The organism is Phenylobacterium composti DSM 19425 (genome assembly GCF_059568645.1).
In genome coordinates, this window is sequence record NZ_JCANTT010000020.1 from 1 (window position 1) to 53,519 (window position 53,519).

Consider the following 53,519-nt stretch of genomic DNA (forward strand, 5'->3'; position numbering starts at 1 on the left):
TGGGGGGAGTTGTCGCGACAGCGGCTGAGGGGGTGATGTGCGGCGGGAAGGGAGCGCGCGCCCTTAAGGGGGCGCTGGGGCGGGGGCACTGGCCTGGGGGCGGTCCCCGCCGGGCGGTGGGGCCATGGCCGCCGAAGGCCCGGGGCGGCCCGGGGGCCGGCTGAAGCCGAGCTTCTGGATGAGGCGGTCGGCCTGGGCTTCGAGGGGAAGGGCGCGGAAGTCGGGGTCGAGGGCCTCGAGGTCCATGAGATGCTCGAGGCGGTCGGCGAAGTCGTCCTCGTCCTCGGTCTCCCAGTCGATCTCGTTCCAGACGAGGGTCTCGACGCGGCTGCGCACGGCGTCCCAGTGGCGGGCGCTGGCGCGGTCGCGGGCGTCCTCGGCGATGCGGGCTTCCTCGCGCTGGAGGGCGCGGACGTCCTTCCGGATCTTCACGCGCAGGGCGTAGGTGAGGCGGATGGAGCGGCCGGTCCCTTCGAGGGCCTTGGCGAGGCCTTCGAGTTCGGAAGCGTCTTCGGTGGCCTGGGCAACCCTGTGGAGGCGATCGGCGAGGTCGAGCTGGAGCTGGGCCACATGGGCGAGGCCTGCGTCCATCTCCTCCAGCAGCTGGGCGTCGCTCACCATGAACGAAAAGAGAACACCGATCGGCCGCAAAGTCAAGTCAAACCGTGCGGATGCTTCCCCTGACGGGGCTGCCCGGAGCGGCTAAGGGACGATCGGGGCGGACCAAGAAGGCGGAGAGCTGGCCCCGGGCGCGCCCCGTCCAGCCCTGCGGGCCGCATCCCCGGAGGGAGAACCTTCGGCCGGTCAGGCGTAGTGGGCGGAGACCTTGCGGAGGCCGTCGAGGACGGGGCGGGCGTCGTCCTGGGAGAGGCCGGGCGCCATGAGCAGGCGCCAGGCGCGCAGGTGGACGCCCACCGCCTCCGCGTCGTAGCGGCCGCTGGTGCGCAGGTGGTCGATGAGGTCGCAGAGGCTGGTGAGGGCCTCGTCCACGCCTGGGCAGCCGCAGACGGCGCCGGCGCCGATGCCGCGCACGGCCACGGCGTAGAGGTCGGCGAGCCCCCCGTCGTTGAAGGCCGGGCCAAGGTCGGCGAAGACCGCCTCGGCGTCGGCGAGCAGATTGGCCAACTCCTCCAGGCAGCGGGGCTTGAGCGTCGCAAGGCCGGCCTCGGCGCGCTCCAGGGCGTCGGCGACGGCGAGGCCCCCGGGGGTCTTCAGGATCTCGGTGAGCCGGATCTTGGGAAAGACGAAACGGACGTGACTCATGAGGCCTGGCGCACCTCCGGCTGCGGGAGGGGGGCGCAGGCCTGGGCCTCGGCGGTCTGCTGCGCCGCGGCCTGCTGCCCTGCGGTCTGGGCGGCGATGAGGTCCTCCCGGCGCCGGCCGACGCCGTCCGGCGGGCCGTCGTTGCGGAAGCGGCGGTCGGGACCGACGTAACTGCCGGAGAACAGGAACGGCCGGCCCTCCCGGGCCACCCAGAGGATGCGCTCCAGCATCACCTTGGGGGCGATGGGCTTCTTGATGATGATGTGGCCGCCGCAGTCCCGGGCCCGGACCACGTCGCTCGCCGGGGTGTGGGCGGTGGTGATCAGCACCGGGGTGTAGCAGTTGGGCTCGCGGGCCTCGGTGCGCAGCCAGCGCACGAAGTCATAGCCCTCGCCGGTGGGGGCCATGCCGTCGACGATGGCGAGGTCGATCTCGTAGTTGAGGACGACCTCCCGGGCCTGCTCCACGGTGGCGCAGCGGTAGAGGGTCTTGGCGCCCAGGCCGGTGACGATCTGCACCAGGATCGACATGCCGAGCGGCGTGGCGTCGAGCAGCAGCACCGCGGCCCGTTCCAGGTTGAAGCGCGCCCGGGACGTGGCGTCGAGCGACATGGACTGACCGACCTCCCCCGTATCGACCCGACGACCTCGGCCGACACGCCGGCGGGCCTGAACCACTGGGAAAAGCCTAGCCTTGGGGTCAGTTAACACAGGCTTTCCGGGCGCCGGGGGGTGGTGCAACCCTGGGGCGAACTCTGCGCGCCCTGGGCGATTTCGCACCCACAATGAGTAAGCCGGGCCCCCGGCCTAGCCGGCCATCCCCAGGATCACGGACCACTCGTCGTCGGTCACGGGCGAGACCGACAGGCGCGACTGGCGGATCATCGCCATGCCGGCGAGGGCGGGCTCGGCCTTCATGGCGGACAGGGTCACGGGCGCCTTCAGCGGCCGCACGGGCTCGAGCTCCACGGCCACGAAGCGGCCCGACGGGTCGGTGGCGTCGGGGAAGGCCTCCCTGGACACCCGGGCGATCCCCACCACGGCCAGGCCTTCCTGGGAGTGGTAGAAGAGCACCTCGTCCCCGACCTTCATGGCCTTCAGGTGGAGGGCGGCGGCGTTGTTGCGCACCCCGTCCCAGACGGTGCGGCCGTCCCGCTGGAGGTCTTCGAAGCTGTAGGTGTTCGGTTCCGACTTCACCAGCCAACGGGCCATGCCGCGCGCCTTTCCCAGCCTGTCCTAGAGCTCGGCGAGCACCGCCTCGCCCATCTCGACCGTGGAGAGCTTACCGCCGATGTCCGGCGTGCGCGCGCCCTTCTCGAGGGCCCGGTTCACCGCCGCGAACAGCCGGTCGGCGGCCTCGGGCCGGTCCAGGGACCAGCGCAGGGCCATTTCGAACGACAGGATGGCGGCGAGGGGATTGGCCACGCCCTTGCCGGCGATGTCGGGGGCCGAGCCGTGGATCGGCTCATAGAGGCCGGGCGTCCCGGGGGCGCCAAGGGCGGCCGAGGGCAGCATGCCGAGGGAGCCGGTGAGCTGGGCCGCGGCGTCGGAGAGGATGTCGCCGAACAGGTTGTCGGTGAGCAGGACGTCGAACTGCTTGGGCGCCTTGACGATCTGCATGGCGGCGTTGTCGGCCAGGATGTGGGTGAGCTCCACATCGGCGTATTCGCGCCGGTGCAGGTCGGTGACCACCTCGCGCCAGAGCAGGCCGGAATCCATGACGTTGGACTTCTCGGCGCTGGCCACCTTGTTGCGGCGGCCCCGGGCGAGTTCGAAGGCCACCCGGGCCACCCGCTCGATCTCGGCGGTGGTGTAGACCTGGGTGTCGACGGCGCGCTTGCCGCCGTCGGGCAGCTCCTCGATGAAGCGCGGCTCGCCGAAATAGATGCCGCCGGTGAGCTCGCGGACGATCATGAAGTCCAGGCCCTCGACCAGCTCGCGCTTGAGGCTGGAGGCGTCGGCCAGAGGGCCGAAGCAGAGGGCCGGGCGCAGGTTGGCGTAGACGCCCATCCCGGCGCGCAGGGCGAGGAGGCCCGCTTCGGGCCGCTTGTCGCGAGGGACGCCGGCCCACTTGGGCCCGCCCACGGCGCCCATCAGCACGGCGCGGGCGGCCTTGGCGGCGGCCAGGGCCTCGTCGGTGAGGGGAACGCCGTGCAGGTCGTAGCTCGTCCCGCCGAACGGCCGCTCGTCGATGACGAGGTCGGGGGTGAGGGCGGCCGCCACGCGGCGCACCTCGGCGGTCACTTCCGGCCCGATCCCGTCGCCGGGCAGGAGGAGCAAGTCGGTCATCGTCAGTCCTGAAGGCTAGAGCGGCGTTTCGGCCGCGACGTCGTAGAGGGTGAGGCTGCGGTCGGAAACCCCGTGGGCGGGCCAGGCGGCGCGCCAGTCCGCCAGGTGCGGGGCGGCCAGGTGGGCCTCGAGGGCGGCGCGGTCGCGCCAGGCCTCGAAGACGCGGATCAGGCCCGGCTGCTCCACGTCTTCGGCATAGGAATAGGCGAGGTAGCCGTCCTCGGTGCGGCTGGCGGCCAGCATGGCCAGCATGTGCGGGCGGAAGGCCGCGAGGTTTTCCGGCGGCACGCGGATCGTGCCGGCGACCACCACGGTCATGCGTCTTCCAGCCAGGGCTGGGCGAGGGCGCGCTTCATCTCATAGAGGTCGATCTGGTCCTTGGCCTGGAGGGTCTCGCCGATGGCGTCGAGGCCGCGCAGCATCTTGTCCTTGCGCTTGGGATCGATGTCGAAGTCGAAGACGGCGCCGGACGGGGCGGTGACGGTCTGGGCCTCCAGGTCCACCGAGCAGACGTGGTTGCCGCCCCGGGCCTCGTCCATCAGCTGCTGCACCTCCTCAGCCTTGAGGACCACCGGCAGCAGGCCGTTCTGGAAGCAGTTGTTGTAGAAGATGTCGGCGAAGCTGGTGGAGATCACGCAGCGGATGCCGAAGTCCATGAGCGCCCAGGGGGCGTGCTCGCGGGACGAGCCGCAGCCGAAGTTGTCGCCGGCCACCAGCACCCCGGCGCCCTTGTACTCGGGACGATTGAGGACGAAGTCCGGCTTTTCCCGGCCCTCCTCGTCGAAGCGGAAGTCGTAGAACAGGCCGCGGGCCAGGCCCGTGCGCTCCACCCCCTTGAGGAACTGCTTGGGGATGATCTGGTCGGTGTCGATGTTGGCCAGGGGCAGGGGCGCGACCTTGGCGTCGAGGCGGGTGAAGGCTTCCATCAGGCAGGTTCCAGTGCGCGGTCTTGGGCAGGCTCAGCGCTGAGCATCAGGGTCGGCACGCCCGCGGGGGCGTTGCGGACGGTGAACACCTTGGTGCCGGGCTTGCGGCCCGGGCGGACCTCGGAGACATCGAAGCCGGCGGCGACGATCCGCGCCCGGGCGGCGTCGGGGTCGGCGATGCGCCAGGCCAGGCCGCCGAACCGGTCGGGGGCGTCGGTGGGCGGCTCGCCAAGCCGGGCGGCGATCTCGATGACGGCGTCTCCGACGCGGAAGAACAGCTGGCGGGCGTTCCAGCGGGGATTCTCGCGGTCGAGGCGCAGGTCGAGGCCCAGGCGGGCGCCATAGATGGCCAGGGCCCGGTCGAGGTTCCCCGTGTGGATCACCACGTGGTCGAGGGCGGCCACGGCGCTTCCCGGGCCCGCGTCGGCGGCGGGTTCGGAGAGCGGCCAGGGCCGGCCGTCGCGCGGCGGGGCGATCAGCAGCACCTGCAGGCTGGCGGTGGCCGAGACGGCGGGATGGGCGCCCAGCCAGTAGCGCTTGCGGCCGTCGTCGTGGGTGGAGCGAGTGAGCGAGGGCTCGGGCGTGGCGAGGCCCCGGCGGGCGGCCAGCCGGGCGAAGGGCGCAAGGTCGCCCTCCACCTGGCCGACGGTGAAGGCGAGGGCCCAGATCCCTTCGCCCTGGGCGTCCAGATGGGCCCGCAGGCGCTGGCCGAAGGCGCCTTCGCCGTGGGGGGCGATGACGTCGAGGGCCATGTTCGGGAACTGGAACCAGGCGTGGCGGGCGCCGCCGTCGCCGCCGATCCAGTTGGGGGCCACGCCCAGGAGGCGCGCATAGCCCTCGACCGCGGCGTCGAGGTCGCGGACCGCGAGCGCGACGTGGTCGAGGGCGGTGATCACAGGAAGTCCCGGACGTCCGCGATGTGGCCGGCGACCGCGGCGGCGGCGGCCATGGCCGGGCTCATCAGGTGGGTGCGCCCGCCGCGGCCCTGGCGGCCCTCGAAGTTGCGGTTCGAGGTGGAGGCGCAGCGCTCGCCGGGGGCGAGGCGGTCGGGGTTCATGCCCAGGCACATGGAACAGCCCGGCTCGCGCCAGTCGAAGCCGGCGGCCTTGAACACCTGGTCCAGGCCCTCGGCCTCGGCCTGTTCGCGCACCAGGCCCGAGCCCGGCACCACCATGGCCCGGACGCCGGGGGCGACCTTGCGGCCCTCCAGGACCTTCGCGGCGGCCCGCAGGTCCTCGATCCGGCTGTTGGTGCACGAGCCGATGAACACCACGTCGATCCGGGCGTCGGTGATCGCCTGGCCGGGGACGAGGCCCATGTACTCGAGCGCCCGGGCGGCCGAGGCCCGCTTGTCGGGGGTGGCGAAGCTGTCCGGCGAGGGGACGGTGGCGGTGACCGCGATCACGTCCTCGGGGCTGGTGCCCCAGGTGACGGTGGGGGCGATCTTGGCCGCGTCCAGCACGATCTCGCGGTCGAAGACGGCGTCCTCGTCGGTGAAGAAGGTCTTCCAGTAGTCGAGGGCCATCTCCCAGGCGCCGCCCTTGGGCGCGGCCGGGCGGCCCTTGAGGTAGTCGAAGGTGGTCTGGTCAGGGGCGACCAGGCCGGCCTTGGCGCCGCCCTCGATGGTGAGGTTGCAGAGCGTCATCCGCCCTTCCATCGACAGGGCCCGGACGGCCGAGCCGGCGTATTCGATGACATAGCCGGTGCCGCCGGCGGTGCCGATCTCGCCGATGACGGCCAGGGCGAAGTCCTTGGCGCCGACGCCGGGGGCGGGCTCGCCCTCGATGCGCACGCGCATGTTCTTGGCCTTCTTCTGGCGCAGGGTCTGGGTGGCCAGGACATGCTCGACCTCGGACGTGCCGATGCCGTGGGCCAGGGCCCCGAAGGCGCCGTGGGTCGAGGTGTGGGAGTCGCCGCAGACGATGGTCATGCCCGGCTGGGTGCGGCCCTGCTCGGGGCCGACCACATGGACGATGCCGTTCCGCACGTCGCCCATGGGGAAGTATTCGATGCCGTGCTCGGCGACGTTGCGGCCCAGGGTCTGCAGCTGGATGCGGGCCTCCTCGTCGGCGACCGCGTCCACGCCCAGGGCCTGGCCCTCGGTGGGGACGTTGTGGTCGGCGACGGCGAGGGTGCGGTCGGGCCGGCGCACGGGACGGCCGGCGAGGCGGAGCCCGGCGAAGGCCTGGGGCGTGGTCACCTCATGGATCAGGTGCAGGTCGATGTAGAGGATCGCCTCGCCGTCCTGTTCGGCGACGACGTGGGCGTCCCAGATCTTGTCGTAGAGGGTCTTGCCGGGCATGGGGCGCATCTAGGTCGGCGGGGGCGCGCACGTCTAGTGCCGCGGCGCCGCAATCGGCCGGGTTCTGCGGCAAATTTCTGCCTCTGGCGGCCTCTGGCGGCTCTGGCGGGCTTGGGCGGGGTCAGGCCGCCAGGCGGGCGGGCGCGGGCAAGGAGCCCTGGCCGGCGAGGGTGGCGCGCAGGGCCTCGGCGAGCGGCGTGCGCGGCTCGGCGCCCAGGGCGGCGACGAGGCGGTCGTTGGCGAGCAGCACCGGCCGTCGCCAGAGGTAGCGCAGCTCGCGCATCTCCCTGAAGGTTTCGTTGAACGGGGCGCAGGCCTCAAGGGCCCACCAGGGCAGGCGGCGGACGGCGAGGGAGCGGTCCGCCACGGTCTCCAGGGCGGCGACGAGTTCGCGGCCGGTGAGGGCATGGCCGGCGAGGTGGAAGTCGGCGATGTCCGGGAGCGGGAGGCCCAGCAGGCGCACGAAGGCGTCGGCCACGTCGGGCAGGAAGGCCCAGGCGTGGCGCACGTCCAGGGGGCCGGGATAGGTGACCGCCGTCAGCGGCCGGCCGGGCGGGACGAGGACCTGGCTGAACCAGCTGGCGCCCGCCCGGGGGCCGAAGACATCGCCGGCCCGGACCAGCAGGACGGGGACCCCGGCCGTGCGGAGCGTCTCTTCCATCCGCGCGCGGATGGCGCCCTTGCGGGTGAGCGGCCGCTGGGGGGCGTCCTCGGCGATGCGCGGGAAGGCGTCGGGCCCGTAGTTGTAGACCGTGCCCGGGAACAGCAGCCGCGCCCCGGCGGCGCGGGCGGCGGCGATGCTGGAGGCCAGCATGGGCGCCTGGAGCCGGGCCCAGTTCCGGTAGCCCGGCGGGTTCACCGCATGGACCACGATCTCCGCCCCGTCGGCGGCGGCGACGATGGCGGCCTGGTCGAGGGCGTCGCCCAGGACCCAGTCGAGATGAGGGCGGCCGCGTGTGGCCCGGGCGCGGTCAGGATCGCGGTGCGGGGCGCGCACGCGCCAGCCGTCGGCGATGAGGCGGTCGGCGAGGGCGCCGCCGATCCCGCCGGTGGCGCCGATCACGAGGGCGAGGGGCCTGGTCATGGGGAAACCTCCGTCTTTCGCGGCAGAGGTGCGGCGCCGCCGAGTGAAACGGAATTGCCGAAGCCGGTAGAACAGCTATTCATTGGCGCATGACGTCGACCCCCGACTGGGACCTTCTGCAGAGCCTGCACGCGGTGCTGGAGGCCGGCAGCTTCTCGGCGGCGGCGCGGCTGCGGCGTCTGACCCAGCCGACGCTCGGGCGGCACATCGACCAGCTGGAGCGGCAGCTGGGCGCGCCCCTCTTCGTGCGCAGCCCGCGGGGCCTGCAGCCCACCGATCTCGCCCTCGCCCTGCGGCCGCACCTGGCGGACATGTCGGCGGCGGGGGCGGCGGCGGCCCGGGACATCGGCGGCCTGGTCAGCGGCGAAGGCGGCGTGGTGCGGGTGACGGTGAGCGAGGTGGTGGGGATCGAAGTGGTCCCGCCGATGCTCGCCCGGTTCATGGCCCAGCATCCCGGGGTGCAGGTGGAGCTGGCGCTCAGCAACAAGAACGAGGACCTCAGCCGGCGCGACGCGGACGTGGCGGTGCGCATGGCGCGGCCGACCCAGAACAGCGTGGTGGCCAAGAAGGTGGGCGAGGTGGCCCTCGGATTTCACGCCGCGCCCGACTACCTGGCGCGCCGGCCGCCGCCGAAGGACTTCGAGGATCTGGCGGGGCACGTGCTGATCGGCTTCGACCGCAACATCCCGGAACTGGCCAAGGAGCTGTCGGTGGGCCGGCCGATCAGCCGCGACCTCTTCGCCTACCGGACCGACAACGACATGGCCCAGCTCGCCGCCATCCGGGCCGGGGTCGGGATCGGCGTCTGCCAGCGGCAGATCGGCCGCCGCTACGGCCTGACGCCGGTGCTGCCGGAACTGTTCGGCTTCTCCCTCGACCTGTGGATCTGCATGCACGAGACCCTGCGGGGCTCGCCGCGGATGCGGCTGATCTTCGACCACCTGGCCGCCGAGTTCGCGGCCTATGCGGCGGAGGAAGCCTAGGCGGCCTGGCTCGCGCCGGCCACGGCCAGACCGTAGCGGATGTCGTCCCGGCCGAGCATGCCGTGCGCTGCGTTCTTGCAGGGCGGGTATGCAACATCTCGGATTTCAGCGTTCTCCAGGGTGGCCTAGTTGGGCGGCTCCTTCAGAGACGGAGCCCTTCCATGATCTTCCACATCTCCATCGACGCCGACGATCCGCCGCGGGTGGCCCGGGCCCTGGCGCGGCTCTGGCGGGCCGAGGCCCTGCCGTTTCCGCCGGTGGGCGAGGCGTCGCTGATCGTCCTGGCCGACGACGGGCGCAACAGCGCCATCGAGGTCTATCCCCGGGGGGTCGAGCTGCATCCGGCCCCGGGCGACGCCGACGCCCAGGGGGTGATCAATCCGCAGGCCAGCGGCCACTCGGCCACCCATGTGGCCATCGCCACCCCGCTGCCCGAGGCCGAGGTCTTCGCCCTCGCCGCCGAGAACGGCTGGCAGGCCAAGTATCGCAAGCGCGGCGGCGCGTTCGGGGTGATCGAGTTCTGGGTCGAGAACCGCTTCATGGTCGAGGTGCTGACGGCGCAGATGCAGGCGGAATACCTGGCGACCATGACCCCCGCCGGCTGGCGGGCGGCGCTGGAGGCGGCCGCCCCCGCGGAGGCGGCGTGAGCCGGGGCGCGTAGCTGCCCCCTCGCAAAGCAAAACGGCGGCCGGATCGCTCCGGCCGCCGTCCTTATTCCTGAGGTCAGAAGGCCCTTAGGCTTCCGAAGCCGGCTCTTCCGCGGCGGCGGCCGGGGTTTCCTTGACCTGGGCGGTCATCTGACGCTCGGCGATCCGGGCCGACTTACCGCGACGGTCGCGCAGGTAGTACAGCTTGGCCCGGCGGACGACGCCGCGGCGCTTGACCTCGATGGATTCGATCATCGGCGACAGGATCGGGAACACCCGCTCCACGCCTTCGCCGAACGAAATCTTGCGGACGGTGAAGTTCTCGTCGACGCCCTGACCCGAGCGGGCGATGCAGACGCCCTCATAGGCCTGAACGCGCTCGCGATCGCCTTCCTTGATGCGGACATTGACGCGCACGGTGTCGCCCGGACGGAATTCCGGAACCTTGCGCTGGGCCAGGAGGCGGTCGGCCTCTTCCTTACGGAGCTGTTCGATCACGTTCATGGTCGTCTTCCTTACTGGGCTTTACTCGCCCTTTGCCTGTTGATTGGCGAGCCGCTTCGCCCAGAGATCCGGACGCCGCTCCCGCGTGGTCAGTTCGCGCTGTTCCTGCCGCCAGCGGCGGATGGCCGCATGGTTGCCGGACAGCAGCACCTCGGGGATGTCGAGCCCTTCGAACGTCCGCGGCCTCGTGTACTGCGGATGTTCGAGGAGCCCGTCCTCGAAGCTTTCCTCACTCAAACTCTCGGCCTGCCCCAACACACCGGGCACGAGCCGTACACACGCTTCGATCACCACCATCGCCGCCGCCTCGCCGCCGGCGAGGACCGCGTCTCCGACGGAGACCTCCTCGAACCCGCGGGCGTCGAGCACCCGTTGGTCCACCCCTTCGAACCGACCGCACAGGACGATCAGCCCGGGCCCCTGGGCCCATTCACGCACGCGCGCCTGGGTCAGGGGCCGACCGCGGGCGCTCATGTACAAAAGCGGACGTTCGCGCCGCTCCACGCTGTCGAGCGCGGAGGCGATCACGTCGGCCCGCATTACCTGTCCAGGACCGCCACCCGCGGGGGTGTCGTCGAGGAAGCCGCGCTTATCCTTGGAAAAGCCGCGAATGTCCACAGTTTCCAGCGACCACAGGTCGGCCTCGCGCCAGGCGGTCCCGATCAGGGAAACCCCCAGCGGCCCCGGGAAGGCGTCGGGGAACATGGTCAGCACGGTGCAGTCGAAGGACATGGCCCGCGTCTAAGCGCCCGCCGAGCGCCGTTGGTCAACCCTTGCCGCTGCCCGGAGCCGGGCGTAATGCCTCTGCCCTTCGCAGTTGCAGCAAAAGGCCTGCCCGACATGGACACCCAGACGCTGATGCAGACGCTCCAGCTCGAACAGCTGGAGGTGAACCTCTTCCGGGGCACGACGCCCGAGGAGGAGTCCCGCGTCCGCATCTACGGCGGCCAGGTCATCGCCCAGTCGCTGCTGGCGGCCTACGCCACGGTGGAGGACCGGGTCTGCCACTCGCTGCACTGCTACTTCATCCGGCCGGGCGACCCGAACGTGCCGATCATCTTCGAGGTGGACCGGTCGCGGGACGGAGGCAGCTTCACCACCCGCCGGGTGATCGCCGTCCAGCACGGCCAGCAGATCTTCAACCTCGCCGCTTCGTTCCAGGTGGCCGAGGACGGCTTCGAGCACCAGTCGGAGATGCCGGCGGCGCCGCACTGGGACGAGGTCGAGGACGACCGCGAGGCGCAGCTGCGCCGCCTGGACAAGCTGTCGCCGGAGGTGCGGGCCGACCTCGCCAACTGGCTGGAGCGGCCGCAGCCGATCGAGATGCGCACGGTGGGCGGGCGGTTCGACATGTACCGGCCGACGCACCTGGAGCCGACCCAGCAGGTGTGGTTCCGGGCCAAGGACCCCATCGGCGACGACGACCGGATGCACCAGGTGATCCTGGCCTACGCCTCGGACATGAGCCTGCTGGGCACCAGCCTGCGGCCGCACGCGGTGAACTGGCGCACGCCGGGCATGCAGACGGCGAGCCTGGACCACGCCATGTGGTTCCATCGGCCGACCGACTTCAACGAATGGCACCTCTACCACCAGGAGGCGCCCTCCAGCTCGGGCGGTCGGGGCTTCAACCTCGGCCAGATCTACCGGGCCTCGGACGGGGCGCTGGTGGCGAGCTGCGCCCAGGAAGGGCTGATGCGGCTGCGCAAGCCGAGGGGCTGACGCCCGCGCCGCGGCGGGGCGGGGCTCCTCCCCCGCCGGACAGGGGAGGAGATCAGCCAGTCTGGGCCTATCGAGGCCGATCCGGGCCTATTCCGGGGCGTCTTCCGCCTCGATCTCGGCGGGACGGACGCCGACGATGACCCCCTCGGCGAGGCGCACCTCGGGGACCGCTTCCTTGGTGAAGGGCAGGTACCAGCTGGCGCCGGCGGGGGGCTGGACCTCCAGGAGGTCGCCGGCCCCGAAGTCCTGGACGGTCTTCACCCGGCCCAGGGGCTCGCCCTCGGGCGTGACCACGGACAGGCCGATCAGGTCGGTGATGTAGTATTCGTCCTCGTCCGGCTCGGGCAGGGCCGAGCGGGGCACGAAGAGCCTGAGCCCGCGCAGGGCCTCGGCCTGTTCGCGGGTCTCGACCTCGCTGGCGCGCACGACGAGACCGCCCTTCGCAGGGCGGCCCGACAGCAGGGTCAGCGCCGGAGCGCCGTCCTCGCGCTTGAGGTCACGGTAGTCCAGCAGCGCCGAGGGATCGGCCGTGTAGCTGGTGATGCGGACCTCGCCGCGGACGCCGAAGGCGCCCGCGACGCGGCCGACGAGGATCAGGCTGTCGCCCACCTCGCGGTCTTAGGCCTGAGCTTCGCCTTCGGCGGCGGCCGGGGCCTCTTCGGCCGGAGCCTCGGCGGCCGGGGCTTCCTCAGCCGGAGCGGCTTCCTCGGCCGGCTGGGCGGCGGCTTCGGCCTCGGCGGCGGCGCGTTCGGCTTCGCGCTGGGCGCGCTCTTCAGCGCGTTCCTTGGCCTTCTGGCCCGGCTCGCCCTTTTTCGGGTTGTTGCCCGCCTGCCACTTCACGAGGCCGAGCTTGCCGAGTTCGCGGGCGACGCGGTCGGTCGGCTGGGCGCCCTTGGCGAGCCATTCCTGGATGCGCTCCTGCTTCAGGACCACGCGGTTCGGGTCGTCCTTCTTCAGCAGCGGGTTGTAGGAGCCCACCTTCTCGATGAAGCGGCCGTCACGCGGGGCGTGGCTGTCGGCGATGACGATCGAGTAGTAGGGGCGCTTCTTGGCGCCGCCACGGGCGAGACGGATCTTCAGCATTAGTCGTGGTCCTTGGTCTGAAAGCTATTTCTTGAAGGGATTGACGCCCGGCGGCAGGCCGCCGCCGAGGCCGGGAAGCTTGAGGCCGCCGCCGCCCAGGCCGCCCATGCCCTTGAGGCGAGCTTGGAGCTCTTCCATCTGCTCGGGCGTCGGCGGGGCCTGGCCGGTGAGCTGGGCGATCTTGGCGGGATCGAGATTGCCGCCGCCCAGCATGCGGGCCATCTGGCCGAAGCCCTTGCCGCCGTTCTTCGACATCATCTTGAAGGCGTCGGCCATCTGACGGTGCTGCTTCAGCACCCGGTTGACCTCGGCCACGTCGACGCCGGCGCCGGCGGCGATGCGGCGCTTGCGCGAGGCCTGCAGAATCTCGGGCTTCTCCCGCTCGGCCTTGGTCATCGACGAGATGATGGCCAGCTGGCGGTCGAACATCTTGTCGGACAGGCCGCTCTCGGCGATCTGCCGCTTCATCTTCTGGACGCCGGGCAGCAGGCCCATCAGGCCTTCCATGCCGCCCATGCGCTTCATCTGGCGCAGCTGCTCGGCCATCATGTCGAGGTCGAAGCGGCCCTTGGCCAGCTTCTTGGCCATGGCCTCGGCCTTGGCCACGTCCAGCTCCTGGGCGGCCTTCTCGACGAGGGCGACCACGTCGCCGCGGCCGAGGATGCGGCCGGCCAGACGATGGGCGTCGAAGGCGTCGAGGCCGTCGATCTTCTCCGACACGCCGAGGAACTTGATCGGCAGGCCGGTGACGGCGCGCATGGACAGGGCCGCGCCGCCGCGGCCGTCGCCGTCGGCCCGGGTCAGGACCAGGCCGGTGAGGGGCAAGCGTTCGTGGAAGGCCTTGGCGGTGCGGACCGCGTCCTGGCCGGTGAGGGCGTCGGCGACGAGCAGGGTCTCGGACGGGTTCGAGATCTTCGCGATCTCGGCCGCCTCGGCCATCATCGCCTCGTCCAGGGTGGTGCGGCCGGCGGTGTCGAGGATCAGGACGTCATAGCCCTGGAGCCTGGCGGCCGAGAGGGCCCGACGGGCGATCTCGGGGGCGGGCTGGCCCGGCACGATCGGCAGGCTGTCGACGCCGGCCTGGGTCGCCAGCATGGCCAGCTGCTCCATGGCCGCCGGCCGGCGGGTGTCGAGCGAGGCCAGCAGGACCTTCTTGCGCTCCTTGGCGAGGCGCAGGGCGAGCTTGCCGGCGGTGGTGGTCTTGCCCGAGCCCTGGAGGCCGGCCATCAGGATGACCGTGGGCGGGTTGGCCGAGATGCGCAGGCCTTCCGGCTCGCCGCCGCCGCCGAGCATCTCGACGAGGCCGTCGTAGGTGATCTTGATCACCTGGTCGGCGGGCTTCACCGAGCGGATCACCGCCTCGCCGGCGGCGCGCTCCTTGGCCCTGTCGATGAATTGCCGGACCACCGGCAGGGCGACGTCGGCCTCGAGCAGGGCCACGCGCACCTCGCGCATGGCCTCGTCGATGTCCTTCTCGGACAGCACGCCGCGACCGGAAAGCCGGTCGAAGACGGATGTCAGCCGATCAGAAAGCGCGTCGAACAAATTCAGCTCCTATGGCCCCAAACGCGATCGACCCCCGTGGACGATTGCGTCGACGGGGGGCCTCGCCGCCCTCGTCCCATATGGTGATGGGGGTCGTGGCGGTAGAGGGCGCTGACCGAAATCAGGGCCGGAAGGGCGCGCTTATGCGCCTGTGGGTAAGTGAGAGTCAAGGAAACTGCGGTTCCCGGGGCCTTCCCCGTCCTTGGGTCGCCGCGGCGCCGCGGGTGGTCCATGTCCGAAAGCCGCCAGCGGATTTCGGCGGGCGGGCCTATCTTTCCGGCATGATCCAGTACGCCCTTTTCGAGACGGCCATCGGCGTCGGCGGGATCGCCTGGAGCCCGGCGGGGCTCGTGGGCTGCCACCTGCCCGAGCGCGAGGCCGAGACCGCCCGGCGCGGCCTTCTGCGGCGCTTTCCCGGGGCGGCGGAGGCCGAGATCCCCGCATCGCTGGCGGCCACGGTGGAGGGCGTGCGGGCCCTGCTGCGCGGCGAGAAGGCGGACCTGTCGGGGGCGCCGCTGGACCTCGGCCGCACGCCGCCGTTCCATGCGCGGGTCTATGAGATCGCCCGCACGATCCCGCCGGGCGAGACCCTGACCTATGGCGAGATCGCCGAGCGGCTGGGCGACCGGCTGCTGGCCCGGGACGTGGGTCAGGCGCTGGGCGCCAATCCCTGGGCGATCGTGGTCCCCTGCCACCGGGTCACGGCGGCGGGCGGCAAGCCCGGCGGCTTCTCGGCCCGGGGCGGGGTGGCGACCAAGCTGAAGCTGCTGGCGATCGAGGGGGTGAAGGCGGCGGCCCAGGGCGACCTGTTCGCGTGAGCGCGCCCGCCTCGTGCGCGGCGAAACGCGCCGCCGCAACGCCCTTTTCAGGCCCTCCGACGCCCTTTAAGCCAAGCGAATGGCCATCGGCGTATTCGACTCCGGCGTGGGCGGCCTGACCGTCCATCACAGGCTCGTGGAGCGCTTCCCCGAGGCCGACTTCATCTATCTGGGCGACCAGGCCAACGCTCCCTACGGCGGGCGGACCGGGGAGGAGATCGTCGAGCTCACCCGGGCCGGCTGCGTGCGGCTGTTCGAGGAAGGCTGCGACCTCGTGGTCCTGGCCTGCAACACCGCCGCCAGCGTCGCCCTGCGCCGCCTGCAGCAGACCTGGCTCCCCGACTACCGGCGGCGACTCGGCCGGCCGGTGAACGTGCTGGGCATCGTGGTGCCGACCATCGAGGCGGCCACCGGCCTGCCCTGGGAGCACGAGGCCGACCGGCGGGGCGAGAAGGTCGAGAAGCTGGACATCCTGGGGGTGTTCTCGACGCCGGCGACCAGCCGCAGCCGGGTCTATGAGATCGAGATCGACAAGCGCCGGCAGGACGTGGCGGTGTTCTCCGAACCCTGCCCGGACCTGGCGCGGCTGATCGAGGCGGGGGCGGCCCGGGACGACCTGGCGCAGGTGATCGAAGGGCATGTGAAGGCCCTGGCCACGCGCATCGGCCGCGCGCCCGACCGGGCCATCCTCGGCTGCACCCACTACGAGATCGTCGCCGACCTGTTCCAGGCCGCCCTGCCGCCGGGCACGCCGCTGATCCGCCAGCCGGAGGCCACCGCCGACGCCCTGGCCCGCTACCTGGAACGGCACCCGGAGCTGCGCGCGGGGGCGGGCGGCGTCCGGCGGTTCCTGACCACGGGCGAGCCCGGGGCGCAGAACAGCCTGGTGGAGACCTTCTGGGGCGCGCCGCTCAGCTTCGAGCCGGCCTGAGCGCAAGCGCCGCGTCGAGACGGACCCCGGGGCCGTAGGGGGCGAGGTCGTCGCCGGGAGAGCCGTCGCCGGGAGAGCCATCGCCGGGCGCGGGGCGCGCCGGGCCGAGGCGCATCTCCACTGGCAGGACGCCGGACCAGGCGGTCCAGCCCGGCTCGGCCGGGATGTCGTCGGGACCTGTGGCCTTCACCTTCGCCGAGGCTTCCTCGATCTCCATCCGCGCCTCCTGCTGCAGCCGGGCGATGCGGTGTGGATGGAGGACCCGGGCTATCCGCCTACCTGGCACGCCCTGAGCGCCGCCGGTGCGGAGCTGCACGCCGTGCCGGTGGACCGGGCCGGGCTCAATGTGGCGGCGGGCGTGGCGGCGGCGCCCAGGGCCAGGCTCGCCTTCGTGACGCCGTCGCAACAGTACCCGCTGGGGGTGACGCTCTCCATGGGCCGGCGGCTGGAGCTGCTGGCCTGGGCGCGGCAGGCGGGCGCCTGGATCGTCGACGACGACTACGCCTCGGAGTTCCGCTACTCGGGCCCGCCGCTGGCGGCGCTGCAGGGCCTCGATGGGGGCGAGCGGGTGATCTATGTGGGCACCCTCAACAAGGCGCTCTTCCCCGGCCTTCGCCTCGGCTACATGGTGGCGCCGCGCTCCCTGGCGGCGGCCCTGGCCAAGGCCCGTCAGCTCATCGACCGCCAGCCGCCGACCCTGACCCAGGCGGTGCTGCTGGACTTCATGGAGAGCGGCCAGTTCGCGGCCCATGTCCGGCGGCGGCGGCTGGCCTACCGGACCCAGCGCGACGCCCTGGCCGAGGCCCTGCGGGACAGGCTGTCCCACCGGCTCGAGATCGACGTCCCCGACCAGGGGATGCACCTGATGGCCTTCCTGAAGGACGGCGGCGACGACGTGGCGGTGGAGGCCGCGGCGGCGGCGCGGGGCGTCACCGCCCGGGCGATCGGCCCGCTCTATCGCCAGGCCCCGGCCCGGCCTGATGCTGGGCTTCACCGGCTCCGCGGCGCGCAGCATGGCGGGGGGCGTTGCGAGGCTCGCCCAGGCGTTCGCGGATCTGGAGGCTGGAACGTGATCTGCCCGGGGGTCGCTCTTGGGGGGAGGGAGGAGGGCGCGACCCCCGGGCGGCTGAAGCGCGGTGTGTGACACAACTTCAGGAGAGGCCGGACAGATCACGCGTCCGGCGTCGTGAGGAAGAGATAGGTCTCGGCCCGAGGAAAGGCCAATCGATTGTTTTTGGAAATCAGATAGGCGAAAGCTATCGTCCGGTTTTGGCGCCACAGCCCCAAGGTCTCGTCCCGTGATGCTGCCCACCATTCGCCAGCTGCAATATCTGAAGCTGCTCGCCGAGCACGGCACGTTCGGGCGCGCCGCCGAGGCCGCTCACGTCACCCAGCCGACCCTGTCCGCCGGCATCCAGGAGCTGGAGCGGACCCTGGGGGCGACGGTGGTGGACCGCGCCCGCTCGGGGGTGATCCTGACGCCGGTGGGCGAGGAGGCCCTGCGGCGGGCGACGGTGATCCTCAATGAGGCCGAGGAGCTGGTGGAGGCGGCCAAGAACGCCGGCCAGCCGCTCACCGGCCGCTTCCGGCTGGGCGTCATCCCGACCATCGCCCCGTTCCTGCTGCCCCGGGCCCTGCCGCTGCTGCGCGAGCGCTTCCCCAAGCTGCGGCTGTTCCTGCGCGAGGACCTGACCCAGCGGCTGATCACCCAGCTGAAGGCGGGGCGCCTGGATGCGGCGCTGATCGCCCTGCCGTTCGAGACCGCGGGCCTGGAGTGGGCGCATGTGGCCGACGACGAGCTGCTGGCGGCGGTGCCCGCCGACCACCCGCTGGCCAAGGGCAAGACCGCCAGCCCGGAGGCCCTGGAACAGGAGAACCTGATCCTGCTGGAGGACGGCCATTGCCTGCGGGCCCATGCCCTGTCGGCCTGCCGCCTGAACGCGCCGCGCTCGGCCGGGGGCGAGGAGCCCTTCGCCGCGACCTCCCTGCCCACGGTGATGCAGATGGTGGGCTCGGGCCTGGGGGTGACCTTCATCCCGAAGATGGCGGTGACGGCGGGCCTGGCCGACTCCGCCCCGGTGGCCGTGCGGCCGATCGAGACCGACCATCCCGCCCGGGAAATCGTGGTCGCCTGGCGCGCCGGCTCGAACCGTCGCGCCGAGGGCCGCCTGCTGGCCGAGGTGCTGCGGGAGGCCTAGGCCGCCCCGATCTATTTCGACTGTATCGAAAAATGTCTTCGCGCAGATACGATTTCGATGTATCTAAGATTTAGACATATCGAAATAGGATCTAAAATGAGACATGGATTTTCCGGACAACACCGCCCCCACCGCAGCCGTCATGGTTTTGGCGGCCGCTGGGGCGCGGGCGGCGGCGCGGGCTGGGGCGAGACGAGCGGGCAGGGCCGGGGCGGCGGCCGCGGGCGGCGCGGCGGCATGGGCCGCTTCTTCGAACACGGCGACCTGCGCTTTGTGATCCTGGCCCTGCTCGAGGAGCAGCCGCGCCACGGCTACGAGCTGATCAAGGAGCTGGAGGAGCGCACCGGCGGCGACTATCGCCCCTCGCCGGGGGTGATCTACCCGACCCTGTCGCTGCTGGAAGACGAGGGCCTGGTCCGCCCGGCCGACGCCGAGGCCGGGCGCAAGCTCTATGAGCTGACGGACGCCGGCCGCGAGGCCCTGGCGGCGAACCGGCCCGCGGTGGAGGCGGTGTTCGCCCGCATGACCGAGGCGGCCGAGACGGCGGGGCCCGCTCGCCCGCGGGTGGGGCGGGCGATGATGAACCTCGGCCTGGCGCTGAAGGGCCGGCTGTCGCGGCCGGTCAGCGACGAAGAGCTGGACCGCATCGTCGAGCTGATCGACGACACGGCCCGGGCCATCGAGAAGATCTGAGGCCGGAGGGCCGTCAGTCCATCAGCCGCTGGGCGAGGTAGACATAGTGCCTCGCCCACCGCCGGGCGTTCAGCTCGGGATCGGCGTCGTTGGCGTGCCCGCCGAAGGTCTGCTCGTAGTAGAGGTAGGGAACGCCGAGGGCCTGCAGGCGAGCGGCGAACTTGCGGGCGTGGCCGGGGTGCACCCGGTCGTCCCGGGTGTTGGTGGTGATATAGGCCAGCGGGTAGCGGACCCCGGGCTTCAGGGCCTGGTAGCCGGAATATCTGGCGATGAAGGCCCGATCCTCGGGCACGTCCGGATCGCCGTATTCTCCCACCCAGGACGCCCCGGCCGACAGCTTGTGATAGCGCAGCATGTCGATCAGCGGGCTCTCCACCACCACGGCGTTCCAGAGCTCGGGATGCTGGGTCATGGAGACGGTGGTGAGCACCCCGCCGTTGGAGCGGCCATAGATGCCCAGGCGCCGGGGCGAGGTGATCTTCCGCGCCGCCAGGTCCCGGGCCACGGCGGCGAAGTCGTCGAAGGCGAGCTGGCGCTTCTCGCGCAGAACGGCCTGGTGCCAGGCGGGGCCGAACTCGCCGCCGCCGCGGATGTTGGCGATCACATAGACGCCGCCGCGCTCCATCCAGAGCTTGCCCGCCTCGGGCATGTAGATGGGCGGCTTGGCCACCTGGAAGCCGCCGTAGCCGTACATCAGGGTCGGCAGGGAGCCGTCCAGCGGGGCCGCCTTCGGGCGCACCACGAAATAGGGGATCTTCGTCCCGTCGGAGGAGGTGGCCCAGAACTGCTCCACCACATGGGTCGAGGCGTCGAAGCGCGCGGGCAGGGCCTTGAGCTGGGCGGCGGTCCCGGCCGCGGCGTCGGCCAGCCAGAGGCTGGTGGGCGTGAGGAAGCTCTCGACGGTGAGGAACAGCTCATCGTCCGAGCCGGCCGTGTCCACGAGGCTGATGTTGGCGTCCGCGGGCAGGGGCAGGCGGGCCGAGGCCCAGCGGCCGCCCTGGAAATCGTAGACGTCGACGGCGCCCTTCACGTCCTCGAGCAGCACCACCGCGAGCCGGCCGTCGGTGGCGGCCACCTGCTGCACCGCCTGGCGCGGGCCGGGCTGGAAGACCAGGCTCGGCCTGGCCCGGGCGGCGTCCGCCTTCAGGGCGGCAAGATCGTAGGCGATCAGCGCCCCGGCCTGGAACCCGCCCCAGGCTTCCTGCAGGCTGAAGACCACCTGGCCGTCCACGTAGGCCTCGTGCTGGGCCTTGCGGGGCAGGGGCACGGCGACGAGGCCAGCGTCGGTGAGCAGGCTGAATTCGGATTCGAAGAAGCTGAGGCCCCGCTGGACGAGGACGCCGTCGGCGCGGCCGCCCCCGCCGTAGAGCACGGCGGGCTGGGCCCAGACATCAGCCTTGCGGCCCCGGAAGATCTCGCGGGCGGCGCCGTCGCGGCCGATGATCTTGAGCACATAGGGATACCCCGAGGCGGTGACCTCGCCGGGGGTCCACTCGCGGCCCATGACCAGGGTGTCGCGGTCGAGCCACTGGACGTACTGCTTGCCCTCGGCGAAGCGGAAGCCGCCTTCCACGAACCGTTTCGTGCGCGTGTCGAACTCGCGCAGCTCCACCGCATCGCCGCCGCCGTCGGAGAGGCGCACGAGGCAGGTGGTCTCGTCGGGCTTCAGGCAGACGGCGCCCTTGAAGAACCAGCGCCGGCCTTCGGTCCGGGCGAGGGCGTCGAGATCGATCAGCGTCTCCCAGGCGGGTTCGGCCGCGCGGTAGGAGGCCCGGCTCGTGTGGCGCCACAGGCCATGCGGATGCTCGGCGTCCTGCCAGAGGTTGTCGACCCCGCCGGCCCGGAAGCTGGGCGTGGGGATGCGGTCCTTGGCGGTGAAGATGGCCCGCGCCTCGGCCAGCATGGCGCCGTAGCGGGGGTCGGTCTCCAGGACCTGGGCGGTCTTGGCGTTCTCGGCCTCGGCCCAGGCCAGGGCCCTGGGATCGTCCACGCCCTCGAGCCAGAGGAAGGGATCCTCGTCCTGGGCGAGGGCGGGGGTGGCGAGGAGGACCGCGCTGAGCGCGGCGGCGGCCAGGGATTTCATGCCCCGCATCTAGGGGCGCCGCGGGCGATCAGGGAACCCCCGCGAGCGCCTGCAACCCCGGCGAGTCCCCTGGGGCGAGGGGCGGGCGGTGCGACCATGCCGCCGGGCGGGGTGCGGCGGGGCCCGCTTTCGCCTATATAGCCGGCCCCATGGGCCGTCCGTTTCTGAAGATGAACGGGCTCGGCAACGATTTCGTCGTCGTCGAGACCCGCAGCCAACCGTTCACGCCGACGGCCGCCGAGGTGCGCGCCATCGCCGACCGCCAGGCCGGGGTCGGCTGCGACCAGCTGATCGCCATCGACCCGGTGGACGGCGCCGACGCCTTCGTCCGGTTCTGGAACGCCGACGGCGAGGAGGTCTCGGCCTGCGGCAACGGCACCCGCTGCGTGGGCTGGCTGCTGATGCAGTCCACTGGCAAGGACCGGGTGGAGGTGGAGACCCGGGCGGGCCGGCTGGTGGCCACCAGGGCCGGCGAGCGGCTGGTGAGCGTCGACATGGGCGAGCCCCGCCTGGACTGGCGGGAGATTCCCCTGGCCGAGGCGCAGGACACCCGCGCCCTGGATGTAGCGCTCTATCACCACGCCTCGCTGATGGCTCCGCCGGGGGCGGTCTCCATGGGCAATCCGCATGTGGTGTTCTTCGTCCCCGACATCGACCAGGCGCCGATCGCCGAGGCCGGCCCGGCGGTGGAGACCCACCCGCTGTTCCCCGAGCATGTGAACGTCGGCTTCGCCCAGGTGAAGGGCCGCGACCGCATCCGCCTGCGGGTGTGGGAACGCGGGGCCGGCCTGACCAAGGCCTGCGGCACCGGCGCCTGCGCCGCCCTGGTGGCGGCTTCGCGCCGGGACCTCGTGGGCCGTCACGCCACCCTGGAGCTGGACGGCGGCGAGCTGTTCATCGAATGGGCCGACAACGGCCATGTGATCATGACCGGTCCCGCCGCCGTGGACGGGACGGGCGAGCTGCCGTGAGCGGCCGGACGCTCAGCTTCGAGGGCGTCTCCCCGGAAGGCGTCGCCGCGGCCGTGGCGTCGCCGGCCCAGGACCCGGTGGCGCCGGGCGATGTGGAGATCGTCACCTTCGGCTGCCGCCTCAACGCCTACGAGAGCGAGGTCATCCGCAAGCGCGCGGCCGAGGACGGCCTGACCGACGCCATCGTCTTCAACACCTGCGCGGTGACCAACGAAGCCGTGCGCCAGGCGCGACAGGCGATCCGCAAGGCCCGCCGCGAGCGGCCGGGCGCCCGGCTGATCGTCACCGGCTGCGCCGCCCAGATCGATCCCGCCGCCTTCGCCGCCATGGACGAGGTGGACCTGGTGCTGGGCAATGCCGAGAAGAGCCAGGCGGGCGCCTATGCGCCCCGGCCCGAGGCCGGCCGGGTGCGGGTCAACGACATCATGAGCGTGCGGGAGACCGCCGGCCACCTCATCGACGGGCTGAAGGACCGCGCCCGGGCCTATGTGGAGGTCCAGAACGGGTGCGACCACCGCTGCACCTTCTGCATCATCCCCTACGGCCGCGGGAACTCGCGCTCGGCCCCGGCGGGCGAGGTGGTGGAGCAGGTGCGCCGGCTGGCGGCCGAGGGCTACCAGGAGGTGGTGCTCACCGGCGTCGACGTGACGAGCTGGGGCGCCGACCTGCCCGGCCAGCCCACCCTCGGCCAACTGGTGGCCCGCATCCTCAGACTGGTCCCGGAGCTGCCGCGCCTTCGCCTGTCGTCCATCGACGCGGCCGAGATCGACGCCGACCTGCTGCGCTGCCTGGCGGAGGAGCCGCGGCTGATGCCCTATCTGCACCTGTCGCTGCAGGCCGGGGACGACATGATCCTGAAGCGCATGAAGCGCCGCCACCTGCGGGCCGACGCCCTGAAGCTGGTGGCCGAGGTGCGCGCGGTGCGCCCGGACACGGCCTTCGGCGCCGACCTGATCGCCGGCTTCCCGACCGAGACCGAGGCGATGTTCGAGAACACCCTACGGCTGGTGGAGGAGGCGGGCCTGTCGTTCCTGCACGTCTTCCCGTTCAGCCCGAGGCCCGGCACCCCGGCGGCGCGGATGCCGCAGCTGCCCCGCGACGTGGTCAAGGCGCGGGCGGCCCGGCTGCGGGCCGCGGGCGAGGCGGCCCTTCGCCGCCATCTGGACGCCCAGGTGGGACGCATCCTGACGGGCCTGGTGGAACGGCCGGGGGCGGCCCGGGCCGAGGACTTCACCGAGATCGCCTTCACGGGCGAGGCCCCGGTGGGGGCGCTGGCCGCGCTGACGGTGACCGGCCACGACGGCAAGCGGGCGATCGCCGAGGTGCGGGAGAAGGTCGCGGCCTGAGCCGACAGCGCTCTCGGCCTGGCCCGAGCGACCGGCGACGCTAGTCCGTGGCGGGGGGCGCGCGGCGGAAGCCGGGCAGCTGCCAGCCGAACAGCATGGCCCCGGCGCGCACCGAGAAGGCGATCATGAAGCCGCCCAGGCCGCAGATGAAATGCGGCAGGGCCAGGGCGTTCAGGGCCACGAAGGCGATGGCGCCGCACAGGGCCGGGGTGACGTAGAGCTCGCGCCGCAGCAGCACCGAGGGCTGGTGGGCCAGGACGTCGCGCAGGACGCCGCCGAAGGTGGCGGTCAGGACGCCCATGACCACCGCGGTGAACGGCGGGACCCCGAGCGAAGTCGCCTTCATCGCCCCCACCGAGGTGTAGGCGGCCATCCCCAGGGCGTCGAGCCAGAGCAGCAGGCGCTCGCGGCCGCGGCCCGGGCCGAAGATCCAGATGGCCAGGGCGCCGAGCAGGCAGACCACCACATACTCCGGCCGGCCCACCCAGAAGACCGGCGCGTCGATCAGCAGGTCGCGCAGGGTGCCGCCGCCGACGCCGGCGAGGGCGGCGAAGAAGCCGAAGGTGATGATGTCGTGCCCGGACCGGGCGGCGGCCAGGGCGCCGGTGGCGCCGAACACGGCCACGGCGGCGTAGTCGAGCACGATGAGGCTGACGGCGAGTCCATCCATTCCCCACTCATGCGGTCGCAGGTGACGCGCGGCAAGCTCCCGGCTAGAAGCCGAAGCCATGTCAGAACCCAAACGCGGCTGGTTCCAGCGCCTTACCCAGGGGCTCACCAAGTCCTCGAAGCAGATGGGCGACCAGATCGCCCAGGTCTTCACGGCCAAGGCGCCGCTCGATCAGGCGAAGCTCGACGAGCTGGAGGAGATGCTCATCGAGGCCGACCTGGGCCCGCAATCGGCGGCCCGGATCACCGCCCGCTTCGCCGAGGAGAAGTTCGGCAAGGACGTGGGCGAGGCCGAGATCAAGGAGGCCCTGGCCCAGGCCATCGGGGACGAGCTGGCCGCCCGCCAGGGGACCTTCGATCCGCTCTCGGGCCCCCGGCCCTATGTGGTGATGTTCATCGGGGTCAACGGCTCGGGGAAGACCACCACCCTCGGCAAGATCGCCCAGGACCTGAAGAGCCGCGGGGCCAAGGTGCTGGTGGTGGCCGGCGACACCTTCCGGGCCGCGGCCGTGGAGCAGCTGAAGGTCTGGGCCGAGCGCTCGGGGGTGGACTTCATGAGTCGCCCCACGGGATCGGACGCCGCGGGGCTGGCGTTCGACGCCGTGCAGCGGGCCAAGGCCGAGAACTATGACGTGGTGCTGATCGACACCGCAGGCCGCCTGCAGAACAAGGAAGGCCTGATGGACGAGCTCCTGAAGATCATCCGGGTGGTCAAGAAGCTGGACGCCGACGCGCCGCACGAGACCCTGCTGGTGCTGGACGCCACCGTGGGCCGCAACGCCCTGAGCCAGGAGAACATCTTCGGCAACCGGATCGGGGTCTCTGGCATCGTCATGACCAAGCTGGACGGCACCGCCCGCGGCGGGGTGCTGGTGCCGGTGGCCCAGGCCTCGGACAGCCCCATCAAGCTGATCGGCGTGGGCGAGGGCATCGAGGACCTGCAGCCCTTCGACGCCCGGGCCTTCGCCCGCAGCCTCGTGGGCCTGGCGGAGCCGATCCGTTGAGCCAGCGCGCACGGGACTGGGTCCGCTACTTCGTCGACTATTCGGCGCTGGTGGTGTTCGTGGCGGCCTATTTCGCCACGGGCAAGAACCTGACCCAGGCGACCTGGGCCCTGGTGGTGGGCTCGGGGATCGCCCTGGTGGTCGGGCTGGCGGTGGAGCGCCGGATCGCGCCCTTCCCGCTGATCGCCTGCGCCGCGGGCCTCGTGTTCGGGGGCCTGGCGCTGTTCTTCCACGACCCGCGCCTGCTGAAGATCAAGCCGACGGTGATGAACGGCGTCTTCGGCCTGATCCTGACCGGCGGCCTGTTGATGGGCAAGCACCCGCTGAAGCTGCTGCTGGGCGAGGCGTTCGAGATGCCCGAGAGCGCCTGGCGGCGGCTGACCCTGAACTACGCCCTGTTCTTCTTCGCCCTGGCCGGGCTGAACGAGTTCGTCTGGCGCACCCAGGCCGAGGAGGTGTGGGTGGTGTTCCGCTTCCCCGGCCTGATGATTCTGGCGGTGGTGTTCTCGCTGACCCAGGTGCCGCTGATGATGAAGTACGCCAAGCAGGGCGAGGCGCCGCCCCCGCCGCCCACCGAGTAGGCGGCATGTCGGGCGACCTGGTCCGCCGGGGGCAGAGGTTCAGGCGCGGCGTCGAGCTGCTGCGGGCCGGGCGCTGGGCCGAGGGCTGGCCGCTGCTGGAGGAGCGGACGCACCTTGCGCCCCATCTCGTGCCGCCGGGGCCGGCCAGCTATCCCGAGTGGCGGGGCGAGCCCCTGGAGGGGCGCTCCATCCTGGTCTGGATCGAGCAGGGCCTGGGCGACCAGATCATGTTCGGCCGTTTCGCTAGCCTGCTGAAGGCCCGGGGCGCGGGCCAGGTGACCCTCGCCTGCCGCCCGCCGGTGGCCCCGGTGCTGGCGACGATCCCGGGGGTGGACGCGGTGATCCCGATCCCGGTGGGCGGGTCGGCGCCGGTGCCGCGGCACCAGCTGTGGACCCGCTACTTCAGCCTGCCCTGGCGGCTCGGAATCACCCTCGAGACCCTGCCGTCGGCGCCCTACGTCCGGGCGCCGGCGGCGCGGCCAGCGGACGGGCGATTCGGCCTCGTGTGGCGGACGAGCGCCACGGGCGCGGTGGCCCAGGCCAAGACCCTGCCGCCGGACTTGGCGGCGCGGCTGTCGCGCCTGGGGGCCGTCAGCCTGCATCCCGAGGACACCGGGGCCGCGGACCTCGCCGAGACGGCGGCGATCATCGCCGGGCTGGAGCTGGTGGTGACGGTGGACACGGCGGTGGCGCACTTGGCCGGCGCCATGGGCAAGCCGGTGTGGATCCTGCTGCACAGGCCGGCGGACTGGCGCTGGCTGGGCGAGCACCGCCTCGACAGCCCCTGGTACCCCAGCGCGCGACTGTTCCGGCAGACGCGGGCGGGCGACTGGCGGCCGGTGGTGGAGGAAGTGGCAGGGCTGCTGGCGGCTAACGCGGCATGACCACGGCGCCCGGCCGCAGATAGGGCGTGCGCAGGCGGTCGTAGTTCACGTCGGGGAGCCCCCGCGTGATCGCCTCGAGCATGGCCGGACCGTCCGCCGCCGCCGGCGGCGGCTCGCCATAGAGGGCGCGCCAGAGCGCGGCGGCCTCGTGATAGATGCGCTGATCCCGATCCATGCGTGTGTCTGTGAACCTATTCAACATGCGACAGAACACGCAGGCGGAGGGCCTGTTCCGCAATAAATTATGCTGAATTCCCGGCGGGTTACGCGCGCCGGCTGGATCAGACGCGGATGTCGATGATCGAGCCCGGCCGGAGCATGCGGCCAGCCGTGTCCACCGCGGCCTGGGCGCGGGCGGCCTTGGCCGTCGCCGCGTCGGCGGCCGCAGCGGCGCTCGCAGCGGCCCGGGCGGCGGTCGCGGCGTTGGCGGCGGCCGTGGCGGCGGCGGCCTGACCCGCGGCGGCGGCGAAGAAGGCCCGCTGGGCGGCCATCCGGGCGGTGGGGTCCACGGGGCGCGGCTGCGGCGGGGTCGCGGGAGACAGGCTCGGGCGGATCGTCGTCAAGGTAGCGGCGCCGGTTATGGTTAACAGGACCTGCCGAGGATTGGCGGGCGTCGCCTTGCGAAGTGGTTAACGCGCGAGGCCCGCGAGGCGGCTGGCGTCGGCTTCGGTGAGGGGGCCCGTGTGCTTGGCGAGGATGGTCCCGTCGCGACCCACCACATAGGTCTCGGGCACGCCGGTGACGCCGAACTCGACCCCCGCCCGGCCGTCGCGGTCGACGAGGATCTCGGCGAAAGGATCGCCCAGGCGGGTGAGGAAGGCCGCGGTGTTCTGCGGCGCGTCCTTGTAGGCGACGCCCACCACGCGGACCGGCTGGCCCTTCAGCCCCATGAGCACCGGATGCTCGATCTCGCAGGGGGCGCACCAGGAGGCGAAGAAGTTGACGATCATCGGTCCCTCGGCCGCCATGGCGTGCAGGGAGACCGGCTGGCCCTCGGCCAGGGTCGGCAGGGCGACGGCGGGGACCGGCTTGCCCACCAGGGCCTGGGGCTGGACCTGCGGATTGCGGTTCAGGGCATAGAGGCCGAACAGCAGGCCAAGCGCCGCGAGCACGGCCAGGGGGGCGAAGGCGAGCCAGCGGTTCATCGGCCCGAGCGCTCCTCGAAGCGGCGGCGCCAGCGGCGGGCGTGAGCCAGGGAGGTCCAGATCAGGCCGGCGAACACGAGGCCGGTGATGATGAAGGCCGGCCAGATGAAGGCGGCGTAGTCGCTGGAAGGTTCGGGCGGCATGTCAGCCCCTCGCCGCGCGCAGGGCGGCGGCCTCGGCGCGGCGGCGCCAGACCTCGCCGCGGATGCGGACCAGCCACAGGGAGCCGAAGGCCGACAGATAGGCGAGGCTCATCAGCAGCAGGGGGATCAGGAACACCGGCGGCATGGCGGGGCCGCCCTCGGCGAAGATGGAGGAGCCCTGGTGTAGGGAGTTCCACCACTCGACGCTGTAATGGATGATCGGGATGTTGATCGAACCCACCAGCGCCAGGATGGCGGCGGCCCGGGCGGCCTTGGCCTCGTCGTCTAGCGAGGCGCGCAGGGCCATGTAGGCCACATAGAGCAGGAACAGGATCAGCACCGAGGTCAGGCGCGCGTCCCACACCCACCAGGTTCCCCACATGGGCCGGCCCCAGAGCGAGCCGGTGACCAGGGTGAGGAAGGCGAAGGCGGCGCCCAGGGGCGCGGCGGCCTGGGCGGCGGCGTCGGCCAGCACGTGCCGGAAGACCAGCGACAGGAAGCTCGCCACCGCCAGGGCCACATAGGCGAACATGGCGATCTGGGCGGCCGGCACATGGATGAACATGATCCGGACCGTCAGGCCCTGCTGGTAGTCGGCGGGGGCCGTGAAGCCGAGATAGAGGCCGGCGGCGGCCAGCAGGGCGGCGATCACGCCGAACATGGGCGCCGCCCAGCGCGAGAACGCCATGAAACGTTCGGGATTGGCGAGGAAGGCGGGCGCCGGGATCATCGGGAGTTCCGCTTAAGCCCCGGCGGCCCGCCCCGCAAGGCCGGGTCTCAGATGTCGCCCGGCTCCGGCGGCGGCGCGGGCGGGCCCGGAGGAGCCGGTGGAGGCGCCGGCGGGGGTGGCGGCGGGGGCATGTGGCCGGCCGGGATCAGCATGGGCCCGAAGCCCGGAGCGGCCATCATCACCATGGGCATGGCGTCGAAGGCCTTCTTCTGGCGCTCGTCGAGCTGGGCGTAGAAGGCGCGCGTCGCCGCGATCCGCCGCTTCATGGCCGCATGCTGGGCGTCGGCCCTGGCTTCCATCTCGGCCAGGCGTTCGACGGTGGAGGCCTTGGCCGCGCCCTTTTCCAGACGGGCGATGCGGTCGCCGTGGGGCTCGGGCCGGGTGGCGTCCAGGAAGGCCTTCAGGGCCGGCTCCTGGTTGGGCCGCAGCTGGAGCACGTCCTTCAGGCGCTGTTCGCGGTCCTCGCCCGAGCGGAAGACCATCGCGCGCCTGGCCGGGCGTTCATGGGGGGCGTGGGCGCGGTAGATGTGCACATGGCGCGAGCCGGTCCGTTCGACGGCGGCCGCGGCGTCACGCTGGGCCTCGGCTCGGGCCTGGTCGGCGGCGTCGCGGGCCACGGCGACGCCCGTCGTCAGGGCGAGGGCGGCGCCGGCGACGAGCAGGGCGGGGGTCTTTTTCATCGCTGTCTTCCCAAGGACGTCGACTGTCGGGGTGAAAGCTCCACCGTGACGATGCGGCGAAAAAACGGCGGTCTGCATGAAGCTTTCTTCATGTGCAGCCGAGGCCGCGGCCGCCGCGGCGTCCTGAAGGCGACCTAGGACAGGGCGTTGCGGCAGGCGCCGGCCATGGCCAGGGGGCCCAGGGCCACGGCGGCGGCCGCATAGGCGCCGAGCAGGGCGAAGCCGCCCTGCCACGGCAGGCCGCCCGCAAAGGCGTCCAGGGCCCCGCCGCCGAAGATCACCGGCGGGACGAACAGCGGCAGGACGATCACCGCGGTGAGCAGGCCGCCCCGGCGGGCGCCGAGGCTGAGCGCGGCCCCGATGCCGCCCATGAAGGCGAAGGCGAGGCCGCCGAGCAGCGCGCAGGCGAAGATCAGCGGGGCGAGGCTGGGCGCCGCGCCCAGGGCGATGGCCGCCACGGGGGCGGCCAGGGCGAGGGGGGCGCCCGTGGCCAGCCACTGGCCCAGGCACTTGATGGCGCAGGTGATCTCCAGCGGCACCGGCGAGAGGGACAGAAGATCGAGGGCGCCGTCCTCGTAGTCGCGCTCGAACAGGCGATCGAGGGAGAGCAGGGCCGCCAGGGCCAGGGCCACCCAGGCGGCGCCCGGGGCGATGGCCGCCAGCCGCTCGGGCTCGGGACCGATGGCCAGGGGCATGAGGGTGGCGACCCCGGCGTAGAAGCCCACGGACACCAGGGGGCCGCCGCCGCGGCCCCAGGCCAGGGTGGTCTCGCGGACCAGGAGGGCGAGGGCGCGGCTCATCCGGCCAGCTCCAGGCTCTTGGCGGCCACCGGCAGGGGATCGTGCACGGCGGCCAGGATCATGCCGCCGCCGGACAGGTGGGCGGCCATGGTCTCGCCCATGCGGCTGCGCCAGACGGCGTCCAGGGGACTGAGCGGCTCGTCCAGCAGCCAGAGGGGGCGCGGCGCGGCGACGAGGCGCGAGAGGGCGAGGCGTCGACGCTGGCCTGCCGAGAGCCGGCGGACTTCGAGGTCGAGCAGGCGGCCAAGGTCGAAAGTCTCGGCGGCGGCCTGAGCGGCGGCCTCGGTCCCGCCGCACCAGCGGGTCCAGAAGGCCAGTTCCTCCCGCACCGTGCGCGACGGCTTGAGGCCATCATGATGGCCCACGAAATGCAGCCCCTCGGCCCGGGCCTCGGCCGGATCGGTCGGGCCGAAGCCGACCGTCCCCGCCTCCAGCCGCACGAGGCCGGCCACCGCGCGCAGCAGGCTGGTCTTGCCCGAGCCGTTGGGGCCGGTGAGGGCGCAGGCTTCGCCGGGGGCGAGCCGCAGGGACACGCCCTCGAAGAGCACCCGCCCGCCCCGCCGTACGGAGGCTTCGGATATCAGCAATTCGGGGATCATGCGGAAGGCTGCGTCCTGGGCGGGCTTGACAACAGGTTTTGCGAACGATTCTCAGAATGTGCGGCGCATGGACGGGGGGCCTTGTCGGGGCTATGAAGCCGCCGGCCGCCGCAGCCCCAGGGGGGCAACGCCGCGCGGGGACGAACGCTGTGTGTCCGTCCCTCCAGAGCGCGCGATCCCTGGGGTGGTCGATGGGCGGCTGGGAACAGAGAAAGGATCTCCCCTGATGGCGTCCGTCGACAGCCTGAAAACCCGCCGCGAACTGACGGTGGGCGACAAGACCTACGCTTACTACAGCCTTCGCGCGGCGGAGGAAGCCGGACTTTCGGGGGTTTCGCGCCTCCCGATCTCGATGAAGGTCCTGCTCGAGAACCTGCTGCGCAACGAGGACGGCCAGTCGGTCACCGTCGACGACCTCAAGGCGATCGCGGCCTGGCTTGAGAACAAGGGCTCGGTCGAGCACGAGATCAGCTTCCGTCCCGCCCGCGTCCTGATGCAGGACTTCACCGGCGTGCCGGCGGTGGTGGACCTGGCGGCCATGCGCGACGCCATGACGGCCCTGGGCGGCAACCCCGAGAAGATCAACCCGCTGAACCCGGTCGACCTCGTCATCGACCACTCGGTGATGGTGGACTACTTCGGCACGTCCAAGTCGTTCGCCGCCAACGTGGAGCGCGAGTACGAGCGCAACATGGAGCGCTACCGCTTCCTGCGCTGGGGCTCGTCGGCCTTCAACAACTTCCGCGTGGTGCCCCCGGGCACCGGCATCTGCCACCAGGTGAACCTGGAGTACCTGGCCCAGACCGTCTGGACCAACGAGGAAGACGGCCAGACCGTCGCCTATCCGGACACCGTGGTCGGCACCGACAGCCACACCACCATGGTCAACGGCCTGTCGGTCCTGGGCTGGGGCGTGGGCGGCATCGAGGCCGAGGCGGCCATGCTGGGCCAGCCGATCCCGATGCTGATCCCGGAAGTCATCGGCTTCCGCCTGGACGGCGCCCTGCCGGACGGCGCCACCGCCACCGACCTCGTGCTGACCGTCACCCAGATGCTCCGCAAGAAGGGCGTGGTCGGCAAGTTCGTGGAATTCTACGGCCCGGGCCTGCAGCACCTGACCCTGGAAGACCAGGCGACCATCGCCAACATGGCTCCGGAATACGGCGCCACCTGCGGCTTCTTCCCCGTCACCCAGGCCACCCTGGACTACCTGGCCGCCACCGGCCGTGAGCCGGAGCGCGTGGCCCTGGTCGAAGCCTACGCCAAGGAACAGGGCATCTGGCGCGACCCGTCCGATCCGGAGCCGGTGTTCACCGACACCCTGGAGCTGGACCTGAGCACCGTGGCCGCCTCGCTGGCCGGTCCGAAGCGTCCGCAGGACCGCGTGCTGCTGACCGACGCGGCGGCCGAGTTCCGTTCCGCCCTGGCCAACGATTTCGGCAAGGCCGAGGGCTATGGCGAGCGCTTCAAGGTCGAGGGCGAGGACTTCGAGGTGGGCAACGGCGACGTGGTGATCGCCGCCATCACCTCGTGCACCAACACCTCGAACCCCAGCGTGCTGATCGCCGCCGGCCTGGTGGCCAAGAAGGCCGTCGAGAAGGGCCTGAAGGTGAAACCGTGGGTGAAGACCTCGCTGGCCCCCGGCTCGCAGGTGGTCACGGACTATCTGAAGGCCGCCGGCCTGACGAAGCACCTGGACGCCCTGGGCTTCAACCTCGTGGGCTACGGCTGCACCACCTGCATCGGCAACTCGGGCCCGCTGCCGGAGCCGATCTCGGAGACCATCCAGAAGAACGATCTGGTGGCGGTGTCGGTGCTCTCGGGCAACCGCAACTTCGAAGGCCGCGTGAACCCCGACGTGCGGGCCAACTACCTGGCTTCGCCGCCGCTGGTGGTGGCCTACGCCCTGGCCGGCTCGATGCTCGTCGACCTGGCCAACGATCCGCTGGGCGAGGACAAGGACGGCAACCCCGTCTATCTGAAGGACATCTGGCCGACGAGCGCCGAGATCTCGGCGCTGCAGCGCAAGCACGTCACCAACAAGATGTTCGCCTCGCGCTACGCCGACGTCTTCAAGGGCGACAAGAACTGGCAGGGCATCAAGGTCGCCGGCGGCCAGACCTACACCTGGGACGTGGGCTCCACCTATGTGCAGAACCCGCCGTACTTCCAGGGCATGACCATGGAGCCGGCGCCGGTCACCGACATCGTCGAGGCCCGGGTGCTGGGCGTGTTCGGCGACTCGATCACCACCGACCACATCTCGCCGGCCGGTTCGATCAAGGCGAGCTCGCCCGCGGGCGTCTACCTGCGTGAGCGCCAGGTGCCGCAGTCGGAGTTCAACTCCTACGGCGCGCGTCGCGGCAACCACGAGGTGATGATGCGGGGCACCTTCGCCAACATCCGCATCCGCAACCGCATCACGCCCGACATCGAGGGCGGGGTGACCAAGCACTTCCCCTCGGGCGAGGTCATGTCGATCTACGACGCGGCCATGCGCTACCAGCAGGAAGGCCGGCCGCTCGTGGTGTTCGCGGGCAAGGAATACGGCACCGGCTCGTCGCGCGACTGGGCGGCCAAGGGCACCAAGCTGCTGGGCGTCCGGGCGGTGATCGCCGAAAGCTTCGAGCGCATCCACCGCTCGAACCTGGTGGGCATGGGGGTGCTGCCGCTGCAGTTCCTGCAGGAAGGCTGGCAGAAGCTGAACCTCACCGGCGAGGAGATCGTGACGATCCGCGGCCTCACCGAACTGGCGCCGCGCAAGCAGCTGATCGTCGAGATGTACCGTCCGAGCGACGGCCGCATCGCCCGCTTCCCGGTGCGCTGCCGCATCGATACGCCGACCGAGCTGGAATACTTCAAGCAGGGCGGCGTGCTGAACTACGTGCTGCGCAGCCTGGCCAAGCCGGAAGCCTGAGGCTCGCCGGCGCGGTGAAAGACGCGACGGGGCCCCGGCGACAGGGCCCCGTTTTGCGTTTCTGTGGGTCATGGCCGCCGCCGTCGGCCCCTCACGGCTTGTTGTGATTTACAGCTCCGGGCCCAGCTTCTAAGTCGGGGGCGATGCGGAAAGCGGCGCTCCTCAGCCTGATCCTGGTCGCGACCTCGCTCGCCGCCTTCGGACCCGCCGCGGCCAAGCCGCCGGTGCTGGTCGAGCTCTACACGGCCCAGGGCTGCGCCTCGTGCCTCGAGGCCAACGCCCATGTGGGCAAGCTGGCCGAGCGGCCGGGCGTCCTGGCCCTGACCTTCCCGGTGGACTACTGGGACTACCTCGGCTGGACCGACACCTTCGCCAAGCCCGAGTTCACCGAGCGCCAGAAGGCCTATGTGACGCGGCTGAAGCTGCGCGAGCCCTACACGCCGCAGGTGGTGGTGGACGGCCATGAGGAAGCGCCGGGGCTGAAGACCGCCGAGGTGGAGCGCCTGGTACGCGCCGCCGCCAGCGCGTCGCGCAATCCGCCGGACATGAAGTTCATTGGCCCGCGCCGGGTGGACGTGGGCTCGGGCCGACCGCCGTCGGGCGGCGCCGAGGTCTGGCTGATCCGCTACGACCCGCGCGAGGTGGAGACGCCGGTGAAGGCCGGCGACAACCGCGGCGAGACGGTGGTGCAGAAGAACGTGGTGCGCGAGATCGTCCGGCTGGGCGCCTGGCGCGGACGCCCGCAGGCCTACCGGATGCCGCCGGCCTCGGAGGAGGGGCTGCGGACGGTGGTGGTGGTGCAGGGCGCCAACGGCGGCCGGGTGCTGGGTCTCGCCCAGAAGGCCGAGTAGACCCAGATAGCGGCCCCGGAAAGGGCGGGCCCCGGACAAACGAAAGCCCGCGCAGCTGGAGAGGGTCTACGCGGGCTTACGCTTCAGATGAAAGCGTCGGTTGGCCAGGCCCTGATCCAGGGGGGCTGGGGGGGCTGTTCAGGATCCGGGACCTCGGGTCCGACCAACCGACGAAATGACTATCGCGGGGGCATCCGACCTTCGCTGGACCGAAATAAGGTCATTTCGGGGCGGCTCGACCACGAGATATGGGGGCGATTTCCCGGTGGCCCGTCCGCGAGATTTGCGTCAGGCTCCGGCCCGATGGCCTTCGACCCCAGCCCCGCGGCCCCAAGGCTGGCCGGCGTCTTCTTCGAGCGGCGCGAGCTTGAGCGCCTGCTGCGGCTTTACGGGCGCATGGTCGCCCAGGGCGAATGGCGCGACTACGGCATGGACAGCCTGCCGGACGCGGCGGTGTTCTCCGTCTTCCGGCGCACCGCCGAGGCGCCGCTCTACCGGATCGAGAAGCGGCCGGCCCTGGCCCGCCGCCAGGGCGCCTGGGCGATCGTCGGCCAGGGGGGGCATGTGCTGCGCCGGGGCCACGAGCTGGAGCAGGTGCTGCGCTTCTTCGACAAGGGCCGCTTCAAGGTGGTGGACTAGGGCCGCGGCCTCGTCTGGGCGCACGAAGTCCGGGGGGCACGAAAAAGCCCCGGCGGAGGGATCCGCCGGGGCGCGTCGTTTTCGGTCTGCTGCGAGGCCTAGCGGCGCTGGCCGAAGAACTGCAGCAGGAATTGGAAGAGGTTGATGAAGTTGATGTAGAGGCTGAGCGCGCCGTAGTTGGTGGCCACGCCCATGGCCGCCTCGTTCCCGCCCAGCTCGTAGTAGGTCATCTTCAGGCGCTGGGTGTCATAGGCGATCAGGCCCGCGAAGATGAACACGCCCAGGACGCTGATGAGGAAGTTCATCATCGAGTTCTGGATGAAGATGTTCACCACCGAGGCGATCACCAGGCCGATCAGGCCCACCAGCAGGAAGCTGCCGAAGCCGGTCAGGTCCTTCTTGGTCGTGTAGCCGAACAGGCTGAGGCCCCCGAAGGCGGTGGCGGTGATCAGGAAGGTCGTGGCGATCGAGGCGCCGGTGTAGAGCAGGGTCCACACGCCCAGGCCCGCGCCGATCAGGGCGACGATGGTCCAGTAGAAGATGCCCGAGGTGCGGGGCGTGGCGTTGCGCAGGGCGAACATCCCGAACAGCATCACCGCCAGCGGGGCGAAGGCCACGATCGTGCCGAGCATGGTCATGCCGACCAGACGGCCGTCGGGGGTGACCGCGTACAGCAGGTCGCGGACGGGGGCGTACTGACCGGTCAGGAAGGCGAGGCCGGCGGAGACCACCAGGCCGAGCGCAACCTTGTTGTAGACGCCGAGCATGAAGCTGCGAAGTCCCGCGTCCACCGACATGTCGGCGCGATCCGCCGGGATCGAGCGCGCGTAGCCGCGGTTGAAGTCGCTCATAATTGGCTTTGCCCTTTCGTTGACGTCCCAGTCGGACGCAGATCGAAATATCGTGGGGGTTACGCACCTAGGCAAGGTCTAGCGCGCGCCGGAGTTCCATTTTCGTGCTCAGGCCGGGTTGGAGCTAGATCGCGGACAGGGCGAAGGAATTCGCCCGCCGGGCGCTGCCGGGGTAAGACGGGTCATGATCCGCCTGTTCGCCGCCCTGGCCCTGCCCTCCGAAATCGTCAAAGGCCTGGTGCGCCGGCAGGCCGGCGTGGAGTTCGCCCGCTGGCGTCCGCCCGAGAGCCTGCACATCACCCTGCGCTTCTTCGGCGAGGTGCGGCAGGACGTGGCCCGGGACCTGGACGCGGAGCTGTCCACCATCGATGCGCCGCCCTTCGAACTGGTGCTGGAGGGCGTGGGGGCGTTCGGGGAGGGCCGGGACATCCACGCCATCTGGGCGGGGGTGGAGGAAAGCCCGCTGCTGCGGCGGCTGGCCGAGGCCTGCGAGACCGCGGCGCGACGGGCCGGGCTGAAGCCCGAGAAGCGCAACTACAAGCCGCATGTGACCCTCGCCTACCTCAAGCAGGCGGACCCGGGCGAGGTGGCCGCCTGGATCCAGGGCAACAATCTGCTGAAGTCACCGCCCTTCGCCGTGGACCGCTTCGGCCTCTATTCCTCGACCCTGGGCGGCGAGGGATCCCATTACCGGCTGGAAGCGGAATACCCGCTGGGCTGAGGCCGAGGCGGCTTCAGCGGACGGCGTAGTCCTTGAGCACCCCCAGCGGGACGATGGCCAGGGTCTCCTCGTGGGTGGCCTCCAGCACCAGCGGCGGGGCGACGCCGGCGTCGAGGGCCTCCTTCCAGCGCGGGGCGCAGAGGCACCAGCGGTCGCCGGGCTTCAGGCCCGGGAAGGCGAGGTCCGGACGCGGGGTCGACAAATCGTTCCCCACGGCCCGGGAATAGGCCAGGAACTCGGCGGTCATCACCGCGCAGACCGTGTGCATCCCCATGTCGTGAGGGCCGGTTTCGCAGCAGCCGTTGCGGAAGAAGCCGGTGACCGGATCCAGGGAGCAGGGCTGGAGCTCGGTCCCGAGCACGTTGCGGGCCTCGGCGTCGTAGCGGAGCGGACGGACGGTCATGGCGCCATCCTAAACCCGAACTCGCGCGTTGATAGGTCTCCGGGACGCCGTCGGACGGCGTTCGGAGCCCATGGCCAAGCCTGGCGTCGCAGAGGACAATGAACGGCATGAGGACGGTGACGGGACTTCTGGCGGGGATGACGGCGGCGCTGGGCGCCTGGGCCGCAACGGCGCAGCCTGCTCCGGGGACCGCCCAGATCGATCCGCCGGCCGACCCGCGCGCGGCGATCCCGCTGATGGCTCCGCCGCCGCAGCTGGCCGGGGCGGCCTATGACTCGCGGATCAAGGCCTCGCTGATCTCGGCCCAGAGCTTCCAGGGGCCGCTGGACGGCGGCTGGCGGCTCGAGGGGGCGGGCGGGGCGGCCTACGACCTGCAGCTGGTGGACCGGAACGATGGGGCCCTGCAGGGGGCCTGGCGGGACCTGCGGCGGCCGGGCGCCCTGGACGCCTCGGGCTTCGTCGACGTCATCGCCCGCGACGGGGCGGCTCTGCGCCTGAGCTTCGGCGGCCGCACCGCCGAACTGACGCCCGGCCCGGGCGGGACCTGGATCGGGGCGCTGGACGGCCAGGCGGCCACCCTGGCGCGGCGCTAGGCCTGGTCGCCCTGGGCGAAGGCCGCCTGGGCGGCCACAAGGGCGCCGGCCAGCTCGGCCGGGCGGTAGCGGCGAGCCTCGCCCGCGCCCCACACCGGACCCGGCCAGGCCGGGTCGTCGGCCCGGCGGCCCACCACATGGACATGCAGCTGCGGCGTGACATTGCCCAGCTGGCCGACGTTGAGCTTCTCCACCGGCCGGCCCGCGGCCTCGCCCATCGCCCGCACGGCGGCGCCGGCGGCCACCACCTCGTCCATCAGCCGGACGCGGTCCTCCGGGCTGAGGTCCTCCAGTTCGCGCACGCCCGCGATCCGGGGGATCAGCACGATCCAGGGGTAGCGGGCGTCGTCCTGCAGCCGGGCGTGGCAGAGGGAAAGCTCGGCCACCGGCTCGGACGTGGCTTCGAAGGCGGGATCGATCCGGAACATGGCTGCACCGCCTGCGGCATTGCAGCAGGCCCGTCAATTGGCTAGGGACGCCGCGAAAACACCGCCATCCCAGCTTTCCAAGGAGCAGCCCATGGCTTCCAAGCCGCCCATCCGCGTCGCCGTTACGGGGGCCGCCGGCAACATCGGCTACGCCCTGCTCTTCCGCATCGCCTCGGGCGAGATGCTCGGCAAGGACCAGCCGGTCATTCTGCAGCTGCTCGAAATCCCGACCGAAGGCGCCCAGAAGGCGCTGAAGGGCGTGGCCATGGAGCTGGAGGACTGCGCCTTCCCGCTGCTGCAGGACATGATCCTCACGGACGACCCGAAGGTCGCCTTCAAGGACGCCAGCTGGAACCTGCTGGTGGGCTCCAAGCCGCGCGGCCCCGGCATGGAGCGCGCGGACCTGCTGAAGGACAACGGCAAGATCTTCATCGCCCAGGGCCGGGCGATCGACGAGGTGGCCGCCGACGACGCCCGCGTCGCCGTGGTGGGCAACCCCTGCAACACCAATGTGATGATCGCCGCCAGCCAGGCCAAGCGCCTGACCCCGGACCGCTTCACCGCCATGGTGCGCCTGGACGAGAACCGCGGCCGCGCCCAGCTGGCCAAGAAGGCCGGCGTGTCGATCAACGAGGTCTCCGAGCTGTTCATCTACGGCAACCACAGCCCGACGATGTTCGCCGACTTCACCCACGCCAAGATCGGCGGCAAGCCGGCGGCCGAGGTCATCAATGACCGCGCCTGGCTCGAGAACGAGTACCTGCCCGCCGTCGGCAAGCGCGGCGCGGCGATCATCGAGGCCCGCGGCCAGAGCTCGGCGGCCTCGGCGGCCAACGCCCTGATCGACCACGTGCGCGACCTGGTCACGCCGGGCGCCATCCACTCGGTGGCGGTCAATTCGGAAGGCCGCTACGGCTTCGCCGAAGGCGTGTGGGCGGGCATGCCGGTGAAGACCGTCGCCCCGGGCGCCTACGAGGTCGTCACGAGCTACGAGATGGACGACTTCGCCAAGGCGAAGATCAAGATCACCAACGACGAGCTCATCAGCGAGCGCGACACGGTGAAGGAGATGCTGGGCTAAGGTCCAGGCCCCCAAGACCAGACCAGAAGGGCCCCCGGCGTCGCCGCGGGGCCCTTTCCTTTGGGCGCGGGGATCAGCGGCCGAGGTCGTCGAGTTCGGCGATGCGCTGCCGATAGATGCTCTCCACCGCGTCCGGCGAGCGCCGGGCGGCGTCTTCGCGGACGGCCAGCCAGTCGTCCTGCTCGGCGCGCAGTTCGCCATAGGGGACGCCGGCCGCCACCGCCCGCCGGAAGGCCCGGTCAAGCCGGCGGTCGAGACGGGCGAGGACCGCGTCTTCGCAGACCATCCGCTCGGCCCGACTGCCGGCGCGGCCGCAGTCGAAGCTGGGCGTCGGCCCCCGGGCCATGGGCGGCGGGGCGATCTCGCGCACGGGTCCGGGTTCGCGGCGGGCGGCAGGCGGTCGGATGTCCCGGGTCGGGGGCTGGACCGGGGGCTGGGCCGGGGACTGGACCGGGGCTCGGGCCTCGGCCGCCTGGGCGAGGTCGGGCGGCAGGACTTCCAGCTTGCCCGTCGGCGGCGGGGCCGGGGCCGGGGTGACGGCGGCCACCTCCACCGGGACCGGCGTGACGTCGGCCTCGGCGGAGGCCGTCACCGGCCGCATCGGCTCGCGAGACGGCGCCTTGGCCAGTTCCGGCCGGGCGAAGACCCCGAACAGGAGGCCCAGCGCCGCCGCCCCGGCGACGCCGGTCAGCAGCATGGCCCGGGAGACGCCCCGGCGAGGCGCCGTCTCAGGCCGGCGGCCGTCCAGGCGCAGGCCGTCGTCGTCCGGCGGCCGCCCGGCGGGGCGATCGGAAAAGTCTCTGTCGGTGTCGCCCAGCGGGTCGGTCATCGCAGTCTCAGGTGGCGGCGTCCCTCAGCGGGCAAAGCGCGTGAGCCGGGCCCCGCGTTGCAAAGGCGCAGGCGGTTGTCAGTCGTCCCGGGCGTCGCGGGCGAGGTCGTGCAGGGCGGCGATGCGGGCTTCGTAAACATCCTCGACCGCCCAGACTCCGTCGCGGGCGGCGGCGGTTCGGGCCTGGCGCCAGCGATCCCGCTGCCGCTCCAGGGCCGAGGCGGGGACGCCGGCCGCCTCGGCGTCCCGGAACGCCCGCTGGAGCTGCCGGTCCCGCAGGTTCAGGCGGGGGTTGGCGCAGACCAGGGCCTCGGCCGGATCCGGCAGGGCGCAGGCGTCGTTGCGGGCCGCCCGCACCGGGCCCTCGCCGCGCGGGGCCGCCTTCCGGACCGGCGCGGCGATCCGGCCGGCCTTCTCCTTGAGCGTGGCCGGCGCCGCCTTCACCGCCTTGGTGAGCGTGGCGAGCTTCACCGGCTCGGTTCCGGACTTGCCGCCCTCCCCGGCCTTGGGTCTGGGCTCGGCCTTGGCGAGGCGGGTGGAGTGGTCGGGCCTTGCGGCCTTCGTCGGCCGGGAGGTCGGCGCAGACGTTGCTTTCGGCGCCGCTTTCGACGCCGCCTTTGGAGGAGCCTTGGCGGCGGACCTGGCCAGAGCCTCAGGCCTGGCTTTGGGCGGGGCCTTTACGTCCCGTGGCGGCGAGGCGTCCTTCGGCGGCGCCGGCGGCGTGAGAACCGTCACCGGCAGGACGCCCCTGGGCAGGCCCACCTTGGTGAGCGCGAACGGCGAGCGGGTCGCTTCTGGGGGCGGCACATAGGGCGGGACGAGGGCCATGAGCTCCGCGGGCATGACCTCGAGCGGCTCGCCGAGGGGCGACGGCGTCTCGTCGACGACGATCTGCAGGATACGGCCGCCGGCGTCAGCCTCGGCTTCGGGTCTTGGGGGCGGCGTCGCCTCGTTGCGGTCGAGGCCGTCGGGGCGGGCCCACAGGCCGAGGCCCGCCCCGAGGGCGCAGGCCCCGACCAGGCCGGCCATGACCAGGCGCCCGCCGCCGGCCCGGCGGGGGGCGACGGTCTGATCCTCGTCGAGCAACTGGTCGTGCGTCATCGGCGACCTCGTGTGGTACGGGTCCCTCGACGCAAGGGGGGGAGGCGATGACCAATGACGCGGCTTGCCCAAGCCGCGGAACGCCCCAACCCCGAACTCTCTCCCAGTCGCAGATAAAGGCCGAAAATGGTTGAGATTCCAATACCGACGCTTGAGACAGAACGCCTCATTCTGCGCGCCCCCCGCGCCGAGGACTTCGAGCCCTGGGCGGCCTTCGCCGCTGACGCCGAGGCGGCCCGGTTCATCGGCGGCGTCCAGACCCGGGAGGGCGCCTGGCGGGTGATGAGCATCATGGCGGGCGCCTGGCTGGTGCGCGGCTTCTCCATGTTCTCGGTGGTGGAGAAGGCGTCAGGCGAATGGGTGGGCCGGGTCGGTCCCTGGCAGCCGGAGGGCTGGCCGGGCACTGAGGTCGGCTGGGGCATCGCCCGGGCGCACTGGGGCAAGGGCTACGCCACCGAGGCCGCGGTCGCCTGCATCGACTGGGCGGTGGACCATCTGGGCTGGACCGAGGTGATCCACACCATCGAGGCGGCCAATGTGAACTCGCAGAAGGTGGCGGAGCGCCTGGGCTCGCGCATCCTGCGTCAGGCGGTGTTGCCGCCGCCGCTGAACGTGGCCGTGGACGTCTGGGGCCAGAGCCGTGAGGACTGGCTCGCCCGGCGGGCGGCCCGTCAGGGGCGGTAGCCTCAGATCCAGCCGCGTTCGCGCAGCGCCCTGGCGTAGGTGCGGCTGACGGGAACCTGGACGCCGTCCTTCAGGGTCAGCGTCGCCCGGCCGTCGCTGCGGCGGGCTTCGACGATGGCGTCCCGGGCGACCCACCAGGAGCGGTGGACCTGGAGCCCCTCGATCCCGTCCAGCTCGGCCACGGCGTCGGCCAGGCGCATGAGGATCAGGTCCTGGCCCTTGGAGGTGTGGAGCCGCAGATAGTGGTCCTCGGCCTCCACCGCCCAGACCTGGGCCCCGCGCAGCTTCAGCGGCAGGCGTTCCAGGAAGCGGGGCTCGGGCGGGCGGGCGGCGGCCTGGGCGATCTGGGCGGCCTGGGCGATCTGGGACGCCGCCCGGCGGCCTTCCACCAGGTGGAAGAGGCTGGCGATCGCCAGGGCCACCACGAAGACATAGATGAAGAGGCTCGGTAGGGCCGCCGGCGGCAGGTCCGACCCCAGGAACAGGCGCGAGCTGGTCCAGACCACCAGGGTGAAGGGCGCCGCCGTGATCGCCGACATCAGGGGGCCGCGGATCCACCAGGGACGCTCGGCCCCGGGCGAGCGGAAGAAGCGGCGGGCGACGAAGCCGCCCCACAGGTAGCCGAGGAACATGACGGCCAGCCAGTAGGCGACCCGCGGGCCGAGGGCGGCGTGGCCGGTGCCGAAGGCTCCGGTCAGGGTCATGAACAGGGCGAAGAGGGCGGTGAGGCCCGCGCCGCGCAGCCAGCCGCGGACGTCGTCATAGGGCGTCAGGCGCGAGACGAGGGCGTTCACGGCGCCGCTCGCGAAGCGTGAACGGCGGCCCCCGGCCTTTCGCGAAGCCTGGGCGTCAGCCGACGCATCCCGTGTCGCGCGCCTCGCGTCATCCCGCCATCCACCGGTCCGAACGGCGCCCCCGAGGCGCCTGGAATTCGGAGATAGAGCATGTCGCAAGTCCTGCAAAAGCCCGCCCGCCGGCCGTGGGGCGTCGGCCTGAACCTCGCCGCGGTCTTCGCGGGCGTGGCCCTGGTCATCGCCCTGGCCCTCGGGCCGGCCTCAGGCGGGATGCTGCGGCTGGCGGCCGCCGCCCGGCTCCATGCCCCGGACCTTGAGGCGCTGGCCGGCCTGCCGCAGCCCATCAAGGCGCACCTGGGCGCCGCGCTCGCGGCCCTGACGCTGGGGGCGGCGCTGATGGCCGTGCGCAAGGGCCGGCTGTTCCACCGCGCCGCCGGCTGGGTCTGGGTCTCGCTGGTCGCGGTGACGGCGGGGAGCAGCCTGTTCATCACCAGCCTCAGGCCCGGCGCGTGGTCCCTGCTGCATCTGCTGACCGCCTGGACCCTGCTGATCCTGCCGCTGGCGGTGGTCGCTGCCCGCCGCCACAAGGTCGCCCGGCACCGGCGGGCGATGATGGGCCTGTTCTACGGCGGGTTCGTGATCAACCTCGTGGTCGCCCTCATGCCGGGCCGCACTCTGTGGACGGTGTTCTTTGGGTGAGGGCCGATTTTCGCGGTTGGACCGCGCTGTTCGCCTAACGTGCTCACCTAGGGAGAGCATCTCGCACAGAACGGCCTTCCCGGGGGCTTGACGCGGTTGTCATCGCCTAAGAGGGCGCCTATAAGCCGCCTCACTCGCTCTCAGGCGAGCCACAGGCAAAGCGCTCCAAGGCCTCATGAACATCCACGAACACCAAGCCAAAGCCGTCCTCGCAGAGTTCGGCGTGGCAGTCCCGCGCGGGTATGCCGCGTTTTCCGTCGACGAAGCCGCGCAAGCCGCCGAGAAGCTCGGTGGGTCGGTCTTCGTGGTCAAGTCCCAGATCCACGCCGGCGGCCGCGGCAAGGGCCGCTTCGAGGGCCTCGGCCCCGACGCCAAGGGCGGCGTCCGGGTGGTGAAGAGCGTCGCCGATGTGCGCGCCAACGCCGAAGAGATGCTCGGCCGGGTGCTGGTGACGCACCAGACCGGCCCCGCGGGCAAGCAGGTGAACCGCCTCTACATCGAGGAAGGCGCCGACATCGCCCGGGAACTCTATCTGTCGCTGCTGGTTGACCGCGAAACGAGCTGGGTCTCGGTCGTGGCCTCCACCGAGGGCGGCATGGACATCGAGGACGTGGCCCACTCCACGCCCGAGAAGATCGTCACCTTCTCCATCGACCCGGCCACGGGCGTGTTCCCGCACCATGCGCGCAAGCTGGCCAAGGCCCTGAACCTGACGGGCGGCCTCGCCAAGGAAGCGGCGACCCTGCTGAACCAGCTCTACACGGCGTTCCTGGCCAAGGACATGTCGATGCTGGAGATCAACCCGCTGATCGTCACCGGCGACGACCACCTGCGGGTGCTGGACGCCAAGGTGTCGTTCGACTCCAACGCCCTGTTCCGCCATCCGGACATCGTCGCCCTGCGCGACGAGACCGAGGAGGACCCGAAGGAGATCGAGGCCTCGAAGTACGACCTGTCGTACATCGCCCTCGACGGCGACATCGGCTGCATGGTCAACGGCGCGGGCCTGGCCATGGCCACCATGGACATCATCAAGCTCTACGGCGCCGAGCCGGCCAACTTCCTCGACGTGGGCGGCGGCGCCTCGAAGGAGAAGGTGACGGCCGCGTTCAAGATCATCACCGCGGACCCGAACGTGAAGGGCATCCTGGTGAACATCTTCGGCGGCATCATGCGCTGCGACATCATCGCCGAGGGCGTGGTGGCCGCGGTGAAGGAAGTCGGGCTGAAGGTGCCGCTGGTCGTCCGCCTCGAGGGCACCAACGTCGACCTCGGCAAGAAGATCATCAATGAGAGCGGCCTGAACGTGATCGCCGCGAACGACCTCTCGGATGGCGCCGAGAAGATCGTCAAGGCCGTGCGGGGCGCTGCTTAAGACATGTCGATCCTGATCAACAAAGACACCCGCGTCATCTGCCAGGGCATCACCGGCAGCCAGGGGACGTTCCACACCGAACAGGCCATCGCCTACGGCACCAAGATGGTCGGCGGCGTCACGCCGGGCAAAGGCGGCCAGACGCACGTCGGCCTGCCCGTGTTCGACACGGTCGAGGAAGCGGTGAAGCAGACCGGGGCCGACGCCTCGGTGATCTATGTGCCGCCGCCGTTCGCCGCCGACTCCATCCTGGAGGCGATCGAGGCCGAAGTGCCGCTGATCATCTGCATCACCGAGGGCATCCCGGTGGCGGACATGATCAAGGTGAAGCGGGCCCTGTCGGGCTCGAAGTCGCGCCTGATCGGGCCGAACTGCCCGGGCGTGCTGACGCCGGGCGAGTGCAAGATCGGCATCATGCCGGGCAATATCTTCAAGAAGGGTTCGGTGGGCGTTGTTTCCCGTTCGGGGACGCTTACCTATGAGGCCGTGTACCAGACCTCTCAGGTGGGCCTGGGCCAGACGACGGCCGTGGGCATCGGCGGCGACCCCGTGAAGGGCACCGAGTTCATTGACGTGCTCGACATGTTCCTGAAGGACCCCGAAACCGAGTCGATCATCATGATCGGCGAGATCGGCGGTTCGGCCGAAGAAGACGCGGCTGAGTTCATCAAGAATTCAGCGATCAAGAAGCCTATGGTGGGCTTCATCGCTGGCCGTACGGCGCCTCCGGGCCGCCGCATGGGCCATGCGGGCGCGATCATCTCCGGCGGCAAGGGTGGCGCTGAAAGCAAGATCGCTGCGATGGAGGCTGCGGGCATCCGCGTGTCGCCGTCGCCGGCGAAGCTGGGCGAGACCCTGCTCGAGGTGCTGAAGGGCGCCTGAACTAACATTGTAGCGTAGGGCGTCCCGCGCCAGGCTCCTTCACCAGAAGACCGCGGGCCGCCGTGGATGGTGAAGACCTAAAGGCGACGAGATGGCGGACGACGCAGGCCTGATCAACGAAGTCCTGGCGGAGACCAGCTTCCTCTATGGCGGCAACGCCGCCTTCGTGGAGGATCTCTACGCTAAATGGGCGGCGAACCCGGAGTCGGTGGAGCCGTCCTGGCGCGCCTTCTTCGCCTCCCTGGCGGATCGGGCGGACGAGGTGAAGGCTGCGGCCAAGAGGCCGGCGTGGACCAAGCCCGCCGCGCCTCAGGCCCGGCCCGACTGGCTGTCGGCCATCGACGGCCTGTGGCCGGCGGTGGAGGCGAAGGTCGGCAAGGCCATCGCCGACAAGAAGCCGGCCGCCAGCCAGGACGAGGTGCGCGCCGCGACCCTCGACTCGCTGCGGGCCATCATGATGATCCGGGCCTACCGGATGCGCGGCCACCTGCAGGCGAACCTCGACCCGCTGCAGATCGCCACCACCCCCGGGGACGCCTCCGAACTGGACCCGGCGACCTACGGCTTCGCCGAGGGCGACTTCGACCGGCCGATCTTCCTGGACTATGTGCTGGGGCTCGAGACCGCGACCCTGCGCGAGATCCTCGCCATCCTGCGCCGCACCTACTGCGGCAATATCGGCGTGCAGTACATGCACATCTCCGATCCCAGGGAGAAGGCGTGGCTGCAGGAGCGGATCGAAGGCCGCGACAAGGAGATCGTCTTCACCAAGGAAGGCAAGATCGCCATCCTGAAGAAGCTGATCGAGGCCCAGGGCTTCGAGGCCTTCCTGCACCGCCGCTTCCCCGGCACCAAGCGCTTCGGCCTCGACGGCGGCGAGGCGATGGTCCCGGCGCTGGAGCAGATCATCAAGCGCGGCGGGGCGATGGGGGTGAAGGACATCGTCATCGGCATGCCGCACCGCGGCCGCCTGAACGTCCTCGCCGCCGTGATGGGCAAGCCCTATCACGTCATCTTCCACGAGTTCCAAGGCGGCTCGTCGGTGCCCTCGGACATCGAGGGTTCCGGTGACGTGAAGTACCACCTGGGGGCTTCGTCCGACCGTGAGTTCGACGGCAACAGCGTCCACCTGTCGCTGACCGCCAACCCGTCGCACCTGGAAATCGTCAATCCGGTGGTGGTGGGCAAGGCCCGGGCCAAGCAGGCCTTCACCCTGCGCGAACAGCCCGACGCCGGCCGCAACCATGTGCTGCCGCTGCTGCTGCACGGCGACGCGGCCTTCGCCGGCCAGGGCGTGGTGGCCGAGTGCTTCGCCCTGTCGGGCCTGAAGGGCTATGGCGTCGGCGGCACCATGCACTTCGTGGTGAACAACCAGATCGGCTTCACCACCAGCCCGAAGAACTCGCGCTCCTCGCCCTATCCGTCCGACGTGGCGCTGATGGTCGAGGCGCCGATCTTCCACGTGAACGGCGACGACCCGGAAGCGGTGACCTTCGCGGCCAAGGTGGCCACGGAGTATCGCCAGCTGTTCGGCAAGGACGTGGTCGTCGACATGTTCTGCTACCGGCGGTTCGGTCACAACGAGGGGGACGACCCCACGATGACCCAGCCGCTGATGTACGCGAAGATCAAGGGCCACCCCTCGGTCCGCGACCTCTACGCCCAGCGGCTGATCGCCGAGGGCGTGACGACCCAGGCCGAGGTTGACGGCTGGATCGCCGAATTCGACCAGTTCCTCGACCGCGAGTTCGAGGCCGGCAAGACCTACAAGGCCAACAAGGCCGACTGGCTGGACGGCAAGTGGTCGGGCCGCAAGCCGTCGGGCGAGGAGAAGTACGCCACGGGCGTGCCGAAGCAGAAGCTGCTGGACCTCGGCCGCAAGATCACCACGCTTCCCGAGCGCATCAGCGTCCACAAGACCGTCGAGCGGGTGATCAACGGCCGCCGCGAGGCGATCGAGAGCGGCGTCGGCATCGACTGGGCCACGGCCGAGCACCTGGCTTTCGCCACCCTGCTGGACCAGGGCTATCCGGTCCGCCTGTCCGGCCAGGACAGCGTGCGCGGCACCTTCAGCCAGCGCCACGCCGGGATCATCGACCAGAAGACCGAGGAAGTTTACTTCCCGCTCCGCAACCTCGGCCCGCACCAGGCGCACTTCGAGGTGCTGGATTCGGCCCTGTCGGAAGAGGCGGTGCTGGGCTTCGAGTACGGCTTCTCGCTGACCGACCCCGACACCCTGACCATGTGGGAAGCCCAGTTCGGCGACTTCGTGAACGGCGCCCAGGTGGTGATCGACCAGTTCATCTCCTCGGGCGAGCGCAAGTGGCTGCGGATGAGCGGCCTCGTGATGCTGCTGCCGCACGGCTATGAGGGCCAGGGTCCGGAACACTCGTCGGCCCGCCTGGAGCGCTTCCTGCAGCTCTGCGCCGAAGAGAACATGCAGGTGGTCAACTGCACCACCCCGGCCAACTACTTCCACGTCCTGCGCCGGCAGCTGCTCCGCGACTTCCGCAAGCCGCTGATCGTCATGACCCCGAAGAGCCTGCTGCGTCACAAGCGGGCGGTCTCGAACCTGGCCGACCTGGCCGAGGGCACGGCCTTCCACCGGGTGCTGGTGGACGGCGCCGAGGCGGGCTGCGACGTGGGCGGCGTGACGCTGAAGCCCGACGCCGAGATCAAGCGCGTCCTGCTCTGCTCGGGGAAGGTCTACTTCGACCTCGTGGAACAGCGCGCCAAGACCGGCCGCGACGACGTCTACATCCTGCGTCTCGAGCAGTTCTATCCGTGGCCGATGAAGTCGCTGTCGAACGAGCTGAAGCGCTTCAAGGACGCCGAGCTGGTCTGGGTTCAGGAAGAGCCCAAGAACATGGGCGGCTGGCAGTTCGTCGATCCGTGGCTGGAGCTGACGCTGGAGCGGCTGGACGTGAAGGCCAAGCGCGCGCGCTACGTGGGCCGTCCGGCCTCCGCCGCCACCGCCGCCGGCCTGATGAGCCGTCACCTCAAGGAACTGGAGGCTTTCCTTACGGAAGCCTTCGCGTAAACCGATCTTTGTTTGTGTTCGAGACGATCTAAGGGAGCGACCCGACAAATGGCCGACATCATGACCCCGGCGCTGGGCGAGTCCGTCACCGAAGCCACGGTGGCGCGCTGGACCAAGAAGGCCGGCGATGCGGTTCGCAAGGACGAGATCCTGGTCGAGCTCGAAACCGACAAGGTGAGCCTGGAAGTGGCCGCCCCGGCGGACGGCGTGCTGGCCGAGATCACGGCGGACGAAGGCGCCACCGTCGAGCCCGGCGCGGTGCTGGGCAAGATCACCGAAGGCGCCGCCGCGGCTGCGGCGCCGGCCGCCAAGGCCGAGCCGGCTGCGGCTCCGGCGCCGGCTCCCGCCGCTGCGCCCGCCCCGGCCCCCGCGCCGGCCCCCGCGCCGGCCCCCGCTCTGGCCGCCGCGCCCAAGGCCGAACCGGTGCTGGCCCCCTCGGCGCAGCGCATCGTCGGCGAGAACAAGCTGGACGCCGCCGCGATCCCGGGCACCGGCAAGGACGGCCGGGTGACCAAGGCCGACGCCCTGGCCGCCCTGGAAGCCCGCGCCAAGGCTCCGGCCGCCCCGGCCGCCCCCTCGGCGCCGCGCGAGCTGCATGACCGTGAGGAACGGGTCCGCATGACCCGCCTGCGGCAGACCATCGCCCGCCGCCTGAAGGAGGCCCAGAACACCGCGGCCATGCTGACCACCTTCAACGAGGTGGACATGACCAACGTCATGGCCCTGCGGAACCAGTACAAGGACGTGTTCGAGAAGAAGCACGGCGTGAAGCTCGGCTTCATGAGCTTCTTCGTCCGCGCGGCGATCCACGCCCTGAAGCAGGTGCCGGAAGTCAACGCCGAGATCGACGGCAACGACATCATCTACAAGAACCACTACGACATCTCGGTGGCCGTCGGCACCGATCGCGGCCTGGTGACGCCGGTGGTCCGCGACGCCGACCTGATGAGCCTGGCCGAGATCGAGAAGGAGATCGGCGCCCTCGGCAAAAAGGCCCGCGACGGCCAGCTCGCCCTGGAAGACCTGCAGGGCGGCACCTTCACCATCTCGAACGGCGGCGTGTACGGCTCGCTGATGTCGACCCCGATCCTGAACGCCCCGCAGTCGGGCATCCTGGGCATGCACAAGATCCAGGAGCGTCCGATGGTGGTGAACGGCCAGATCGTGGCCCGGCCGATGATGTACCTGGCCCTGAGCTACGATCACCGGATTGTCGACGGCAAGGGCGCGGTGACCTTCCTGGTGCACCTGAAGGACGCCATCGAAGACCCGCAGCGCCTGCTGCTGGACGTCTAGGACGCTTCAGGCGAACGGGCGGGAAGGGCGGCCGCAGCCCTCTTCCCGCCCGGCCCGGCTTCGCCGGCTCAGCCCTCCCCGTGACGGGGAGGGTTTTTCGTATCGGTCAGGCCGCCTTCCGCGGGGCGGGGCCCACATAGACCGACTGCGGCCGGATCAGCCGGCCGCCGGCCAGCTGTTCCCGGGCGTGGGCGAGCCATCCGGCGACCCGGCCCATGGCGAAGACGCAGGTGAAGGCCGTGGGCGGGAACTGCAGGGCCTCCAGCAGCAGGGCGGTGTAGAACTCCACATTGGTGTCCAGGGGCCGGTCCGGCTTGCGCTCGCGCAGGATGGCGAGGGCCGCGGCCTCCACGGCCTCGGCGAACTCCAGCCGCCCCTGCCGGGCGTCGAGCCAGCGCACGGCCTGCTTGAGCGCGTCGGCCCGGGGATCCCGCACGCGGTAGATGCGGTGGCCGAAGCCCATCAGCCGCTCGCCTCGGGCCAGGGCCGCCTCGATCCAGGCCCGGGCGTTCGCGGGCTCGCCGATCCCGTCCAGCATGTCGATCACCGGCCCGGGGGCGCCCCCGTGCAGCGGCCCCTTGAGCGCGCTGATGCCGGCCAGCACCGCCGAGGCGAGACCCGCCCGGGTGGAGGCTACGACGCGGGCGGCGAAGGTGGAGGCGTTCAGCCCGTGATCGCTCACCGTCACCAGATAGGTGTCGAGGGCGTCGGCCTCGGCCTGGGTGGGCGCGGTGCCGCGCAGCATCCGCAGGGCGTCGGCGGCGTGGCCGAGGGACGGGTCCGGCGCCACCGGCGCCTCGCCGGCCTGGGCCCGGACTACGGCCGCCGTGAACACGGCGGGGGCGGCCAGGATGCGCAGGGCGGTGGTCATGTCGTCCCCGTCGGCCAGCCGCGCCATGAGGGCGCGCACGGCCTCCACCGGGCTACGGCCCACCAGGCCGGCGTCCAGGGCCGCCACCTCGGCGAAAACCTCGGCCCGGGCCTGGCCGAGGGCGGCGGGAAGGTCGGCGGGGAGGTCCGGGTAGAAGCCCTCGAACAACACGGCGACCAGTTGTTCGAAGGTGGTGCGGCCCGCCAGTTCGTCGAGGGAATGGCCCCGGATGATCAGCCGCCCGGCCTGACCGTCCACTTCCGACAGCACCGTCTGGGCGGCGACGACGCCTTCAAGTCCGTCCGACATCTCGATCCTCCATCAATTCTCAGGCCGAGAAAATTGCTGCCTGGCGTCTTCCGTCAATCTTGATCAATATAATCAATATGACCCGACCGGACTGGATACCTGCCGAGGAGGCCCTCGCCCGCCTGGGGGTGAGGCCTCAGACCCTCTACGCCTATGTGAGCCGCGGACGGGTGCAGGTGAGGCCAGACCCGGGGGACAGCCGGCGCAGCCTCTACCGGGCCGCGGACATCGCCGCCCTGGCCGAGCGCAAGGCCCGCAGCCGCCGCCTGTCGGACGTGGCGGCGGGGGCGATCCACTGGGGCGAGCCGGTGCTGGCCTCGGCCATCACCACGGTGGCAGGCGGGCGGCTGTTCTACCGGGGCCGCGACGCCATCGCCCTGGCCGACAGCGAGACCCTGGAATCGGTGGCGCGGCTCCTGCGCGGCGGCCACGGGGCGGCGCTCAAACAGGCGGAACGTTCGCCGCCGCCCCCCGGGCCGGACATGCGCACCCGGGCCTACGCCGCCCTGGCGGCGCGCGCCGCCGCAGACCCGCCGGCCCGGGGGCGTGCGCCGCCGGCCCTGGCCGTCGAGGCGGCGACGCTGCTGGACGTGCTCACCGATGCGGTGGCGGGCGCGGTGGGGCCTGGGGCGATCCACAATCGCCTGGCGCTCGCCTGGGGCCAGGCGCCGGGCGGAGCGGGGGCGGACGTCATCCGCCGGATCCTGGTGCTGACCGCGGACCATGAACTGAACGCCTCGGCCTTCGCCGCCCGGGTGGCGGCCTCAACCGGGGCGTCGCTGTCGGCCTGCGCGCTGGCGGGGCTGGCCACGCTGTCGGGGCCGCGGCACGGCGGGGCGACGGTGGCCGTGCGGACCTTCGCCGCCGAAGCCGCGGAAGCCGGGCCGTCAGAGGCGATCCGGCGCCGGCTGCTGGACGATCGCGCCCTGCCGGGCTTCGGCCATCCGCTGTACCCCGATGGCGATCCGCGGGCGGCGGCGCTGCTGGCGCGGTTCGACCCGCCGGAGCCGCTCATGGAGCTGCAAGGGGCGGTGATGGAGATCGCCGGCCTTGCCCCCACCATCGACTACGCCCTGGTGGCGGCGTGCGAGGCCTTCCGCCTGCCGCAGGATGCGCCCTTCGCCCTGTTCAGCGTCGCCCGCTGCGCCGGCTGGATCGCCCACGCCATCGAGCAGGGCCAGTCCGACGCCCTGATCCGACCCCGGGCCCGCTACGTGGGGCCGGAGCCGGAAACGACCTGATCGATCCCGCGCCGCGCGAAGCGGGGCATGACCCTGGTCAGGCCCGACGGTGCACGGCCTCTTCGGCTTCCAGGGGATGGTCGAGACGGCCGACCATCTCCTTCGGGCAGACCTGCCAGAACTTGCGCACGGCCACGTCCCAGTTGCGGAGCAGGTCCTGGGCGAGGACCGAGCCGGTCTCGCGGGCGTGCTCTTCGACCAGGCTCCTGAGCACCGCCTTCCAGTGGGGGCTGAGCACCCGGCAGGTGACCACGCTCTCGGCGTTGAGCTGCATCTGGAACTCGCCGTCCTCGTCGAGGACGAAGGCCATGCCGCCGGTCATGCCCGCGGCGAAGTTGAAGCCCACCGGTCCCAGCACCACGGCCATGCCGCCGGTCATGTACTCGAGGCCGTTGGCGCCGCAGCCTTCCACGACGGTGGTGGCGCCCGAGTTGCGGACCGCAAAGCGCTCGCCGGCCAGGCCCGCCGCGAAGAGGCGCCCGGACGTGGCGCCGTACAGCACCGTATTGCCGATGATCGCGTTCTCGCGGCCCTGCCGCGCCAGATGCGGCGAGGGACGGATCACGATGGTGGCGCCCGACAGGCCCTTGCCCACGTAGTCGTTGGCCTCGCCGGTGACCTCCAGCCGCAGCCCCTGGACCGCGAAGGCCCCGAGGCTCTGGCCGGCCGAGCCCTTGAGCTGGACCGTGAGGTGGCCGGGCGGCAGGCCATCCATGCCGAACTTGCGGACGATGTGCGACGAGGTGCGGGTGCCGATCGCCCGGGCGGTGTTGGCCACCGTGTAGGTGAGCTGCATCTTCTCGCCGCGTTCGAGCAGCGGGGCGGCGTCCCGGACGATCTGGGCGTCCAGGGTGTCGGGCACCTCGTTGCGGCCCTCCACCGTGCAGTAGGGCTTGTTGGGCCCCGGGTCCGCCTTCACCAGCAGCGGGTTGAGGTCGAGGTCGTCGAGATGCTCGCCGCCGCGGGAGACCTGCATCAGCAGGTCGGTGCGGCCGACGATGTCCTGCAGGCTGCGCACGCCGAGCTCCGCCAGGATCTCGCGCACTTCCTCGGCGATGAAGGTGAAGAGGTTGATCACCTTCTCGGGGCTGCCCGTGAACTTGGCGCGCAGGGCCTCGTCCTGGGTGCAGACCCCCACCGGGCAGGTGTTGGAGTGGCACTGGCGCACCATGATGCAGCCCATGGCGATGAGGCTGGCGGTGCCGATGCCGAACTCCTCGGCGCCCAGCATGGCGGCGATCACCACGTCGCGGCCGGTGCGGATGCCGCCGTCGGTCCGCAGGCGCACGAAA

At 71.4% G+C, this 53,519-nt stretch carries 60 protein-coding genes (1 of these 60 running past the window's edge); 26 read left to right on the forward strand and 34 right to left on the reverse strand.

Annotated elements, in window-relative coordinates; all coding sequences use genetic code 11:
* Positions 1-63: 63 nt before the first annotated feature.
* The 10 genes from BO64_RS15400 to BO64_RS15445 all read right to left on the reverse strand — a co-directional run bounded on the left by BO64_RS15400 (position 64) and on the right by BO64_RS15445 (position 7,863).
* Positions 64-621 carry a hypothetical protein gene (locus BO64_RS15400; RefSeq protein WP_496401780.1) on the reverse strand — a complete coding sequence of 186 codons (558 nt, stop codon included), beginning with the start codon at positions 619-621 and terminating at the stop codon, positions 64-66.
* A gap of 183 nt (positions 622-804) precedes the next feature.
* A complete protein-coding gene (locus BO64_RS15405; RefSeq protein WP_496404194.1) occupies positions 805-1,263 on the reverse strand; it encodes a hypothetical protein in 459 nt (152 codons plus the stop codon).
* Complete coding sequence (locus tag BO64_RS15410) at positions 1,260-1,874, reverse strand: response regulator (protein WP_496404195.1); 615 nt, start codon at positions 1,872-1,874, stop codon at positions 1,260-1,262. The genes BO64_RS15405 and BO64_RS15410 overlap by 4 nt, the downstream gene beginning before the upstream one ends.
* Before the next feature lie 195 nt (positions 1,875-2,069).
* Positions 2,070-2,474, reverse strand: a complete 405-nt coding sequence (locus tag BO64_RS15415; protein WP_496404196.1) for an EVE domain-containing protein — start codon at positions 2,472-2,474, stop codon at positions 2,070-2,072.
* A gap of 24 nt (positions 2,475-2,498) precedes the next feature.
* Positions 2,499-3,551 carry a 3-isopropylmalate dehydrogenase gene (gene leuB, locus BO64_RS15420; protein WP_496404197.1) on the reverse strand — a complete coding sequence of 351 codons (1,053 nt, stop codon included), beginning with the start codon at positions 3,549-3,551 and terminating at the stop codon, positions 2,499-2,501.
* Between the two features lie 15 nt (positions 3,552-3,566).
* A complete protein-coding gene (locus tag BO64_RS15425; RefSeq protein ID WP_496404198.1) occupies positions 3,567-3,869 on the reverse strand; it encodes a putative quinol monooxygenase in 303 nt (100 codons plus the stop codon).
* A complete protein-coding gene (leuD, locus tag BO64_RS15430) occupies positions 3,866-4,477 on the reverse strand; it encodes a 3-isopropylmalate dehydratase small subunit (protein WP_496404199.1) in 612 nt (203 codons plus the stop codon). Before leuD ends, BO64_RS15425 begins: the two co-directional genes overlap by 4 nt.
* Positions 4,477-5,373 carry a VOC family protein gene (locus BO64_RS15435; RefSeq protein WP_496404200.1) on the reverse strand — a complete coding sequence of 299 codons (897 nt, stop codon included), beginning with the start codon at positions 5,371-5,373 and terminating at the stop codon, positions 4,477-4,479. Before BO64_RS15435 ends, leuD begins: the two co-directional genes overlap by 1 nt.
* The gene (leuC, locus tag BO64_RS15440; protein ID WP_496404201.1) at positions 5,370-6,779 is read right to left on the reverse strand and encodes a 3-isopropylmalate dehydratase large subunit; all 1,410 of its coding nucleotides are present in this window, start codon (positions 6,777-6,779) and stop codon (positions 5,370-5,372) included. The genes BO64_RS15435 and leuC overlap by 4 nt, the downstream gene beginning before the upstream one ends.
* Positions 6,780-6,900: 121 nt before the next feature.
* Complete coding sequence (locus tag BO64_RS15445) at positions 6,901-7,863, reverse strand: NAD-dependent epimerase/dehydratase family protein (protein WP_496404202.1); 963 nt, start codon at positions 7,861-7,863, stop codon at positions 6,901-6,903.
* 89 nt (positions 7,864-7,952) lie between these two features.
* On the opposite strand from BO64_RS15445, the gene BO64_RS15450 reads away from it, so the two are divergent.
* On the forward strand, positions 7,953-8,846 hold the full coding sequence (locus tag BO64_RS15450; protein WP_496404203.1) for a LysR family transcriptional regulator: 894 nt from the start codon (positions 7,953-7,955) through the stop codon (positions 8,844-8,846).
* Between the two features lie 161 nt (positions 8,847-9,007).
* Complete coding sequence (locus BO64_RS15455; protein ID WP_496404204.1) at positions 9,008-9,493, forward strand: hypothetical protein; 486 nt, start codon at positions 9,008-9,010, stop codon at positions 9,491-9,493.
* Between the two features lie 87 nt (positions 9,494-9,580).
* Here the strand turns inward: BO64_RS15455 and rplS are convergent, their stop codons facing one another.
* On the reverse strand, positions 9,581-9,997 hold the full coding sequence (rplS, locus tag BO64_RS15460; protein WP_496404205.1) for a 50S ribosomal protein L19: 417 nt from the start codon (positions 9,995-9,997) through the stop codon (positions 9,581-9,583).
* A 21-nt stretch (positions 9,998-10,018) separates the two neighbouring features.
* Positions 10,019-10,729, reverse strand: coding sequence for a tRNA (guanosine(37)-N1)-methyltransferase TrmD (gene trmD / locus BO64_RS15465; protein ID WP_496404206.1), 711 nt, complete (start codon positions 10,727-10,729; stop codon positions 10,019-10,021).
* Positions 10,730-10,837: 108 nt separating this feature from the next.
* On the opposite strand from trmD, the gene BO64_RS15470 reads away from it, so the two are divergent.
* Complete coding sequence (locus tag BO64_RS15470) at positions 10,838-11,719, forward strand: acyl-CoA thioesterase (RefSeq protein ID WP_496404207.1); 882 nt, start codon at positions 10,838-10,840, stop codon at positions 11,717-11,719.
* Positions 11,720-11,806: 87 nt separating this feature from the next.
* Here the strand turns inward: BO64_RS15470 and rimM are convergent, their stop codons facing one another.
* The 3 genes from rimM to ffh are packed head-to-tail and all read right to left on the reverse strand — an operon-like array spanning position 11,807 to position 14,347.
* Positions 11,807-12,328 carry a ribosome maturation factor RimM gene (rimM, locus tag BO64_RS15475; protein WP_496404208.1) on the reverse strand — a complete coding sequence of 174 codons (522 nt, stop codon included), beginning with the start codon at positions 12,326-12,328 and terminating at the stop codon, positions 11,807-11,809.
* Positions 12,329-12,337: 9 nt separating this feature from the next.
* Positions 12,338-12,802, reverse strand: coding sequence for a 30S ribosomal protein S16 (gene rpsP, locus BO64_RS15480; protein WP_496404209.1), 465 nt, complete (start codon positions 12,800-12,802; stop codon positions 12,338-12,340).
* A 24-nt stretch (positions 12,803-12,826) separates the two neighbouring features.
* A complete protein-coding gene (ffh, locus tag BO64_RS15485; RefSeq protein WP_496404210.1) occupies positions 12,827-14,347 on the reverse strand; it encodes a signal recognition particle protein in 1,521 nt (506 codons plus the stop codon).
* A gap of 281 nt (positions 14,348-14,628) precedes the next feature.
* Here ffh and BO64_RS15490 point away from each other — a divergent pair, with 281 nt between their 5' ends.
* Both BO64_RS15490 and BO64_RS15495 read left to right on the forward strand, forming a co-directional pair.
* Entirely contained in the window at positions 14,629-15,165 is a 537-nt protein-coding gene (locus tag BO64_RS15490; protein ID WP_496404211.1) for a methylated-DNA--[protein]-cysteine S-methyltransferase, read from the forward strand.
* A 79-nt stretch (positions 15,166-15,244) separates the two neighbouring features.
* Entirely contained in the window at positions 15,245-16,096 is an 852-nt protein-coding gene (locus BO64_RS15495; protein ID WP_496404212.1) for a glutamate racemase, read from the forward strand.
* Here the strand turns inward: BO64_RS15495 and BO64_RS15500 are convergent.
* The gene (locus BO64_RS15500) at positions 16,077-16,313 is read right to left on the reverse strand and encodes a hypothetical protein (RefSeq protein ID WP_496404213.1); all 237 of its coding nucleotides are present in this window, start codon (positions 16,311-16,313) and stop codon (positions 16,077-16,079) included. The two genes, BO64_RS15495 and BO64_RS15500, sit on opposite strands and share 20 nt — an antisense overlap.
* A gap of 36 nt (positions 16,314-16,349) precedes the next feature.
* Here BO64_RS15500 and BO64_RS15505 point away from each other — a divergent pair, with 36 nt between their 5' ends.
* From BO64_RS15505 to BO64_RS15515, 3 genes are all read left to right on the forward strand, one after another.
* A complete protein-coding gene (locus tag BO64_RS15505) occupies positions 16,350-17,240 on the forward strand; it encodes an aminotransferase-like domain-containing protein (protein WP_496404214.1) in 891 nt (296 codons plus the stop codon).
* Positions 17,241-17,397: 157 nt separating this feature from the next.
* Positions 17,398-18,294, forward strand: a complete 897-nt coding sequence (locus BO64_RS15510) for a hydrogen peroxide-inducible genes activator (protein ID WP_496404337.1) — start codon at positions 17,398-17,400, stop codon at positions 18,292-18,294.
* A 237-nt stretch (positions 18,295-18,531) separates the two neighbouring features.
* A complete protein-coding gene (locus BO64_RS15515) occupies positions 18,532-18,987 on the forward strand; it encodes a PadR family transcriptional regulator (protein ID WP_496404215.1) in 456 nt (151 codons plus the stop codon).
* Positions 18,988-19,000: 13 nt separating this feature from the next.
* Here the strand turns inward: BO64_RS15515 and BO64_RS15520 are convergent, their stop codons facing one another.
* The gene (locus BO64_RS15520; protein WP_496404216.1) at positions 19,001-21,070 is read right to left on the reverse strand and encodes a prolyl oligopeptidase family serine peptidase; all 2,070 of its coding nucleotides are present in this window, start codon (positions 21,068-21,070) and stop codon (positions 19,001-19,003) included.
* A gap of 149 nt (positions 21,071-21,219) precedes the next feature.
* Between BO64_RS15520 and dapF the strand changes: the two genes are divergently transcribed.
* Complete coding sequence (dapF, locus tag BO64_RS15525) at positions 21,220-22,041, forward strand: diaminopimelate epimerase (RefSeq protein ID WP_496404217.1); 822 nt, start codon at positions 21,220-21,222, stop codon at positions 22,039-22,041.
* Between the two features lie 53 nt (positions 22,042-22,094).
* A complete protein-coding gene (gene mtaB / locus BO64_RS15530; protein ID WP_496404338.1) occupies positions 22,095-23,387 on the forward strand; it encodes a tRNA (N(6)-L-threonylcarbamoyladenosine(37)-C(2))-methylthiotransferase MtaB in 1,293 nt (430 codons plus the stop codon).
* A gap of 40 nt (positions 23,388-23,427) precedes the next feature.
* Here mtaB and BO64_RS15535 read toward each other — a convergent pair whose 3' ends face one another.
* Entirely contained in the window at positions 23,428-24,057 is a 630-nt protein-coding gene (locus tag BO64_RS15535) for a trimeric intracellular cation channel family protein (RefSeq protein ID WP_496404218.1), read from the reverse strand.
* A gap of 58 nt (positions 24,058-24,115) precedes the next feature.
* Between BO64_RS15535 and ftsY the strand changes: the two genes are divergently transcribed.
* Genes ftsY through BO64_RS15550 form a run of 3 tightly spaced genes read left to right on the forward strand, consistent with a single transcriptional unit; the run spans position 24,116 to position 26,525 of the window.
* A complete protein-coding gene (ftsY, locus tag BO64_RS15540) occupies positions 24,116-25,060 on the forward strand; it encodes a signal recognition particle-docking protein FtsY (RefSeq protein ID WP_496404219.1) in 945 nt (314 codons plus the stop codon).
* Positions 25,057-25,641, forward strand: a complete 585-nt coding sequence (locus BO64_RS15545) for an inner membrane-spanning protein YciB (protein ID WP_496404220.1) — start codon at positions 25,057-25,059, stop codon at positions 25,639-25,641. Before ftsY ends, BO64_RS15545 begins: the two co-directional genes overlap by 4 nt.
* Before the next feature lie 5 nt (positions 25,642-25,646).
* Positions 25,647-26,525, forward strand: a complete 879-nt coding sequence (locus BO64_RS15550; RefSeq protein WP_496404221.1) for a glycosyltransferase family 9 protein — start codon at positions 25,647-25,649, stop codon at positions 26,523-26,525.
* Here the strand turns inward: BO64_RS15550 and BO64_RS15555 are convergent.
* The 8 genes from BO64_RS15555 to ccmA all read right to left on the reverse strand — a co-directional run bounded on the left by BO64_RS15555 (position 26,512) and on the right by ccmA (position 30,622).
* Positions 26,512-26,700, reverse strand: a complete 189-nt coding sequence (locus tag BO64_RS15555; RefSeq protein ID WP_496404222.1) for a hypothetical protein — start codon at positions 26,698-26,700, stop codon at positions 26,512-26,514. The two genes, BO64_RS15550 and BO64_RS15555, sit on opposite strands and share 14 nt — an antisense overlap.
* Positions 26,701-26,806: 106 nt before the next feature.
* Complete coding sequence (locus BO64_RS15560; protein WP_496404223.1) at positions 26,807-27,088, reverse strand: hypothetical protein; 282 nt, start codon at positions 27,086-27,088, stop codon at positions 26,807-26,809.
* A 66-nt stretch (positions 27,089-27,154) separates the two neighbouring features.
* A complete protein-coding gene (locus tag BO64_RS15565) occupies positions 27,155-27,670 on the reverse strand; it encodes a DsbE family thiol:disulfide interchange protein (RefSeq protein WP_496404224.1) in 516 nt (171 codons plus the stop codon).
* Positions 27,667-27,813: a heme exporter protein CcmD gene (gene ccmD, locus BO64_RS15570; RefSeq protein WP_496404225.1), complete on the reverse strand. Its 147-nt coding sequence runs from the start codon at positions 27,811-27,813 to the stop codon at positions 27,667-27,669. Before ccmD ends, BO64_RS15565 begins: the two co-directional genes overlap by 4 nt.
* A gap of 1 nt (position 27,814) precedes the next feature.
* On the reverse strand, positions 27,815-28,543 hold the full coding sequence (gene ccmC / locus BO64_RS15575) for a heme ABC transporter permease CcmC (protein WP_496404226.1): 729 nt from the start codon (positions 28,541-28,543) through the stop codon (positions 27,815-27,817).
* Between the two features lie 47 nt (positions 28,544-28,590).
* On the reverse strand, positions 28,591-29,223 hold the full coding sequence (locus BO64_RS15580; protein ID WP_496404227.1) for a Spy/CpxP family protein refolding chaperone: 633 nt from the start codon (positions 29,221-29,223) through the stop codon (positions 28,591-28,593).
* Positions 29,224-29,357: 134 nt separating this feature from the next.
* Positions 29,358-30,023: a heme exporter protein CcmB gene (ccmB, locus tag BO64_RS15585; protein WP_496404228.1), complete on the reverse strand. Its 666-nt coding sequence runs from the start codon at positions 30,021-30,023 to the stop codon at positions 29,358-29,360.
* The gene (gene ccmA, locus BO64_RS15590) at positions 30,020-30,622 is read right to left on the reverse strand and encodes a heme ABC exporter ATP-binding protein CcmA (RefSeq protein ID WP_496404229.1); all 603 of its coding nucleotides are present in this window, start codon (positions 30,620-30,622) and stop codon (positions 30,020-30,022) included. Before ccmA ends, ccmB begins: the two co-directional genes overlap by 4 nt.
* Positions 30,623-30,848: 226 nt before the next feature.
* Between ccmA and acnA the strand changes: the two genes are divergently transcribed.
* From acnA to BO64_RS15605, 3 genes are all read left to right on the forward strand, one after another.
* On the forward strand, positions 30,849-33,539 hold the full coding sequence (gene acnA, locus BO64_RS15595; RefSeq protein WP_496404230.1) for an aconitate hydratase AcnA: 2,691 nt from the start codon (positions 30,849-30,851) through the stop codon (positions 33,537-33,539).
* 143 nt (positions 33,540-33,682) lie between these two features.
* A complete protein-coding gene (locus BO64_RS15600) occupies positions 33,683-34,390 on the forward strand; it encodes a DUF1223 domain-containing protein (RefSeq protein WP_496404231.1) in 708 nt (235 codons plus the stop codon).
* Between the two features lie 303 nt (positions 34,391-34,693).
* Positions 34,694-35,029, forward strand: coding sequence for a DUF2794 domain-containing protein (locus BO64_RS15605; protein ID WP_496404232.1), 336 nt, complete (start codon positions 34,694-34,696; stop codon positions 35,027-35,029).
* A 98-nt stretch (positions 35,030-35,127) separates the two neighbouring features.
* Here BO64_RS15605 and BO64_RS15610 read toward each other — a convergent pair whose 3' ends face one another.
* Positions 35,128-35,880 carry a Bax inhibitor-1/YccA family protein gene (locus BO64_RS15610; RefSeq protein ID WP_496404233.1) on the reverse strand — a complete coding sequence of 251 codons (753 nt, stop codon included), beginning with the start codon at positions 35,878-35,880 and terminating at the stop codon, positions 35,128-35,130.
* A gap of 184 nt (positions 35,881-36,064) precedes the next feature.
* Between BO64_RS15610 and thpR the strand changes: the two genes are divergently transcribed.
* Positions 36,065-36,601: an RNA 2',3'-cyclic phosphodiesterase gene (gene thpR, locus BO64_RS15615; protein ID WP_496404234.1), complete on the forward strand. Its 537-nt coding sequence runs from the start codon at positions 36,065-36,067 to the stop codon at positions 36,599-36,601.
* A gap of 13 nt (positions 36,602-36,614) precedes the next feature.
* On the opposite strand, the gene BO64_RS15620 is transcribed toward thpR, so the two are convergent.
* Entirely contained in the window at positions 36,615-37,004 is a 390-nt protein-coding gene (locus BO64_RS15620) for a DUF2237 family protein (RefSeq protein WP_496404235.1), read from the reverse strand.
* 107 nt (positions 37,005-37,111) lie between these two features.
* On the opposite strand from BO64_RS15620, the gene BO64_RS15625 reads away from it, so the two are divergent.
* Positions 37,112-37,597 (forward strand): hypothetical protein, encoded by a 486-nt coding sequence (locus tag BO64_RS15625; protein WP_496404236.1) that lies wholly within the window; start codon positions 37,112-37,114, stop codon positions 37,595-37,597.
* Here BO64_RS15625 and BO64_RS15630 read toward each other — a convergent pair.
* Positions 37,594-38,025, reverse strand: coding sequence for an HIT domain-containing protein (locus BO64_RS15630; protein ID WP_496404237.1), 432 nt, complete (start codon positions 38,023-38,025; stop codon positions 37,594-37,596). The two genes, BO64_RS15625 and BO64_RS15630, sit on opposite strands and share 4 nt — an antisense overlap.
* A gap of 91 nt (positions 38,026-38,116) precedes the next feature.
* Here BO64_RS15630 and BO64_RS15635 point away from each other — a divergent pair, with 91 nt between their 5' ends.
* On the forward strand, positions 38,117-39,106 hold the full coding sequence (locus tag BO64_RS15635) for a malate dehydrogenase (RefSeq protein ID WP_496404238.1): 990 nt from the start codon (positions 38,117-38,119) through the stop codon (positions 39,104-39,106).
* A 73-nt stretch (positions 39,107-39,179) separates the two neighbouring features.
* Here BO64_RS15635 and BO64_RS15640 read toward each other — a convergent pair whose 3' ends face one another.
* Both BO64_RS15640 and BO64_RS15645 read right to left on the reverse strand, forming a co-directional pair.
* Positions 39,180-39,935: a lysozyme inhibitor LprI family protein gene (locus tag BO64_RS15640; protein ID WP_496404239.1), complete on the reverse strand. Its 756-nt coding sequence runs from the start codon at positions 39,933-39,935 to the stop codon at positions 39,180-39,182.
* Positions 39,936-40,013: 78 nt separating this feature from the next.
* The gene (locus BO64_RS15645) at positions 40,014-41,036 is read right to left on the reverse strand and encodes a lysozyme inhibitor LprI family protein (RefSeq protein ID WP_496404240.1); all 1,023 of its coding nucleotides are present in this window, start codon (positions 41,034-41,036) and stop codon (positions 40,014-40,016) included.
* Between the two features lie 126 nt (positions 41,037-41,162).
* On the opposite strand from BO64_RS15645, the gene BO64_RS15650 reads away from it, so the two are divergent.
* A complete protein-coding gene (locus tag BO64_RS15650) occupies positions 41,163-41,720 on the forward strand; it encodes a GNAT family N-acetyltransferase (protein WP_496404241.1) in 558 nt (185 codons plus the stop codon).
* 2 nt (positions 41,721-41,722) lie between these two features.
* On the opposite strand, the gene BO64_RS15655 is transcribed toward BO64_RS15650, so the two are convergent.
* On the reverse strand, positions 41,723-42,514 hold the full coding sequence (locus BO64_RS15655) for a LytTR family DNA-binding domain-containing protein (protein ID WP_496404242.1): 792 nt from the start codon (positions 42,512-42,514) through the stop codon (positions 41,723-41,725).
* Positions 42,515-42,664: 150 nt separating this feature from the next.
* Between BO64_RS15655 and BO64_RS15660 the strand changes: the two genes are divergently transcribed.
* The 5 genes from BO64_RS15660 (at position 42,665) to odhB (ending at position 49,806) form a co-directional block, all read left to right on the forward strand.
* Positions 42,665-43,213 carry a DUF2306 domain-containing protein gene (locus BO64_RS15660; protein WP_496404243.1) on the forward strand — a complete coding sequence of 183 codons (549 nt, stop codon included), beginning with the start codon at positions 42,665-42,667 and terminating at the stop codon, positions 43,211-43,213.
* 175 nt (positions 43,214-43,388) lie between these two features.
* The gene (gene sucC / locus BO64_RS15665; RefSeq protein WP_496404244.1) at positions 43,389-44,588 is read left to right on the forward strand and encodes an ADP-forming succinate--CoA ligase subunit beta; all 1,200 of its coding nucleotides are present in this window, start codon (positions 43,389-43,391) and stop codon (positions 44,586-44,588) included.
* 3 nt (positions 44,589-44,591) lie between these two features.
* Positions 44,592-45,470, forward strand: coding sequence for a succinate--CoA ligase subunit alpha (sucD, locus tag BO64_RS15670; RefSeq protein ID WP_496404245.1), 879 nt, complete (start codon positions 44,592-44,594; stop codon positions 45,468-45,470).
* 91 nt (positions 45,471-45,561) lie between these two features.
* The gene (locus BO64_RS15675) at positions 45,562-48,510 is read left to right on the forward strand and encodes a 2-oxoglutarate dehydrogenase E1 component (protein ID WP_496404246.1); all 2,949 of its coding nucleotides are present in this window, start codon (positions 45,562-45,564) and stop codon (positions 48,508-48,510) included.
* 48 nt (positions 48,511-48,558) lie between these two features.
* Positions 48,559-49,806, forward strand: coding sequence for a 2-oxoglutarate dehydrogenase complex dihydrolipoyllysine-residue succinyltransferase (odhB, locus tag BO64_RS15680; RefSeq protein ID WP_496404247.1), 1,248 nt, complete (start codon positions 48,559-48,561; stop codon positions 49,804-49,806).
* 106 nt (positions 49,807-49,912) lie between these two features.
* Here odhB and BO64_RS15685 read toward each other — a convergent pair whose 3' ends face one another.
* Positions 49,913-50,986 (reverse strand): citrate synthase/methylcitrate synthase, encoded by a 1,074-nt coding sequence (locus tag BO64_RS15685; RefSeq protein WP_496404248.1) that lies wholly within the window; start codon positions 50,984-50,986, stop codon positions 49,913-49,915.
* A 77-nt stretch (positions 50,987-51,063) separates the two neighbouring features.
* Between BO64_RS15685 and BO64_RS15690 the strand changes: the two genes are divergently transcribed.
* On the forward strand, positions 51,064-52,227 hold the full coding sequence (locus BO64_RS15690) for a citrate/2-methylcitrate synthase (RefSeq protein ID WP_496404249.1): 1,164 nt from the start codon (positions 51,064-51,066) through the stop codon (positions 52,225-52,227).
* Positions 52,228-52,264: 37 nt separating this feature from the next.
* Here BO64_RS15690 and gltB read toward each other — a convergent pair whose 3' ends face one another.
* Positions 52,265-53,519 carry the 3' portion of a glutamate synthase large subunit gene (gltB, locus tag BO64_RS15695; RefSeq protein WP_496404250.1) on the reverse strand. It continues 3,290 nt past the right edge of the window, so the window shows 1,255 of its 4,545 coding nt (coding positions 3,291-4,545); its start codon lies off the right edge, out of view — the gene reads right to left on this strand; its stop codon occupies positions 52,265-52,267.

Bases quoted from the DNA above. Each gene is read 5' to 3' on its own strand.
- BO64_RS15400 (WP_496401780.1), bottom strand. From the start codon at position 621: ATGGTGAGCGACGCCCAGCTGCTGGAGGAGATGGACGCAGGCCTCGCC.
- BO64_RS15405 (WP_496404194.1), bottom strand. From the start codon at position 1,263: ATGAGTCACGTCCGTTTCGTCTTTCCCAAGATCCGGCTCACCGAGATC.
- BO64_RS15410 (WP_496404195.1), bottom strand. From the start codon at position 1,874: ATGTCGCTCGACGCCACGTCCCGGGCGCGCTTCAACCTGGAACGGGCC.
- BO64_RS15415 (WP_496404196.1), bottom strand. From the start codon at position 2,474: ATGGCCCGTTGGCTGGTGAAGTCGGAACCGAACACCTACAGCTTCGAA.
- leuB (WP_496404197.1), bottom strand. From the start codon at position 3,551: ATGACCGACTTGCTCCTCCTGCCCGGCGACGGGATCGGGCCGGAAGTG.
- BO64_RS15425 (WP_496404198.1), bottom strand. From the start codon at position 3,869: ATGACCGTGGTGGTCGCCGGCACGATCCGCGTGCCGCCGGAAAACCTC.
- leuD (WP_496404199.1), bottom strand. From the start codon at position 4,477: ATGGAAGCCTTCACCCGCCTCGACGCCAAGGTCGCGCCCCTGCCCCTG.
- leuC (WP_496404201.1), bottom strand. From the start codon at position 6,779: ATGCCCGGCAAGACCCTCTACGACAAGATCTGGGACGCCCACGTCGTC.
- BO64_RS15445 (WP_496404202.1), bottom strand. From the start codon at position 7,863: ATGACCAGGCCCCTCGCCCTCGTGATCGGCGCCACCGGCGGGATCGGC.
- BO64_RS15450 (WP_496404203.1), top strand. From the start codon at position 7,953: ATGACGTCGACCCCCGACTGGGACCTTCTGCAGAGCCTGCACGCGGTG.
- BO64_RS15455 (WP_496404204.1), top strand. From the start codon at position 9,008: ATGATCTTCCACATCTCCATCGACGCCGACGATCCGCCGCGGGTGGCC.
- rplS (WP_496404205.1), bottom strand. From the start codon at position 9,997: ATGAACGTGATCGAACAGCTCCGTAAGGAAGAGGCCGACCGCCTCCTG.
- trmD (WP_496404206.1), bottom strand. From the start codon at position 10,729: ATGTCCTTCGACTGCACCGTGCTGACCATGTTCCCCGACGCCTTCCCG.
- BO64_RS15470 (WP_496404207.1), top strand. From the start codon at position 10,838: ATGGACACCCAGACGCTGATGCAGACGCTCCAGCTCGAACAGCTGGAG.
- rpsP (WP_496404209.1), bottom strand. From the start codon at position 12,802: ATGCTGAAGATCCGTCTCGCCCGTGGCGGCGCCAAGAAGCGCCCCTAC.
- BO64_RS15490 (WP_496404211.1), top strand. From the start codon at position 14,629: ATGATCCAGTACGCCCTTTTCGAGACGGCCATCGGCGTCGGCGGGATC.
- BO64_RS15495 (WP_496404212.1), top strand. From the start codon at position 15,245: ATGGCCATCGGCGTATTCGACTCCGGCGTGGGCGGCCTGACCGTCCAT.
- BO64_RS15500 (WP_496404213.1), bottom strand. From the start codon at position 16,313: ATGGAGATCGAGGAAGCCTCGGCGAAGGTGAAGGCCACAGGTCCCGAC.
- BO64_RS15505 (WP_496404214.1), top strand. From the start codon at position 16,350: ATGGAGGACCCGGGCTATCCGCCTACCTGGCACGCCCTGAGCGCCGCC.
- BO64_RS15510 (WP_496404337.1), top strand. From the start codon at position 17,398: ATGCTGCCCACCATTCGCCAGCTGCAATATCTGAAGCTGCTCGCCGAG.
- BO64_RS15515 (WP_496404215.1), top strand. From the start codon at position 18,532: ATGGGCCGCTTCTTCGAACACGGCGACCTGCGCTTTGTGATCCTGGCC.
- BO64_RS15520 (WP_496404216.1), bottom strand. From the start codon at position 21,070: ATGAAATCCCTGGCCGCCGCCGCGCTCAGCGCGGTCCTCCTCGCCACC.
- dapF (WP_496404217.1), top strand. From the start codon at position 21,220: ATGGGCCGTCCGTTTCTGAAGATGAACGGGCTCGGCAACGATTTCGTC.
- BO64_RS15535 (WP_496404218.1), bottom strand. From the start codon at position 24,057: ATGGATGGACTCGCCGTCAGCCTCATCGTGCTCGACTACGCCGCCGTG.
- ftsY (WP_496404219.1), top strand. From the start codon at position 24,116: ATGTCAGAACCCAAACGCGGCTGGTTCCAGCGCCTTACCCAGGGGCTC.
- BO64_RS15550 (WP_496404221.1), top strand. From the start codon at position 25,647: ATGTCGGGCGACCTGGTCCGCCGGGGGCAGAGGTTCAGGCGCGGCGTC.
- BO64_RS15555 (WP_496404222.1), bottom strand. From the start codon at position 26,700: ATGGATCGGGATCAGCGCATCTATCACGAGGCCGCCGCGCTCTGGCGC.
- BO64_RS15565 (WP_496404224.1), bottom strand. From the start codon at position 27,670: ATGAACCGCTGGCTCGCCTTCGCCCCCCTGGCCGTGCTCGCGGCGCTT.
- ccmD (WP_496404225.1), bottom strand. From the start codon at position 27,813: ATGCCGCCCGAACCTTCCAGCGACTACGCCGCCTTCATCTGGCCGGCC.
- ccmC (WP_496404226.1), bottom strand. From the start codon at position 28,543: ATGATCCCGGCGCCCGCCTTCCTCGCCAATCCCGAACGTTTCATGGCG.
- BO64_RS15580 (WP_496404227.1), bottom strand. From the start codon at position 29,223: ATGAAAAAGACCCCCGCCCTGCTCGTCGCCGGCGCCGCCCTCGCCCTG.
- ccmB (WP_496404228.1), bottom strand. From the start codon at position 30,023: ATGAGCCGCGCCCTCGCCCTCCTGGTCCGCGAGACCACCCTGGCCTGG.
- ccmA (WP_496404229.1), bottom strand. From the start codon at position 30,622: ATGATCCCCGAATTGCTGATATCCGAAGCCTCCGTACGGCGGGGCGGG.
- acnA (WP_496404230.1), top strand. From the start codon at position 30,849: ATGGCGTCCGTCGACAGCCTGAAAACCCGCCGCGAACTGACGGTGGGC.
- BO64_RS15600 (WP_496404231.1), top strand. From the start codon at position 33,683: ATGCGGAAAGCGGCGCTCCTCAGCCTGATCCTGGTCGCGACCTCGCTC.
- BO64_RS15605 (WP_496404232.1), top strand. From the start codon at position 34,694: ATGGCCTTCGACCCCAGCCCCGCGGCCCCAAGGCTGGCCGGCGTCTTC.
- BO64_RS15610 (WP_496404233.1), bottom strand. From the start codon at position 35,880: ATGAGCGACTTCAACCGCGGCTACGCGCGCTCGATCCCGGCGGATCGC.
- thpR (WP_496404234.1), top strand. From the start codon at position 36,065: ATGATCCGCCTGTTCGCCGCCCTGGCCCTGCCCTCCGAAATCGTCAAA.
- BO64_RS15620 (WP_496404235.1), bottom strand. From the start codon at position 37,004: ATGACCGTCCGTCCGCTCCGCTACGACGCCGAGGCCCGCAACGTGCTC.
- BO64_RS15625 (WP_496404236.1), top strand. From the start codon at position 37,112: ATGAGGACGGTGACGGGACTTCTGGCGGGGATGACGGCGGCGCTGGGC.
- BO64_RS15630 (WP_496404237.1), bottom strand. From the start codon at position 38,025: ATGTTCCGGATCGATCCCGCCTTCGAAGCCACGTCCGAGCCGGTGGCC.
- BO64_RS15635 (WP_496404238.1), top strand. From the start codon at position 38,117: ATGGCTTCCAAGCCGCCCATCCGCGTCGCCGTTACGGGGGCCGCCGGC.
- BO64_RS15640 (WP_496404239.1), bottom strand. From the start codon at position 39,935: ATGACCGACCCGCTGGGCGACACCGACAGAGACTTTTCCGATCGCCCC.
- BO64_RS15645 (WP_496404240.1), bottom strand. From the start codon at position 41,036: ATGACGCACGACCAGTTGCTCGACGAGGATCAGACCGTCGCCCCCCGC.
- BO64_RS15650 (WP_496404241.1), top strand. From the start codon at position 41,163: ATGGTTGAGATTCCAATACCGACGCTTGAGACAGAACGCCTCATTCTG.
- BO64_RS15660 (WP_496404243.1), top strand. From the start codon at position 42,665: ATGTCGCAAGTCCTGCAAAAGCCCGCCCGCCGGCCGTGGGGCGTCGGC.
- sucC (WP_496404244.1), top strand. From the start codon at position 43,389: ATGAACATCCACGAACACCAAGCCAAAGCCGTCCTCGCAGAGTTCGGC.
- sucD (WP_496404245.1), top strand. From the start codon at position 44,592: ATGTCGATCCTGATCAACAAAGACACCCGCGTCATCTGCCAGGGCATC.
- BO64_RS15675 (WP_496404246.1), top strand. From the start codon at position 45,562: ATGGCGGACGACGCAGGCCTGATCAACGAAGTCCTGGCGGAGACCAGC.
- odhB (WP_496404247.1), top strand. From the start codon at position 48,559: ATGGCCGACATCATGACCCCGGCGCTGGGCGAGTCCGTCACCGAAGCC.
- BO64_RS15685 (WP_496404248.1), bottom strand. From the start codon at position 50,986: ATGTCGGACGGACTTGAAGGCGTCGTCGCCGCCCAGACGGTGCTGTCG.
- BO64_RS15690 (WP_496404249.1), top strand. From the start codon at position 51,064: ATGACCCGACCGGACTGGATACCTGCCGAGGAGGCCCTCGCCCGCCTG.